29 protein-coding genes and 2 pseudogenes are annotated in these 41,696 nt (G+C 45.6%); 17 read left to right on the forward strand and 14 right to left on the reverse strand.

The features are described from left to right. Positions 1 to 216: IS3 family transposase (locus L1D55_RS20795; protein WP_152966870.1), on the forward strand; the 216-nt coding region annotated here is incomplete at its 5' end. Between the two features lie 79 nt (positions 217 to 295). On the opposite strand, the gene L1D55_RS20800 is transcribed toward L1D55_RS20795, so the two are convergent. Both L1D55_RS20800 and torT read right to left on the reverse strand, forming a co-directional pair. Then, positions 296 to 751, reverse strand: a complete 456-nt coding sequence (locus L1D55_RS20800) for a methylglyoxal synthase (protein WP_004740283.1) — start codon at positions 749 to 751, stop codon at positions 296 to 298. A 61-nt stretch (positions 752 to 812) separates the two neighbouring features. Then, the gene (torT, locus tag L1D55_RS20805; protein WP_239918684.1) at positions 813 to 1,841 is read right to left on the reverse strand and encodes a TMAO reductase system periplasmic protein TorT; all 1,029 of its coding nucleotides are present in this window, start codon (positions 1,839 to 1,841) and stop codon (positions 813 to 815) included. A 92-nt stretch (positions 1,842 to 1,933) separates the two neighbouring features. Here torT and torS point away from each other — a divergent pair, with 92 nt between their 5' ends. Next, positions 1,934 to 4,948, forward strand: coding sequence for a TMAO reductase system sensor histidine kinase/response regulator TorS (gene torS / locus L1D55_RS20810; RefSeq protein WP_239918685.1), 3,015 nt, complete (start codon positions 1,934 to 1,936; stop codon positions 4,946 to 4,948). A gap of 127 nt (positions 4,949 to 5,075) precedes the next feature. Here torS and L1D55_RS20815 read toward each other — a convergent pair whose 3' ends face one another. The 3 genes from L1D55_RS20815 to L1D55_RS20825 all read right to left on the reverse strand — a co-directional run bounded on the left by L1D55_RS20815 (position 5,076) and on the right by L1D55_RS20825 (position 10,531). Next, the gene (locus L1D55_RS20815; RefSeq protein ID WP_239918686.1) at positions 5,076 to 7,430 is read right to left on the reverse strand and encodes a fatty acid cis/trans isomerase; all 2,355 of its coding nucleotides are present in this window, start codon (positions 7,428 to 7,430) and stop codon (positions 5,076 to 5,078) included. 144 nt (positions 7,431 to 7,574) lie between these two features. Then, a complete protein-coding gene (locus tag L1D55_RS20820) occupies positions 7,575 to 9,239 on the reverse strand; it encodes a VRR-NUC domain-containing protein (RefSeq protein WP_239918687.1) in 1,665 nt (554 codons plus the stop codon). Positions 9,240 to 9,295: 56 nt separating this feature from the next. Further along, on the reverse strand, positions 9,296 to 10,531 hold the full coding sequence (locus L1D55_RS20825; protein ID WP_171369220.1) for an OFA family MFS transporter: 1,236 nt from the start codon (positions 10,529 to 10,531) through the stop codon (positions 9,296 to 9,298). A gap of 596 nt (positions 10,532 to 11,127) precedes the next feature. Here L1D55_RS20825 and L1D55_RS20830 point away from each other — a divergent pair. Continuing rightward, positions 11,128 to 11,508 (forward strand): NADH:ubiquinone oxidoreductase, encoded by a 381-nt coding sequence (locus L1D55_RS20830; RefSeq protein WP_105023277.1) that lies wholly within the window; start codon positions 11,128 to 11,130, stop codon positions 11,506 to 11,508. A 137-nt stretch (positions 11,509 to 11,645) separates the two neighbouring features. Here L1D55_RS20830 and L1D55_RS20835 read toward each other — a convergent pair whose 3' ends face one another. Then, positions 11,646 to 11,990 carry a YajD family HNH nuclease gene (locus tag L1D55_RS20835; protein WP_004740276.1) on the reverse strand — a complete coding sequence of 115 codons (345 nt, stop codon included), beginning with the start codon at positions 11,988 to 11,990 and terminating at the stop codon, positions 11,646 to 11,648. Positions 11,991 to 12,264: 274 nt separating this feature from the next. Between L1D55_RS20835 and yghU the strand changes: the two genes are divergently transcribed. The 10 genes from yghU (at position 12,265) to L1D55_RS20885 (ending at position 24,766) form a co-directional block, all read left to right on the forward strand. Next, positions 12,265 to 13,122 (forward strand): glutathione-dependent disulfide-bond oxidoreductase, encoded by an 858-nt coding sequence (gene yghU, locus L1D55_RS20840; protein WP_239918688.1) that lies wholly within the window; start codon positions 12,265 to 12,267, stop codon positions 13,120 to 13,122. Positions 13,123 to 13,322: 200 nt separating this feature from the next. Next, the gene (locus L1D55_RS20845) at positions 13,323 to 14,549 is read left to right on the forward strand and encodes an NAD(P)/FAD-dependent oxidoreductase (RefSeq protein ID WP_239918689.1); all 1,227 of its coding nucleotides are present in this window, start codon (positions 13,323 to 13,325) and stop codon (positions 14,547 to 14,549) included. 269 nt (positions 14,550 to 14,818) lie between these two features. Then, complete coding sequence (locus tag L1D55_RS20850; RefSeq protein WP_239918690.1) at positions 14,819 to 15,955, forward strand: hypothetical protein; 1,137 nt, start codon at positions 14,819 to 14,821, stop codon at positions 15,953 to 15,955. 16 nt (positions 15,956 to 15,971) lie between these two features. Continuing rightward, positions 15,972 to 16,877, forward strand: a complete 906-nt coding sequence (locus L1D55_RS20855) for a zinc ABC transporter substrate-binding protein (protein ID WP_239918701.1) — start codon at positions 15,972 to 15,974, stop codon at positions 16,875 to 16,877. Further along, on the forward strand, positions 16,877 to 17,683 hold the full coding sequence (locus L1D55_RS20860) for a metal ABC transporter permease (RefSeq protein WP_146490129.1): 807 nt from the start codon (positions 16,877 to 16,879) through the stop codon (positions 17,681 to 17,683). The genes L1D55_RS20855 and L1D55_RS20860 overlap by 1 nt, the downstream gene beginning before the upstream one ends. A 212-nt stretch (positions 17,684 to 17,895) precedes the next feature. Next, positions 17,896 to 18,219, forward strand: coding sequence for a DOPA 4,5-dioxygenase family protein (locus tag L1D55_RS20865; protein ID WP_052880068.1), 324 nt, complete (start codon positions 17,896 to 17,898; stop codon positions 18,217 to 18,219). 293 nt (positions 18,220 to 18,512) lie between these two features. Next, a complete protein-coding gene (locus L1D55_RS20870; protein ID WP_239918691.1) occupies positions 18,513 to 19,400 on the forward strand; it encodes an ABC transporter six-transmembrane domain-containing protein in 888 nt (295 codons plus the stop codon). Beyond that, complete coding sequence (locus tag L1D55_RS20875; protein WP_239918692.1) at positions 19,390 to 20,565, forward strand: efflux RND transporter periplasmic adaptor subunit; 1,176 nt, start codon at positions 19,390 to 19,392, stop codon at positions 20,563 to 20,565. The genes L1D55_RS20870 and L1D55_RS20875 overlap by 11 nt, the downstream gene beginning before the upstream one ends. Further along, positions 20,562 to 23,735 carry an efflux RND transporter permease subunit gene (locus tag L1D55_RS20880; protein WP_239918693.1) on the forward strand — a complete coding sequence of 1,058 codons (3,174 nt, stop codon included), beginning with the start codon at positions 20,562 to 20,564 and terminating at the stop codon, positions 23,733 to 23,735. The genes L1D55_RS20875 and L1D55_RS20880 overlap by 4 nt, the downstream gene beginning before the upstream one ends. Beyond that, the gene (locus L1D55_RS20885; RefSeq protein ID WP_239918694.1) at positions 23,732 to 24,766 is read left to right on the forward strand and encodes an AraC family transcriptional regulator; all 1,035 of its coding nucleotides are present in this window, start codon (positions 23,732 to 23,734) and stop codon (positions 24,764 to 24,766) included. Before L1D55_RS20880 ends, L1D55_RS20885 begins: the two co-directional genes overlap by 4 nt. A 77-nt stretch (positions 24,767 to 24,843) precedes the next feature. Here the strand turns inward: L1D55_RS20885 and fruA are convergent, their stop codons facing one another. From fruA to fruB, 3 genes are read right to left on the reverse strand one after another with little or no spacing between them, the layout of a single operon-like run. Continuing rightward, positions 24,844 to 26,589, reverse strand: a complete 1,746-nt coding sequence (gene fruA, locus L1D55_RS20890) for a PTS fructose transporter subunit IIBC (protein ID WP_239918695.1) — start codon at positions 26,587 to 26,589, stop codon at positions 24,844 to 24,846. A gap of 15 nt (positions 26,590 to 26,604) precedes the next feature. Next, positions 26,605 to 27,582, reverse strand: a complete 978-nt coding sequence (gene pfkB, locus L1D55_RS20895; protein ID WP_128163941.1) for a 1-phosphofructokinase — start codon at positions 27,580 to 27,582, stop codon at positions 26,605 to 26,607. A gap of 9 nt (positions 27,583 to 27,591) precedes the next feature. Then, entirely contained in the window at positions 27,592 to 28,725 is a 1,134-nt protein-coding gene (fruB, locus tag L1D55_RS20900) for a fused PTS fructose transporter subunit IIA/HPr protein (protein WP_171369212.1), read from the reverse strand. A gap of 374 nt (positions 28,726 to 29,099) precedes the next feature. On the opposite strand from fruB, the gene cra reads away from it, so the two are divergent. Further along, on the forward strand, positions 29,100 to 30,104 hold the full coding sequence (gene cra, locus L1D55_RS20905) for a catabolite repressor/activator (RefSeq protein WP_239918696.1): 1,005 nt from the start codon (positions 29,100 to 29,102) through the stop codon (positions 30,102 to 30,104). A gap of 57 nt (positions 30,105 to 30,161) precedes the next feature. On the opposite strand, the gene L1D55_RS20910 is transcribed toward cra, so the two are convergent. From L1D55_RS20910 to nirB, 4 genes are all read right to left on the reverse strand, one after another. Beyond that, on the reverse strand, positions 30,162 to 32,003 hold the full coding sequence (locus L1D55_RS20910) for a bifunctional protein-serine/threonine kinase/phosphatase (RefSeq protein ID WP_239918697.1): 1,842 nt from the start codon (positions 32,001 to 32,003) through the stop codon (positions 30,162 to 30,164). A 128-nt stretch (positions 32,004 to 32,131) separates the two neighbouring features. Continuing rightward, positions 32,132 to 33,601 (reverse strand): NarK family nitrate/nitrite MFS transporter, encoded by a 1,470-nt coding sequence (locus L1D55_RS20915; protein ID WP_128163951.1) that lies wholly within the window; start codon positions 33,599 to 33,601, stop codon positions 32,132 to 32,134. Positions 33,602 to 33,801: 200 nt separating this feature from the next. Further along, the gene (gene nirD / locus L1D55_RS20920; RefSeq protein ID WP_239918698.1) at positions 33,802 to 34,146 is read right to left on the reverse strand and encodes a nitrite reductase small subunit NirD; all 345 of its coding nucleotides are present in this window, start codon (positions 34,144 to 34,146) and stop codon (positions 33,802 to 33,804) included. A 127-nt stretch (positions 34,147 to 34,273) separates the two neighbouring features. Beyond that, positions 34,274 to 36,856 carry a nitrite reductase large subunit NirB gene (nirB, locus tag L1D55_RS20925; protein WP_239918699.1) on the reverse strand — a complete coding sequence of 861 codons (2,583 nt, stop codon included), beginning with the start codon at positions 36,854 to 36,856 and terminating at the stop codon, positions 34,274 to 34,276. Positions 36,857 to 37,362: 506 nt separating this feature from the next. Here nirB and L1D55_RS20930 point away from each other — a divergent pair. Then, positions 37,363 to 39,945: a nitrate reductase gene (locus L1D55_RS20930; protein WP_239918702.1), complete on the forward strand. Its 2,583-nt coding sequence runs from the start codon at positions 37,363 to 37,365 to the stop codon at positions 39,943 to 39,945. Between the two features lie 63 nt (positions 39,946 to 40,008). Here the strand turns inward: L1D55_RS20930 and L1D55_RS20935 are convergent, their stop codons facing one another. After that, positions 40,009 to 40,944, reverse strand: coding sequence for a LysR family transcriptional regulator (locus L1D55_RS20935; RefSeq protein ID WP_239918700.1), 936 nt, complete (start codon positions 40,942 to 40,944; stop codon positions 40,009 to 40,011). Positions 40,945 to 41,102: 158 nt separating this feature from the next. On the opposite strand from L1D55_RS20935, the pseudogene L1D55_RS27715 reads away from it, so the two are divergent. Beyond that, a pseudogene (locus L1D55_RS27715) lies at positions 41,103 to 41,246 on the forward strand (D-cysteine desulfhydrase); the annotation flags it as partial. Positions 41,247 to 41,309: 63 nt separating this feature from the next. Continuing rightward, positions 41,310 to 41,696, forward strand: a pseudogene (locus tag L1D55_RS20940) (transposase); the annotation flags it as partial.

Raw genomic sequence — 41,696 nt, forward strand, 5'->3', positions numbered from 1 at the left:
TCGAGAAAAGGTAACTGCTTGGATAATGCGGTTGCTGAAAACTTTTTTGCTTTACTCAAAACAGAGATGTATCACAACCAAAGCTTTGAAGATGCAGATGCTCTGATAGAGCAAATTAAAGAATACATCGAGTACTACAATACCAAACGTATAAAAGTGAAACTAAAAGGCCTGACTCCGATAGAATATCGAACTCAGGCCTTGAAAGCCGCTTAACAGAAATGTCCAACTTTACGGGGTCACATCAATGAGCAGGCTTTTTAGTCTGTGATGTATTCGTCTCTCTTAACGAGAATTAGGTACGCTCAGCTAGATACGCTTCGTAATCTGGAATCTCGATAATCACTTCTTCTTCTAGCATTGAAGAGTTGAAAAGGAAGTTCGCAGTCGCGCGGTTGGTTGCAACTGGAATGTTCCAAACACTCGCGATACGCAGTAGTGCTTTTACATCAGGGTCGTGCGGTACGGCATTAAGTGGATCCCAGAAGAAAATCAGCATATCGATTTTGCCTTCTGAAATCAGAGCGCCAAGTTGTTGGTCACCACCCATTGGGCCACTGATCATGCTCTTGATTGCTAAACCTGTCTCTTTGCTTAGCAGAGAACCCGTTGTACCAGTCGCATAAAGGAAGTGGCTTTGTAGCTTCTCTTTATTCTCTTTTACCCATCTTAGTAGCTCAGGTTTGAAGTGGTCATGAGCGACTAGAGCGATATGCTTATGCGTTGGCATAGTACGCGTTGTTTTTTGCATGAATTTTCCCTAAATTATCGTTCGTATTTTTATTGTTATGAGTGCTTAACTCAATATAACACTATGGATTCACACTGAATACCGGCCGAAACTCAGAAGGTGACAATGAATCGGCAATAATTTGATCTTTGAGTGTTGCAGGGGTAAGAGCTTCAATTTTTGGTGCGCTGTGCATCTCGTAAGGCTGCCCTCGCAAGTAACTCACCGCTTGTTTAACCGACAAGCGCCCCTGTTCCACCATCTTGTCTGTTGGTGCAAAAAGTACCTTTTTTCGCAGTAAGCCACGGTAAGTACCATGACTCAAATAGCTGGAAATCAGACCAATTTCATCGGTTTTACCCGCCGCTCTTAGCTCACTGATTGCAGCCTCTATAGCAACGGCACTACCAACGATGTATTGAACCTTTGCTTGTTCTATCACTTGTTGTACAAGGTTGCGTTGCAGCTCTTTGTCGTTGTCAGCCCAATAGCTCACATCGATTTTTATATCGCTATCTTTAATCGCGTCATAGAATCCTAATGCAACAGGTTTGGTGCCACCGCTTGCTTGAGGGCCAAGCAATAATGCAATAGGGGTTTCGCCAGAGCCAGTTGGATGAAGCTTCGCTAAATACTCACCTACTTGAAAGCCCATCTGATACCAATCAACACCAACTATACCTTTCAGTACTTTTTGCTGCTCTTTGCTTAACGTCAATTCATTCACTGTTGCAAACACAGGTGTCGAACCAACCCAGTCAGTAAGGTTATCGTGATAGGCGTCTGGTGATACAGTGCCTAAAATAATGGCATCGGCACCCCATTTAGTACACAGGACGAGTTGTGAGGCTTGTTTGCCGATGTTTGGATAGCCGCCAGCTTCTAGCACTCGTAGCTCAACCTGCAATTTTTCGGCTTCGGAAATCATGCCGTAATTCACAGATAACCAATAGGAATCCTTGAGGTGTGGGTAGATGGCGCAAATCTTCTCTTTTTGTGACGTCGCAGTCGCCGGTTTGATAGGGCTTAATGGCTCATCAGCACTAGCGGAAGAGGCGGCTAACGCAAGTAAAGATAAAAGAAGTTTTGACGCGAAGGATTTAGTGCGCATGAATTGCCGTTTTATTGGTTTTAGATAAGAAACACTGCAAAATATAGCGTATTCTGCAGGGGTAAAGAAGAACGTTTTAAGGTTTAGGTTTTATGTTGTTAGCTTCAGCAAGTATTGGACGCAAGCTGCTGGCCTCATTTTTAGTGATGGCGATGCTCGTTCTTTTGTCTGCATTGATCGGGGTATCTGGATTTAGCTTTGTTGCAAAAACAGAGAGAAACGTTGTTGATTCAGCGCTACCAGCGATGATTGAAGCTCGTCAGGTTTCTGAGTTGAGTAATCGCATTATTTCGTCTGTACAAACCCTCTCTAATGCGAGAAATGAAGCTGAGCGAAAAGAAGCAGGCACACTGTTGTTCGATCAACTAGAAGCCTTGTTACAACACATCAAAGATTTGGGTGTCGATAGCTTTGATTCAGAACTGCTGCATAAACTTGAAAATAACGTGCAGAGTGTAATCAATACGCTGGCGGAGCTGGGTGTTTCAGTAGAACGTAAACTCTGGCTAACCAAAGAGCTGTCATCTCGTGTTGAAGAGATGCGCCTATTGGCTGAAGAGCTAGAACAGCTGACTCGAACTCAAGTGCTGAATACCGCAACCATAGCCGTTGCCAACGTTACCCATATCTATGACCTGCTAGAGACCAAAGAAACCGATAAAGCCTATCAAGCCTTAGATGCGCTGGTGGAAGTCGACCTTGACCTCTCAGAGCGCCTGCACGAATTGCACTTGCTGGCGTTCAAAATGCTCAACCAAATTGAGGAAACTCAAACGGTAACCAATGTTGAGCGTATCCATCAAATCCAAACTGAGTTTGAATCTAATCTTAGAATCATGGTTCGTCGTGTTAAAGCGGTAGAAGATCCAACACGTTCAGAGCAGATGTCCCAGCTTCTGGAAGAGCTACAAAAACGCCAAGTGGTGTTTGATATCTCACTGGAACAGTATGAGAACACCAAAAAGTCTGAGCTGTTGATGCAGAATACCTTGAAGTTATTCTCACAGCTGAACACGACAGTAAACCAACTGATCGATGACTCCAACCTGAGTACGAAAAAAGCGGTAGATGAACTGACTTCTACGTTAAGCCTCGCGCAATGGTCGCTCTCTGTGATCTCTATTATTGGCTTGGTGATAGTGGCGTTTATTGTATGGCGCGTGGTGTATGTGTCGGTCGTAAAACGCCTTGCTGAATATTCGGCAGCCCTGATGTCGATTGCACAAGGACGCCTTAATATTGATATCTCAGTAAAAGGTAATGATGAGCTGGCGCACATGGGTGAAGCAATCATCACAGCAAGAAATACGGCGCAGGCGCTACAAGTAGTGGCTGTGGGTGAGGCTAAAGCGAAACGAGAGCTGGAAGAACATAAAGAGCACCTTGAAGAGCTGATCACTGAGCGAACCTACCAACTCCAAAAGACTAACGAGAAGTTGAATGTTGAGGTAACCAACCACGCGAAGGCGCGCAGTGCTGCTGAACAAGCGAGCCGCGCTAAATCAGCCTTCCTTGCGACCATGAGTCACGAAATCAGAACGCCGATGAATGGGGTATTGGGTACAGCCCGTTTGCTAAAAGATACCGGATTGAACCCTTTACAATCTGGCTATGCTGACATCATCAATCGCAGTGGTAAGAACTTATTAGCTATCCTCAACGATGTATTGGACTACTCTAAAATTGAAGCCGGACATCTTGAGATAAGGCTTGCGTCTTTCGACTTGCACCAAATGGTTCAAGACACCTATCAATTGATGGAAGGGCGCGCAGCCGAGAAGAAGCTTGGTTTTAGCTACCATATTGAAAGCGATGTACAACGTTACTGGCGCGGTGACGTCACTCGTATTAGCCAAATATTGAATAACCTGGTTGGTAACGCGATTAAGTTCACTGAAAAGGGCGATATCGACATCTTCATCAGCTTAGATCTCGAAGATGAAAACCGCGTGATGTTTGAAGTATCCGATACGGGTGTTGGGATACATGAAAGCGAACAAAAATGCTTGTTTGATGCGTTTAGCCAAACCAACAGTGGTCGAAACACAACGGGTGGCACTGGATTAGGTCTGGCGATCAGTAAGCGCATCATGTTGGCAATGGACGGTGATATTGGCGTCCATTCAGAAGAAGGGGAAGGCAGTCAGTTCTGGTTCTCCTTACCACTTCAAGCTGGCGAAAAAATCGAAACTAAAGCTGCAGTGGTTGAAACTTGCATTCGAGCTAAAGTGCTGTTGATTGAAGACAACCCAGTGAACTGCATCGTTGCTGAAGGCTTCTTAAACAACCTGGGGCATGAGGTCGTGATTGCCACAACCGGACAAGAAGCTCGTGAGATATACAGCGAACAGGTCTTCGATATTGCGCTAGTTGATATCAACCTTCCAGACTGTGATGGTGTTGACCTCATTCAGCAACTTAAAGATATTGAGGTTCAATCATCTGCTTTAGGCCTATTGCCAGAGAGCTCGGCACAGTATGCACCTCCTATGGTAGCGGTATCGGCTCATGTGTTTAATGAAGAAGTAGAAAGTTATTTGGCGAATGGGTTTGATGGCTTCTTACCAAAACCTCTTGAGAAAGAAGCGCTTGCAAGGCTGATAGTGACTCAGCTAGATGGCAAGACCTTGTTATTACCACAGCCCGATCCTAATGATTCAACCTGTAAGAGAAACGAGCACGGGTTTTGTGAAAAGCGTATTGAGAGCGACGTTATAGTCGAAAGCGAAATTGAACAGCCAGACCAAGAGGAAAGTCCTGTGACCATTTCTGATAGCAAACTGATAATTGATAACAAAGTAATCGAAGGCGACTTGTCTATTCTTGGTTTGGACAAAATGAAGCAGATTGTCGGGCTCTTTGAACAAAGCAGCCTTGAAACGTTAAAAGAAATGGCTGACGCCAATGATGCGGAGAACGCCCGTGAGGTGAAATCGCTCGCTCATAAGCTCAAAGGGTCAGCGGGCAGCTTAGGACTATTAGCCCTGTTTGATGTGTGTAAAAACATTGAGATTAGCAGTGAGCCATTAACGCAATACAGAGATAGCGCTGAAGAGTTAACGAGGTTAGTTAAAGATTCTCTAGCGGCGTTGCAACAACATGTCTGATATTGAATGTTCTCTGCCACATATTGAGCTTCTTAGGCTAAGCTGAGCTCTGTCTAACTGAGCATCCAGAAACAAAAAAATCCTCTGCTAAGACAGAGGATTTTTGTTTTTAAGGCGATGCTTCAGACTAACGGTTTTCGAAGCGGTTGTAGTCCAACAGGCCAAACTCAATTGGTTGGTCTTGTTGGTACCAACGATGCACTCGGTCACTGAATGGCCAGAAGTCACTAGAGCTGCGTCGGATGGCAAACTTATCGAGTAGCGCCACGTAATCTTCTTCAGTTTGTAAGTTTTGTAGAGACTTCACTAGAGTTGGAATTTCCTTCTCTGTCAGTGATAGGTAAGCGGCTGGATAGCTGCCTACAATGCCTCGGACGAGCGTTAAGTCGTCATTAGCGTAATCTCGGTTACCTTCTTCGTTAAACAGGCTGGAAATGTTGCTATGAGCGTTGTTGTGAATCATGGTGAACAGTTGTTCTTCACCGTTTTCTCCCTCAATCATGATCATCACGAGTTGAGGCACATGGCGTAGGCCTTCACCTTTCACCAAGCTCACCTGTTTAAGTAGCGCTTCATTTTTACGGCTAAAGCCTGTATCGACGATCTCATAACGGTCATTGAGTATCGGACTCAACTTATCTTTCAACTTATCGAGCAGCTCGCGTTTTGGATCGGCCGTTTTGTACACCACGCTAGTTGGTTGATCAAAAGGTGCGATATTACGTTGCAAGAAATCGCTCAACTGGACGCTTTGATTTTGGTACCAGCTTGAGTGCTCAAGGTGTCGTACATCTTTTGGTAACAGGGTTAAGAAGTTACTTTCACCTTCAAGACGTAAGAAGTCCATAAACATACGAGTGATAAGCTGGTGGCCAAAGTTTCCGTAAACATCGAAGCCAGCTACAAGTAGGTAATGAATTCTTTCTAAAAGTGCATAATCCAGAATCCACGCCGTTTTAGGTTGAGGACCCACTAAGCCTTGCACGACCGATGCGCTGTCAAAGTGACGGAAAACAGTAAGGGCAGCGTTCGGGTTAGTACCATTGCCATCCCAGATAACGTCTGTCGTTAAGTTCTCACCATTCTTAAACCACTTGTTAGCAAAGTCTGATTTACCTTCCAGGTAGCGTGCTTGCTGTTTTGAATATCTAACCCAGTTCGTTGCAGGAACCGTGTTACTTTCAAGTTCACTAGGAAGCTTAAGATTGTCACGTTGGCTTGCATAGAAGGCGTTGATCTCTGGAAGATCGGCCTTGTCTGGATCAATAAAGAATACCCAGAATCGGTCGTTAATCACGTTTAATGCCAACTGACCACGACACACAGGGCCTTTAATGTAAGCCATGATGGTGTTCTGAGCGTTGTCGAGCATAAACTTAAAGCGAGAGTTTACAGGCAAGGCTTCAAACGAGGTCATTGGGTTCGCGGCAACATCAATATCGTAACTTGGCAGCTTATCTACAGTGTAATCGGCATCAACGAACCAAGTGTTCCAGTTTTTCAGGCGTTCTTCATTGAGGGCGAAAGGCATGTGTGTCTTGTCGACAATTGTGCCTTGCTCAGGGATAAGACGGTAGTACACACGAGGGACTTTTGGATCATCATAAGGGCGACGAGTGGTGATACGCTTGACCGGTTCGCCAGGAGGTGTAGCAGAACGAACAATCGAGAAGAAGCGTGTCGGTTGACCTAATTCTGAAAAATAAACGTGTGATAAGAACAGGTGTTCGTAGATGTAACGTGCTGAAAGTTGGCTCTTTCTTGAACTCTTGTTAAGGAACTTTTCGTAAGTATTAACCAGCTCTTGCTCAGCTTCACTTAGCGGAATATGTTCGTTCATCAAAGCGCCATTTTCTAGCCAGCTCATCAGAGTTGCGTATTCTGTCTTGTCTAAGTTAGGCATACCATAAGGCATACCCCACGTAGGGTAATCTCTCTCATATTGAGCGTACTCTTCGATAGTCGGACACTGCTGGTCACGATCGATTGAAAAGTCAAAGCCTTCTAGCTGCGTTTGCTCCGGAAGTGGGTGGTTTTCTTTCTGTATCAACATACGAGAGACAAGCCCAGCATCTAAGTTGGCGGTCGAGTTCTGCATACGTTCATTGAGTACAGGATGGAAATCAGCGTCGCGCCACTCTTGTGTGGTTAACGCATCTTCAAATAAGCGAGTGGGAGCCGATGCCGTTAAACGCGTACCTTGATAAACGAGTGCTTTACTTGCACCTCGGTCGATACCTTCGACAGAAGACATTTTAAGTTGGCAAGGTGCATCGTAACAGGCGTGACAAACCACACATCGGTTATCAATGATCGGTTTAACTTCGTTGAGAAAGTGTTGCGATTGAGCTGAAAGGATAGGAGTTTGGCGATCACGAACTTGTTGTTCGCCAAACAGCTCATCGAAGTTTAGTCCCGCGTACACGGCACAACCTGAGAACACGCTGACAAGAGACAAAATGAAGAGTTTTTTCAAATTCATACGTACTTAGATATTTGGCATTTTTTCTAATTATATCGAAAATGATTGAAAATGCTCATGTTCTGACAATTTTGTAGACAAGATCTCTATAGGATTGAGTGATTCGCTAGGCTTGGCTGCGGGCATAGAGCTCAGTATTTAGGTCTACTGATTAACGTAACAAACAGAAAAGGGGACTGAGAGTCGCTCAAATTCCTTTATCCAACGCCATTGGTTATCTTGTAATTTGTCTCCAGGGCCTTTGACTTCTATCCAGTGAAATTGGCCATCTTTAAAAGCGATCAAGTCAGGCATTCCGGTTCTAAACAGTTTTAGGTCACTCAATATGACTTTGAAGAGATCGATCAGCAATGCTCGTGGTACTGAGTGAATGCTACGTTCGATGAGTGCTTTAGGGAAGTGATTCCAATGCACAAACGGATTAGCAATGCCAAGCTTTTTATCATAGACATCGAGCAAGTGATCAATGCCTTGATTCGAGATGGTTTGGATTACAGCATTGATTTGCAATTCACGTTTTTGTTGAAAGTCTGAGTGATAGAGATCCAATGGTCGATATTGGTAGCGGTTGATAAATGCACCCTCTACATCAGAGAAAATTACATCCCAAAACGTCAAGCCGAATAACCCACACAGAAAGCTGTTCTCTGAAAAATAGACTTCCCAACCTTGAGCTTCAAAATGTTGCTTAACGGCAAGCTCAACTCTGGTTTGGCTTAGGTCTAGTTCCAACCTAATTTGTTCGCAAATTGGCTTTGAAGCGCGTGGAACCTTTTGTCCCTGCTTGCGTAGCAACCTTTGCTCAAGCTTAACGGCGACTTCCAGTTCTGATACGTCAGATGGATTGGTTTGCATCTCCGTGACGGTGTCACTCATTAGGTTTAGCTCATCTTGCTTGTCGTAGATGCGAGCAAGCCGCTCTCTGCTCGGTGGAAGTGATGATTGCTTAAACCAATGGATGGCTTTTTCGTTCTGATTGAGCCTTTCGAGATCACGAGCAATGTCATTGATCAGGCGTGAGCGCTTTCTCGCGATGGTGCGATGTTCTGATTCGCACGGCAAGGATTGCAAAAGGTGCTCAAGAACGTCGCAGCCCTTACGGTCGCCTTCATAATATTGGCGTTGAACGTCGCGCATTGAGAGCAGTTGGTTGAGCTGCTCTCTGGAGTTGAAGAAGCGACGCTGCTTACTCAATGGGTAGTTTTCAAAGGTGTTGAGGCCAAGGTCGCTTAATACGAACTGACTGAGATCTTGGTATGTATTGGCGAAGAAGAGTAGCAGTAATACATCGATAACTTCAGCTTCATTAACATGGATACAGTCAAATGTTAACGCTTCATAATTATCAAAAGGTTGTTGAGTCAGCAGTCCTAATAGCACGTCTTTTTTAGCCGACTTACTGCTTTTGAGGGTAGGGAATACGTTGACTAGCTCAGGCTTGGTGAGCAAGTGTAAGCCCAACTCATGCTCTGTGATGACAAGGTTGTGCGAAGCTTTAGGATTACTCAGCGCAATAAAGCCTGATGTACTTAGCTCTTGCAGCGCATCGGAGAGATTGGGTATTTCAACGTAGTCGAGTTTATCACTGCGAAACCAGCACCCCTTACGAGACAGAAAACGAACCATTAAACACTGGCTAGGTGTAGAAAGGCGCTTGTAACTTTGTAGCCAACGAGTTTCATCGGCGCTCAGCAAGTCAGGGTAGTGCGTTTGAGCGTGTTCAATCAGTCGATTGAAGTTGTCGAGATAGTAAGTTGGGTGTAGTTGAGGAGTGGATTCTAATGTCACTTGATACGTCGCTTGATACAAAAAGAGCCTAACCCTAAGGTTAAGCTCTTTCTTTTCAAATTCAATCTTTTATCAGATTAAGCTTGAGATGCTTTTAGCTCAGCAACTTTTGCTTCAGACATTGGCTTAGTGATGATTGCTAGAACAATACATACTGCCATCATTGCTGCAGAGATAGTGTAAGCAAGACCGTAGCTGTCGCCGTTAGTCATCGAGTAACCAACAACCGCTGTACCGATTGCACCACCGATACCCCATGCCGTGTAAAGCACGCCGTAGTTAGTACCGTAGTTTTTAAGGCCGTAGAACTCAGCTGTAAGCGTTGGGAATACCGCTAGTAGAGTACCGTAACCAACCGCTGCAACCGCTGTACCGATGATTAGTGTGAACTCAGTGTTAAACGTAGCGAATAGAGCCATGTTTGCGCCTTGCAGGATGAATGCAAGTAGAAGAGTACGAACGCCACCGATCTTGTCAGCAAGCATACCAGCAGCAACACGACCGCCTGAGTTAAATACAGCAAGGATAGAAGCAAGGTAAACCGCGTTTGGTAGGTTTGCTTGAGCGCTTGCGATACTTGTTATGTTACCGATGATCATTAGACCAACAGAAGCTGCGAATGCGTACATGATCCATAGAGAGTAGAACTGAGGAGTCTTCAGCATTACTTTCCAAGATAGGTCTTCGCTCTTCTTAACAGCTTTTGGAGCTTGGCCAGCTTTTACTTTTGGTTCAGCTGGAGCGTAACCCGCTGGTGGGTTGTTGATTGTTGCTGCTAGAGGTACTGCGATTGCTAGTACACCAACACCAAGAATCTTAAAGCTTGTTTGGATGCCCATGCTCTCGATAAGAGCAGCAGTAACTGGAGCAAGGTAAATTGCCGCTAGACCGAAGCCTGCTGCGATAAGACCGTTAACCATACCTTTCTTAGAAGGGTGGAACCACTTCATTGCAGAAGGAGAAAGACATGCGTAACCGAAGCCGATACCCGCACCAGCCATAACACCGAATGTGATGTTTAGCATTAGTGGAGAAGTCGCAAAGCCTGATGCGATCATACCAAGGCCAGTAAGAGCTGTACCAAGAATTAGGATCTTACGTGGACCCATGCGGTCTTGTAGGATACCAGCAACAAGAAGACAGATAGAGAATGTGATTGTTGCAGTCGCGTATGGTGCTGATGCTTCAGCTGCAGACCAGCCTTCACCTTGTAGGGCTTTGTTAAATACACTCCAAGCATACAGGATGCCAAGACAAAGGTTGATACAGAAGCCTGCTAGCAGGATACGTGTAGCTTTATCAATCTTGCTCATTTTTATTCTCAGTTTTGTCTTTGGTCTAGTGAGAGCCACAGGACTAAAGACGGGTTATTGTGATTGTTTCTTCAAAATTAGTTTGCGTTTATCAACAGATAGCGCAAAAGAGCGCGGATTATAACCAATAAAAATGTGATTGGAATCTCTTTTTCCATTTTTATCAAAATTAAACTTGAGTTGTTAAAGAACTGTTTTTTATGCGTGTTGCAGTTGTTGTTAACACCTTTCTTTTTTGTACACTTTGCTGGTTTAGGCTCCAGTATTCATGCTTTTACCTAATCTCTTCCTGCTAGTGCCCCTACAAACCGTGCTGTCATCACATCATTGCAATTAATTTTAAATTATTTCTGTGGTTAATTTTGTGTAACAAAATAAATCAAATTGGACGTTAATCGCCACAACCCCAGAGGGGACTTAGTTTGTTGAATTTATGGGTGTTAATTAATTGTTAACGCGGCGCTTTGTGTTTCTTGTTGGTTACAATTTGTTCGTTTTTTGGGCTTGTTTTGTCCGTAAAAAGTGGGAAAATAGTCTGCAAACTGAGATTTCAAATTTGAAAGGATGCGTTTCTAGTCTACTAAGAGGCAAGTGTTATGAAACTATTTTTAATTCTACTGATGTCGATTACTGGTGGTGTAGCAGCCGCTGATCATATTCATTCTTTCTTATTCGGTTTCTACATTGCAGCACTTGCAGTGGGAAGTTGCTACTGGCTTGCATTCCGCAGCACACGTTTCCCTCAGTTAGCTCTAGTGCTTCTATTATGTGGCTTCTTTGCTAAAATCGCGGTAACAGTGGTAGGTGTGTCATGGGGTATCTCTAACGATATTATCCAGTCACCATTCATCTTCTCATTGTCTTACCTGTTCTTCTTAGTGGTTGTGTCTTACGTGTGGTTCTCTTACCGCGATAAGCTGACACTAAAGAAGCGTGAGAAACAGATTGAAGAGTCTCGCAAGCAAGCTGCAGCATAGTTAAAAACAGATTTTCAAAAGCCTTCTTCGGAAGGCTTTTTTGATCCTGCGAGATTTTATTTGGCCGCAGATAAAAGAAACCCCAGTATGGCGACATACTGGGGTTTCTTGTTATCGAGCCTGAAATGAAGAGCGTTTTACTTTTTCATCATCTTCGCTAGGTCAGCAAACGGGTTATGTGTTGCCGTTTGGTGGTCATCTAAACGTGCTGTGGCATCGACGCCGTAGCGCTCGTGGTCTGTGTATTTTGAATGTTCATGATCGTGACAGTAAAGGCACAATAGTTCCCAGTTACTGCCGTCTTCAGGGTTATTCGTGTGGTCATGGTCGACGTGGTGAACCGTTAGCTCTCTTAGGTTCGAGTAAACAAACTCACGTGCGCACTTACCACAAACCCAAGGGTAAAGTTTGAGTGCTTTCTCACGGTAACCTTGCTCTTGGCGAGCGTATGCCGCGCTTGAGCCATTGTAATCTGAAGACATTGCCAAATTCCTATTTGTTGTAATCAGTCGATATTATCACAGCTTTATTGAAGCTCTAGAGGTGTTGTCACTAAATGATACTTTGCTTTAACCAACATCAATTTTACGCTGGGCTGGTTTGCGAACGCTTAGACAAAGGGGGCTGTATGTTGGATATGTCTTTCTGGAATAAGGCATGCTTAACAGTTTGAAAAGAAAACGCATTGAGGGGTTTTAACCGAGTAAATGTGACCTAATATCTGTTGGTAAGACCCTATACTAATAAGGAAATATCATGTCAGAACAATACACACCACCTAAAGTGTGGGTTAACGATGCTGCCGGTGGTAACAAGTGGGCAAATATTAATAGCCCTGAATCTGGCGCTCGATTCGACAAAGATCTGGCTGTTGGTGAACATGCTTTGCAACTCTACTCTCTTGGCACACCTAATGGCCAAAAAGTGACGATCATGCTTGAAGAGCTACTAGCCGCGGGCGTGAAAGAAGCTGAATATGATGCGTACTTGATCAACATTGGAGAGTCGGATCAATTCTCTTCTGGTTTTGTTGGCGTAAACCCTAACTCGAAAATTCCTGCTTTGGTTGATAAATCTGGCAATGAAGACGTCAACGTTTTTGAATCGGCTTCCATCCTAGTTCATTTGGCTGAAAAGTTTGGTCACTTCTTACCGAAAGAGGGCGCTGCTCGCACTCAAACGTTTAACTGGCTATTCTGGGCACAAGGCTCAGCCCCATTCCTAGGTGGTGGCTTTGGCCACTTCTACGCTTACGCAGACGAAAAGCAAGAGTACCCAATTAACCGTTTCGCGATGGAAGCTAAGCGTCAACTAGACGTACTGGATAAGCAGCTAGCAAACAGTACCTTTGTCGTTGGAGAAGAGCTGACTATCGCTGATATGGCGATTTGGCCTTGGTATGGCAACCTAGTGCTCGGCAACCTTTATGACGCCGCTGAGTTCTTACAAGTGGAGTCTTACACCAATGTCGTTCGCTGGGCGAAGTTGCTAGAAGCGCGTGAAGGCTTCCAACGTGGTCGTATTATTAACCGCTCATGGGGCGAAGAGTGGGAGCAAGTACCAGAGCGACACTCGGCTGAAGACATTGATAACGTGCTGAAACTAAAGCCTTAGTTTTTATTTAAGGTAGATAAAAGCGCCACATATTCTTTTGGAATGTGGCGCTTTGTTGATCCTGTACCTAATCAATTTAAGTCTTATTATTACAAATTGGTAAAAGTGATTTTATTTAAATTGGGATTATCATTAATTATGTTATAAATATAATGCGTTCCATCAGAAAGGTTTGGCCTTTAGGCATGGTGGGTAAGCGAATGTTGAAACAGAAAGAAAAAATTGTTGTGGTTGGTGGAGGTGCTGCTGGCCTTGAATTGGTTACGCGTTTAGGTCGTGACAAACGTTATGACGTGACACTCGTTGAGCCGTCGTCACATCACTACTGGAAACCTCGCTTGCATGAAATTGCAGCAGGAACATTCGACGAAGAGCTCGACGCTGTTAGCTACTTCCAGCATGCATCTTGTAATGGCTACACTTACGTACAAGCTTCAATGAGTGGGTTAGAGCGTGCTAACAAAGTCATCCAGTTGAACCACTTTAGCGGTATGACTCAAGAGCTCGAATACGACTATCTCGTAATCGCTGTAGGTGCCATCAGCAATGACTTTAAAACAGAAGGCGTCAGTGAACACTGTTTATTCCTCGATTCAGCAGGGCAAGCACAGAAAGCTTGGCAGGAAATCAACCCTCTACTGAGATCAAGCAGTCAGCGTAAAATTTCAATTGTTGGCGCAGGTGCAACTGGTGTTGAGCTGGCGGCAGAGCTGGCAAAAGTAAGCGCTAAGCTACAGCGTTACCGTCAGGAAGGTAGCCTTGAAATCACCTTAATTGAAGCGGCAGAACGCGTGTTACCTGCTGGGCCAGAATGTATGTCGAAACGAGTTCATGAAGCTCTGGTAAAACAAGGCATTAACGTTAGAACTGGGACTCGAATTCAAAGAGCAGAAGAGGCGAAATTAGTCACTTCAGAAGAAGAGGTTATTTCAGCAGATCTGCAAGTATGGGCTGCTGGTATTAAATGTGCGGATTGGCTAAGTGAATTAGACGGTTTAGAAACGAATCGAATCAATCAATTAGTCGTTGAGCAGACACTAAGAACGACCAACGATAGCGATATTTTTGTGATTGGCGATAGTGCAGAGTGTCCGCAACCGGATGGTTCTTTTGTTCCACCAAGAGCTCAAGCTGCGAATCAAGCCGCAGGTCACTTGGCTCAGCAGTTCAAGCGTTTAGCGAAAGGCAAGGCATTACAACCATTTGTTTTCCACGATGGAGGCATGTTGGTAGCGGTTGGGCATGACTATGCAGTCGGTGCTCTCATGAATGACAAAGTGCTTTTGCGTGGCAGATTAGTGCGAAACCTTTACGACACAATTTTCCGTTTACATCAGCGAGTCTTGTTTAGTTGGGGTAGGGTGACAGCATTGGTTGTTCTGAAAAGGTTGAAATGCGCGTTGAATCCATACAGTAAAAAGATTTAGTCATCGCGTATTTGTTCTAGGAAGCAATACTCCTACTATTCACCCCTATAAAACGCCACGCTCAGAATTGAGTGTGGCGTTTTTTTAGAGGTCGCTCTAGTTGCTCAATCGTGGCGAGTTTACTTTTCTATAGAAATTGATTCTAAAGCACCCCCTAAAACAACAATTTAACTTCTCGTTAATGATCAAAATTTGTTTCTCAAGAATTAATTGTTATGTTATAACGTACCAGTTAAATTCTTGGTGAGTATTATAAAAGGAAAAATACAGTGAATAAAAAATTGGTTTCTCTAGCGATTGGTAGCATTCTTTCTGCCCCTGTTTTTGCTGATACGCTGTCAAACCCACAAATTGGCGTTGTTCTTGATGGTTATTATCAAGATGGTCAACGTAATAACTCGGAGCGTGACGAAGGCTTTGGTCTTGGCCATACAGAGTTGAACATGTCTGCGAATATTGATGACAAGTTCCATGGCTCTTTGACTACAGTTATTGAAACTCACGATGATGAGACTGAATTACTGCTCGAAGAAGCTTTCATTGAAACACTGACGATGCCTTACGGTTTAAGCATTCGAGGTGGTCGTTTCCTATCAGATTTTGGTTACCTGAATAACCAACATATGCATACTGATAGCTTTGTTGAGCGTCCTGCGGCTTACCGCACATTCTTAGGCTCTCATTATTACGATGATGGTGTTCGTGCGAACATCGTTCTTCCTACAGATCTGTATGTGAAGTTTGGTGTTGAAGCGCTAAGTGGTAGCAAGATGTCTTCTGTTGATGATGGCTCTGACGTTGGTGTTTACACTACAACTCTTAAGCTGGGTGACGACTTTTCAGAGTCATCAAGCTGGCAGTTTGGTCTGAGCTACTTACGAAATGAAAACGGTAAAGTTCGTGAGTTTGGAGACCATGATCACGGGCATGACCATGACCACGATCATAGCCACGGCGCAGCGGTAACGGGCTCAAACTTATACGGTGCTGATTTTGTATGGAAGTGGGCTCCAAACGGTAACTACAAATACCAAAACTTCACGCTTGCAGCTGAGTACATGCTGTTGGATGGCATCGTTGATGACAAATACAAAAATGATGCGGAATCACCAGATACGCTAGCAGGCTATTATGTATCGGGTGTTTACCGATTCAGCCCAAGCTGGTCTGCTGGCCTGCGCTATGGTGAAGCGGAAAGCTATGATGGACACGCACATGGTGACCACATGCACTTTACTGCAATGAACGACAAAGAAGCGGATGCAATGATCGCTTGGGACTCATCTCATTTTGGTATAGTTAGAGCGCAATACTCTCGTGTTGAAAACCAAAGTAAAGAGACAGATAACGTATTTACCCTTCAGTATGTGATGACCTTTGGGGCGCACGGTGCTCATGCATTCTAGGAAATCTCTACTTACAATGGCAGCAGGTGTTGCCATTGTATCCTCATCTATAATTGTATCTTCGCCTGCAATGGCGTTGAATATTTTCGTTTGTGAGCCTGAATGGCAAGCACTTGTTCACAGTCACGCTCCTGATGCCAACATCTACTCGGCGACTACGGCTAAACAAGACCCGCACTATGTACAAGCAAGACCGTCACTTATTGCCAAAATGCGTCAAGCAGATATGGCGATGTGTTCTGGCTCTGAATTAGAAGTAGGCTGGTTGCCAATGCTGCAAGTACGCAGTGGTAACCCTGCGGTTCAAGATAGCGCGCCAACCATGTTATACGCGAGCGATATGGTTGGTATGCTTGATACCCATGACCATGTCGATCGAAGCATGGGAGACATCCATGCTCATGGAAATCCACATGTTCAGTTTGCTGCTGAGTATATGATTCCTATCTCCAGAGAAGTCACCAAACGTTTACAACTGGTTGATCCTGACAATGCACATATCTACATGCGAAATGGCATGAAGTTTCGTGCCAACTGGCGTAATAAATTGGCAGAGTGGGAAACCAAAGCTGAGCCGTTACAAGGTAAAAAAGTAGTCGGTTATCATGCCACGTATCGTTACCTTTTTGACTGGCTAGACATGGCACAAATTGCCGACTTAGAGCCCAAGCCAGGTATTTCGCCGACAACAGCGCATTTGCAGACGTTGACGAAACTTGATCCTGCTTCATTTGATGTCATCGTATATTCATCACATCAAGATAAACGTCCTGCCAATTGGCTCAATCAACAAACCGGTAAACCTATGGTTCAGTTACCACTTTCAGTTTCAGAAGGACAGAGCTTAGACGAGATGTACGATCAAGTGATTGATGATCTGTTGGATACATTGGTCGATTTAGAAACACCTAAGAGCTCGTGATGTGGATGGAATATAGCTGGCTGGCACCTGCCGTATTGTGTGGATTAATTGCATTAGTCGGTAACATCGTGCTTGGAGAGCAAGTTCTTAAGCGCCAGATCATCTTTATTGATCTAGCTGTCGCGCAAGTGGCTGCCCTTGGTGCTGCTTTGAGTCAATATTGGTTGAGCCGATATGCACTGTTTAGCGGCTCTTGGTTTGCAGAGATGATTGGCCCGTGGGTCATGTCATTGTTGCTATGCGGATTAATTGCGTTAATGGAAAAGCGTTACAAACAACACTTAGAACCAATGATAGGAAGTTTGTTTGTGGTATCGGCTTCATTAGCGATATTACTGGTAAGCAAAGATCCTCATGGTGCCGATTTTATTCAAGGCATTCTCAACGGGCAGCTGTTGTGGTCTACCTGGGATGACGTTTGGCCATTGGCAATAATCACGGCCGCGATGTTGGTGTTAATTAGCGTAAAGCCTGAATTTATGCAGGGTAGTGGCTTTTATCTTATCTTTGCTATTTTGATGCCGATCACCGTAAAGCTGACTGGTATATATTTGGAGTTTGCGTTACTGGTGATTCCCGCGTTGTGTGCAGCTGCGTATAAAGGTGTTCAGTTCTTTATCGCGAGTATTGGGATTGGCACTGTCGGTATTTTATCGGGCTTAGCGGTGTCGGCTTATTATGACTTACCGAGTGGCGCCAGCATTGTCATTACGTTGTTTCTTGCAGGGGTAATATTTAATACGGTGTCATTATTTCTTCGATACCTGCGAATTAACCGAACTGAACATATATGTCGAACTGACTAGGCTACTCTTCTGATGACTGATGACTGATGACATTGAGCTTGATAGCTCAAGGTATATAGTTTGTAAGCATATCGAAGGTAGAGCGAAAGACCGTGGGCATGAAACCGTTCATTTCTATAGAACAGGTGGTACTGGCATATTATATTTAGATTTAGCTATTGGAGGCTATTTAGGTATAAAATCGCGTCATCATAATTCTAAAGGATGGTGCCATGTACCACGGTCATATCTATTTCCCTCTGCGATTTGCAGAGCAAGCAGAAACACTGCGTCAAAAGATTCTATCTGAGCGTAAAGATGTATTAGAGACTTTCCCATTAATACAGCGCTTGGTTGGCCCGCATAAGATGCCGATGTTTGAGATTCATTTTGCGAATAAAGAATCAGGCATTGTCGAATGGCTTGAGCAAGAGCGTGGTGATATGTCGGTGCTGATTCACCCAGTAACTGGTGGTGAAGAAACGCTGGATCATACAGTGCGTGCGATCTGGCTTGGCCGTGAGCTAGGTGTATTCGAAGAGACACTGAGTAGCTAATTTAATTCGCGCCCGACAGTTTTTAGCTAATCAACGTACTTAGTAAGTATCGCTGCTGTCGGGTGTAGCTCTCAGATTCTTCTCCAAATAAAATATCCTCCTTCAATTATAAATCTTTCCTGCTGATCCTCAATTATGCTCTGCGATTCCTCAGTTAGCTAATACATCAAACACTCGATTTACTGGAGCCATTTCCCTTTGGGTTGCGTGTTATTTCTAATACAGCAATTTGGGACACTTTTTTCTATGTCGGATTGGTAATACTGGCGCCATATTCATTTATGGGCTCAATAATGCTATTCAAATATCCCATCTCTCTGCTAACGATTATTCGGCTTAATCCATTAAAGGTCGCCACGACTTGGTTAATGGTATTGGCTGAAAACGTGATGCTTATTCTGTTGCCATTGTTTATTGGTTACGCCATCGACGGCGTGTTAAACCAAAGTTTCCAGCCTTTAGTGATGCTGGCTGTGATTCTCTTTGTACTGGTCATTCTCAGCGTTGTTCGTCGTTTCTACGATACCCGTGTTTATGGGGCGATTCGTGTAAAACTGGCGAATATCGTGGAGCGAAACCTGCGTGGCTTGTCTGTATCAACCAAAGATGCTCGTCTCACCATGTCGCGTGAGCTGGTTGATTTCTTAGAAGACGATTTACCCGCTTTGATGACGACAGTGGTGCAGCTTGTTGCGACTGTGGTGATTCTCTCCACATTCCATTTCTCATTGGCGCTTTGCATGTTGTTTGCTGGGCTGTCGATGCTTGCGATCTATGGTTTGTTCCACCGAACCTTCACGCGGCTTAATGGCCAATTTAACGATCAAGTCGAACAGCAGGTTCAACTGTTGAGCGGCATTCGCTTATCTGCGCTTCGTTGGCACTTTGAGCGACTTAAACAGTGTGAAATCAAACTCTCAGACACCGAGGCGATTGTCTACGGACTGCTCTTCACCGTTTTGTTTGGTGCCGTAGTCGGCAATTTTTGGATGGTGAGTCAGCTTATCGAGCCGACCGCAGGGCAAGTGTTCTCTATCGTTACTTATTCACTGGAGTTTGTTGAAACTGCAGTGATGCTGCCAATTACGCTTCAAACCCTTTCTCGTCTTACTGAAATCAGTCAGCGACTCAATCATACCTCTGTCCAACAGGCTACCAAGGAGATGCCTTATGAAGTTTAAAAAGCCACTTTCGGTATTAGTCGGTTGTGCGGCTATCTTTGTCGCCTTGGTTGTTGTCGATGAATTGGAACCCGAGGCAGCGGAACCTGTGAAGAAACAAGCAGTACTGGCACCGGTTTCTGTATTGGAGGTCACACCTTCGCAGCACGAATCGACGTTAACGGTACTAGGCTTAACCGCTGCTCGCTGGCCAATTCAACTTAAAGCGTCGAGTAGTGCGCAACTAAAATGGCTGAATGAAAACATCGAACCGGGACAATTAGTGACTAAGGGCGATGTGTTGGCGAGGCTAGACACCAGCGCCGTTGATGCGAACCTGACGCAAGCGTTGAGTGCGTTAAAGCAAGCGGAGCTGGAATTGAAACAGGCTAAGCATGAACAAACCGTCGCGCTCAAGATGCTCAACCCAAAAACAAGTTCGTCCTTTGCGCGCAGGGAACCCCAAGTGCTTGCTGCGAAAGCCAACCTGCAACAAGCACAACATGCTTATATCAGTGCGAAGAAGCTAGTGGAAGAGTCAGTGATCACGGCGCCTTTTGATGCGGTCGTCATGAAACGCCACATTAGCCCAAGAGAGTGGGTAGAGGCGGGGCAAGTGACCTTTGAGTTAGCCGCCAGTGATTCGATTGATATCGAGCTTCCAATATCTGAATTGCATTGGCAACAAGTACAAGCTGCCTTAGTTAAGCCGAGCATTCGTATCGTGAGTCGTTCTGGGAACCAATGGCCGGCGAAGGTGCGCTATGTGTCGCCAGAAGTCGATTCGGTGACTCGCCAAAGACAAGTAGTGCTGTCGGTTGAAAATCCTTACCACGATAAGCCTAGGCTTTTCCCTAATCAGCAGGTTCAAGCTGTGGTGAACCTAGGTCTACAAGATTATGTGGTAAGCATACCTCTGAGTGCGATGACCCGAGACGGGTATGTGTGGACATTGGACACAGAAGATCGCCTACGAAAAGAGTCGGTAACGCTTATTGGGCAAGGCAGTCAGGAGCTTGATATTCGCTTCAATGATCGAAGTGATAAGGCTCGTCGCGTGGTGCAGTATCCACTTTCTTCGATGTTAATCGGTAAACAAGTCGCGCCTAGATTCAATGAAATCCATTCTGGAACCATGCTCGCGGGAAAATCTGATGCCGAACAGATGAAGGAGTCAAATCAATGAGTTGGATGACAAAATGGTTCATTAACAATCCAGTCGCTGCCAATTTGTTGATGATGGCGATTGTTATCAGTGGCGTACTGGCGTTTGGTCAGTTACGTGTCGAGTCGTTTCCACAAATTGCACCCTCATCAATCAGTATTACCGTGGCTTATCCTGGCGGTACTGCACAACAGATTGATGAGAGCGTGACTCAACGAATCGAAGAGTCGATCAGCGGCATTGCGGGCATCAAACAGATCACCAGCCAATCGAGTGCTGGCGTGTCTAGAGTCGTGGTACGTAAAACCAGCAGTACAGATTTAGACAAGCTGTTGGATGACATTCGTAACCAAGTTAACGCCATCAATGGCTTTCCTGTGCAAGCAGAAAGACCGCAAGTGGTGCGCAATGAATTTACCAATTTAGCCGCGTTTGTGGTGGTATCAGGTCCAAGAACCGATGACGAATTACAACCTATTGCCAAGCAACTTGAGCAAGCGTTAAAGAAGAACCCTCAAATTTCGAAGGTATCAAACTGGGGAACTCGAACGCCTCAGTTGGTTATCGAGCCAGCTCCTGACCAACTCAAAGCATTAGGGCTGAGCTTGGAGGAGCTGGCAGGTTTAGTTGAGCAGCGTTCGCTTGAGTCTCGTAGCGGCGAGCTAATAAGTGACAAAGGCCGAATGGTGATTCGTGGTGACGGTTATGCCGATGATTTGCAGAAGCTCAATCAACTTGTCGTTATCTCTGGGAGTAACGGAAAAATACACTTGGGAGACATCGCCAAGCTAACCCGTGGCTACCAATACAGCGGCTCTATCGTGCGTAACAACGGCTCTAACGCCATCGCTTTACTAGTCAGTACTAGCCAAACCGATAATCTACTTAAAGTCAGTGAAGCGATCAGCGAAACATTGGATGCACAACGTGCGATTCTGCCGTCGGATATAGATCTGAATACCATGGCTGATATGGCGCCTTACATTGAAGAACAGCTGTTTCGTTTGAGTGAAAATGCCTGGCAAGGCTTGCTAATTGTACTGATTTTGCTTGGGATATTTCTTGAAATCAGGCTCGCGTTTTGGGTCGCGATGGGGATTCCGATTGCGCTTACAGGAACACTCGCCGCAATGCAGTGGTTTAATTACAGCATCAACGACATCACCTTGTTTGGTTTTATCTTGGTACTCGGCGTGTTGGTGGATGATGCCGTAGTTGTGGGTGAAGCGATACATGAAAAACGGACGGGGCACGGAAGTAGTTCTGGTCATTTAAATAGAAACGGCCCCTCTAATGTAAACGGAAAGACAGCCGCTTGGCAGGGCGTGCATTCCGTGTCAGTGGCAACCGTGTTTGGTGTGCTGACGACCATTGCTGCATTTTCTCCAATGCTATGGATTAACAATGAACTGGCTAAGGTGCTTGCTGGGTTTTCGGCCGTGGTGATCTTCGCTTTGATCTTCTCGCTCATCGAAAGCAAATTTATTCTACCGTCACACTTAGCTCAGCTCTCTGTGAAAAAACCATCTACAAGTATCTTCGCCAAGGTCCAGAATGCCGCTCAAGGTGGATTACAGTGGTTTAATCTCAACATCTATAAGCCGGTATTGGAGTTTGCACTTGGCTACAAAGTGGCGTCTTTGCTTGGGTTTGTGGCGGTCATCTCATTGGCTTATGGCATGTGGTCAAATGGGGCGATTCGAAGTGCGCTGTTCCCTGAAATTCCTGGGCGTTACATTACGGCTGTTATTGAGCTAGAAGATGGTGCGCCGTTACCACTGCAGCGCCAAGCTTTGCTGCAAGTAGAGCAAGCGATGACAGATGTTGAGAAAGGCTTAATGGACGATTACCCATTACAAGAAAAGCCCGTGGTGAACCTACTTGCGTGGTCGGATGGCTACGGCGAAATTGAAGTGACCGCTGAGCTTACCAATGAATCTTTAAGTTTGTTGCCAGGCAATTTATTGCTGAAGCGATGGCGAGAAAGCACTGGGCAAATTGAAGGGGCTTACTCGGCCAAATTCAGCGCAGCAGAAGAACCAGCTGGTGGCACATTCTTAACGATCTCTTCCAACGATCGTGAGTTGGCGTCTCGTTTCAGTGAACAGCTAGCAGATACTCTAGCGTCCTTAAAAGGCGTTTCAGATGTTTACGATGATGGTCAGGATGGTTTACCACAAGTTCGCTTAGTGCTGAATCAATACGGTCAGCAGCTTGGCTTAACTCAAGCCACGCTAGCTCAACTCGCAGGCGAAGCATTCGGCGAAAGGGAAGTTCATCGTCTTTTAGAAAACGGACAAGAGACCAAAGTATTGCTGCAATACCTAAGAGACGAGCGCAGAACCTTAGCTCAGCTACGGCAAGCCATTATCATGTTGCCGAACGGTGGTAGCGTGATGATGGGTGATATTGCTGAGTTCCGTCACGAGCAAGAACCGCAAGTGGTTTATCGTCGAGACCGAGAGCAAGTGATTAACCTCTATTGGAAGCAAAACCGGGACCTGCAATCACCAGAAAAAACACGTGAGCAACTTGAAGAGACGATTGAGTCTCTGCACCTACAATATCCAAGCGTCATCATCAAAGCGGGTGGGGAATTTGAAGAGATAGGGGAAGTGTCGGATGGTTTTAAATCGGCGATGATCCTGACGCTTCTGATGATCTATATCTTGTTGGCCGTACCTTTGAAATCCTACTGGCAGCCGATGATTATTATGGCTGTCATCCCGTTTGGTTTTGCAGGTGCGATTTTTGGTCACTACTTGATGGACTTGCCAATCAGCATTCTTTCGATGTTCGGCATGATGGCCATGACGGGGATCGTGATTAACGATTCGTTGGTGCTGATCACGCGTTTTAATGCTGAATATCGCCAAGGCGTACCACTACAGAAGGCGTTAGTTATTGCAGGCACCAGCCGTTTGAGAGCGATCTTCTTAACCACGATAACCACTGTGTGTGGCTTGTTACCGCTACTAAGCGAAACTGCTGAACAAGCACAATACTTAAAGCCTGCGGCGGTATCCTTGGTGTTTGGTGAGCTGTTCGCCACTGCAGTAACGTTGATTTTGATACCTGTGTTGCTTGGTTTGTTTTGCCGAAAAGCGCCTCAAGTTGAAGATCTAATTGAAAAAGAACCGGTCGAACAAGAACCACAGGTACAGACACAGCTCACTTTGGAGCGCTCATGATTGATTTTATAAAGGACAAAGACGATAGTGAAGCCAAGCGATCGAATTCAATCAAGTCGACAGAGACAAGAGCTTCTATGCCTGAGAACAAAGACCGTATGACGCAACAGAGCAAACCTGACTATCACTCAGTGCCTGGCTTTAAACTGGTGCCTGAGATTACGTTGGTTGAATCTTTACCAGAACACCTTCAAAAACGCTTTAGCCATGCGCTTAACTTAATGCATGAAGAGTGGGGTGAGCGTCGTACTTGGGAAGAGATAGCGACCGAGAGCGCAATTTCTCCATACCATTTTCATCGTCAATTTACTGAGCTGTTTAATGAAACTCCGGGGCAGTATTTGAGTCGCGTTCGATTACAAATTGCAGTGGGCTTACTGATCAATGATGAGCCGTGGAGCGTGATTGAAATAGCTCAGTATTGCGGCTTCTCATCGTCACAGTCGTTAGGTAAGGCGCTTAAGCGTGAGCTAGGGGTTACGGCAAAGCATATTCGAGAAATGGGCTACAACGCGACACCTAAAGAGACGGCTGATTTCATTCAGAGACTGGCGCATCCGGGTGTGCAGTCTTCAATGGAAAAAGAATTGGTTCAGTCGATGCCGACAGAATTGGTTTGGTATCCAGAACGCGGAATGCAGAAGCTCAAGCTAGACGATCCAGACTGGGACACCGCATTTGAGATGTACGGTCAGAAATCAACACAACTCATGGGCACAACACCAATTAAGCAGATGAGAAACAAGTGGGACGACATAGATGCTGAAATCGGTAACTGGCAAGTCGCCAAAGAGCGTTACGATATGATCATTCCAGAAGGTTACTACCTGTGTAGCGATGTTTATCTGGTTTCCGATGTCGCCTATAGCACGGCTTTAGAAGCGTTGTTTAATGCGGTTAAGCAACAAGGCTTACAGTTAGACGTGAATGGCTATTTGGTGGAGATGATTCGCCATATAGATGATGACGATGTAGAAGGAGTCACCTTCTCTTTTCAGTTGCCGGTTTTAACCACGCAAGACAGCGAATAATAAAAAGGCTCCTCAAATGAGGAGCCTTTGTTTACTAATAAGCAGCTTTATAGAAGGAGCTTAACAGAGTAGGGGGATTAAGCCTCTGCCGTTACTTTAGAGCCGCTCATCTTTTTAAGTGCTGCGTAACCAAAGCCTGTTACTGCTGTACCTGCTGCAATCGCTACTAGGTACATAAGAACTGGAGAGATAGCACCAGGAATCAGTAATACGAACAAGCCGCCGTGTGGAGCCATTAGCTGTGCGCCAAACATCATTGATAGAGCACCCGTTAGTGCACCACCTGCCATACATGCTGGGATAACACGCATTGGGTCTTTCGCTGCGAATGGAATCGCACCTTCAGAGATGAAACATAGGCCAAGAACGAATGATGCTTTACCCGCTTCACGCTCACCTGCTTCAAACTTGTCTTTCACTAGGAAAGTTGCAAGGCCCATACCTAGAGCTGGAACCATACCTGCTGCCATGATAGCTGCCATTGGAGCGTAAGTTTGCGAAGCCAGTAGACCAACACCGAATGTGTAAGCGGCTTTGTTTACCGGACCACCAAGGTCGAAACACATCATTGCGCCTAGAATCACACCCAGAAGAATCGCGTTAGACGTACCCATGTTATTTAGGAAGTCTGTCATTGCGCTCATTACGCCAGAAACAGGACCACCAACGATGTACACCATCACAAGGCCAGTGAACAAACTCGCGATAAACGGAATGATCAGGATTGGTTTAAGCGCTTCCATCGATTGTGGAAGTTGAACTTTGTCGGCAATAAACTTCGCAGAGTAACCCGCAATGAAACCAGCCGCGATACCACCTAGGAAGCCTGCACCTGTTGAGCTAGCCAGCATACCGCCGATTAGACCAGGAGCTAGACCCGGACGGTCAGCAATCGAGAATGCAATGAAACCAGCAAGAACAGGAATCATCAGTGCGAATGCAGAACCACCACCGATAGTCATCAGTGCAGCCGCTAATGTGCCTTCTTCTTTAAACGCCTCGATACCGAATACGAAAGAAAGAGCGATGATCAAACCACCCGCAACAACCACTGGAAGCATGTGAGATACACCTGTCATAAGGTGCTTGTACACGCCTTTCTTCTCATCAGCTGGTGCGGCTTGTGAAGAAGAAGCTGTGTGTTGGTATGGCTTAGCTTCAGCGAACGCTTTCTCAACTTCTTGTTGAGTCTTCTTAAGAGCTGGACCAGTTGTTGTTTTGTAGAGAGGCTTACCGTTGAAACGATCAAGTGGAACGTCGATGTCGGCTGCGATGATAACTAGGTCAGCGTCTGCGATTTCTTGATCTGTTAGTTGGTTCTTCGCACCTACAGAGCCGCGGGTTTCCACTTTGATTTGGTGACCTAGGCGTTTGCCTTCTGCTTCAAGCGCTTCTGCTGCCATGAAGGTATGTGCAACACCCGTTGGGCAAGCTGTAATCGCAACGATCTTTTTGCTGCCTGTAGCTGGTGAAGTACCAGTCACTTCAACAGTGCTTTCAACTTGAGATGCGTCTAATACCGTTGCTTCTGCTACCGCTTTCTCTAGAAATGCTTTTGCATCTGCAGTGCACTCAGAGATAGCTGCTTGGTAAACCTTTTTGCCTACGAAACGTGTTTTATCTACGTTTGTGTTAGCTGCAATAACCACAACGTCGCTGCTGTCGATAGCGTCTTGTGATACTGGAGATTCAGGTAGTACGCTTGATTGGCATTCAATAGCGGCGTTCCAGCCCAGTGCTTTTGTTGCTTGCTCTAACAAGCCTGCTGCGATGATGCTGTTTGCTACGCCACTTGGGCAAGCTGTGATAATGGTAATATTCATAATAAACCTTTTGTCCTATTTGCTTGTGTCTAACTGGTTAGTTGGAGCACCAAGCACCTGTAATTGGATATTTTGTAGTACTGAATCCAGCTCTTGTTGGCTGGTTACACCCACACCTACCTGCGAAACGGCTAGAGCAGATAGGGCGGTTGCGAATTTGATAAGTTCTGGTTTTGGCATTTGCTGCATGTGACCCCAACATAGACCAGCAACTAAGGTGTCGCCTGCGCCTACGGTGCTCACTACTTGCATACGCGGTGGTTGAGCATGTAACCATTCACCTTGGTTAAGCCACATCACGCCTTCAGCGCCTAGTGATACAACGATGTTGTCGATGCCTTTTTCGCTTAGGGCTTGGCCTGCATGTTGGCATTGGTCACGTGTTGTCAGTTCTGCATTGAATAGCTGAGATAGCTCTTCATCGTTTGGCTTAATCAACCAAGGCTGTGCATTGATACCGGCTTTAAGTGCATCACGGCTGCTGTCGAAAAGAACCTTTTTGCCTAGGTCACGTAAGCGTTGTACCCAAGAAGCGCAAAGCTCTGGTGATACGCCTTGTGGCAGGCTGCCTGCAATCACGAAATAATCGTGCGTTTCAGCCAGTTCTAGTAGGGTTTCTTCAAACGCTTTAATTGCATCAGCATTAACAGGAACACCAGGGAAGTTGATGTCGCTTACTTGGCCTGAGTTCTCTACCAGTTTCACGTTGATGCGAGTCGCGCCATCAACACGGATGAAGCGGTCAGTTGCGCCCATCTGTTCGAACAGTTGGCAGAAGGCTTCTTCGTTATTGCGACCAAGGAAACCTGTTACGGTCACTTTCGCGCCAAGCTCTGAAAGTACTTTCGCTACGTTTACGCCTTTGCCTGCTGCGTGCAGAGAACCTTGATTCACTAGGCTAACCGAGCCAACATTCAGTGCATCGATAGCACCTGTTAGGTCTAGTGCTGGGTTTAGCGTAACGGTAACGGCTTTGATTTGTTTATCAGACATATCGATTCCTTAACCTTCGCCAAGGCCTGAAGCGATAGCTTTACCGATCGATTCAAGTGCTTGTGCTGCATCATCACCTTCAGCAACAAACTGAAGCTGGTGGCCGTGTTTAACGCCAAGAGCGATGACTTTCATCAAGCTCTTCGCGTTCACTTCTTTTCCGTCGCCATCTAGGTTTGAAACGCGGATAGAAGATTCGAATTTCTTCGCTTCAGCAACCAACATTGCGCCCGGGCGAGCGTGTAGGCCGTGTGCGTTTTTAATTTTGAATACTGCGCAGTTGTCATCGCCTTCAGAAGCTGTAGAAACCGCTTCACCTTTAAGAAGGCCAATCACTTGTGCAACGTCAGCAGTTAACAGTTGTTGCTGTTTACCTTCGAAAACCATTTTGCTTAGGTTCGCTAGAATAGACTGGTGCGCGCTGTTACAAGCCGCGAATGCCACAAGAGCTTTCACTGGTGTGCCTTCGAATTCGCAATCGTTCGCTGTAGAAACGAAAGATACGCCAGTGCGAGTTACGCCTTTATCGCTCCCCAATAACCACAGGCCTTGGCCTAGGTGAGTTGGAGTTTTTGTTACTAGGTCAGCAACGAATGCGTTGTCTGTACAGCCAGTGTTCTTCAGTAGACCGCCCGCAACAGCAGACATTTGAACCATGTCGCTTGCTGGGAACAGTAGTTGAACTAAAGAAGCGTCTAGGTCAGCTTCTAACTGAACTTCGCCATTAAGTAGGGCGATGATTTCGTCTTCTGATTTCGCTTGTTTTAGTTTCTCTTCAACACCGTCCGCCGCTAGAACCTTTGTTAGCTGCTTAAGGATGCCTAAGTGCTCGTCAGATTTCGCTGCAATACCAATTGCTACGTAAACACGATTGCCGTCTGCCCAATCAATACCTTCAGGGAAGTGGTGTACTGCAACGCCTGTCTCTTTTACAAGGCCGCGAGTGTCTGTGGTGCCGTGAGGAATAGCGATGCCGTTACCAAGAAACGTAGAGTTCTGGTTTTCACGGTTCAGCATTCCTTCTACATAACCAGAGTCCACTAAGCCTTTCGCAGTTAGGTCGCCAGCAATGTTCTGGATAGCTTTGAATTTGTCATCGGCCGTTTGACCAAGAGTGATGTCAGATTTTGATAATTTAAGCATGGTGCCTCTTTAGCGTATCGCTTGAGAATTTGTGTATCGCTACGATTCAGTCTAGAGCAATATTTTCTCGTTGCTTGCTCTTTGTTTTATCTTGGCTGAATCGGTTCAGCATTCAGTGTAAAAAAATTCAGCAAAGCCAATTCTGTTAACCAAAATAGTTTTGCTGCGTGTCGTAATTTCAGTTTCATTCATAACGAGAAGCTGAATCACGACAAATGACGCTCAATCTATTCAAAAGGATGATTGAAGTCACTTTTCAGATTTTGCTGAATCCTTTCAGCTTTTATACTGAATCGATTCAGCATATAATTCAACTAATCCAAGGATCAGAAGATTGGTTATATGATCCTACGCACAAAATACAGGTCACCCATATGACACTAGATGAGATTGCCAAACTAGCCGGTGTGTCGAAAACCACGGCTAGCTATGTGATTAACGGCAAGGCGCAGAAATACAGAATCAGTGAAAAGACACAGCAGAAAGTAATGGCGGTGGTAGACGAGTATAACTACCGTCCAGACCATGCTGCTTCGTCGCTGCGTGCTGGTAATAGCCGTTCATTTGGTTTGATTATTCCTGACCTGGAAAACAGCAGTTATGCGCGTTTAGCAAAACTGATAGAGCAGAACTCACGTAAAGTGGGCTATCAAATCCTGATTGGTTGTTCTGATGATGACGCTGAAACCGAACGTAAAGTAGCGGAAGCGCTGGTAAGTCGTCGTATTGATGCCTTGCTGGTGGCGAGCTCTATGCCAGACGCTAACGAGTTTTACTTGAAGCTGCAAAACTCAGGTACGCCAGTTATCGCGATTGACCGTCCGTTAGACGATGAACATTTTGCCTGCGTGATCAGTGAAGACTTCGAAGCGGCGTTTGAACTGACGCATTCAATTCTCGATGACAACATTCACAGTGTTGGCTTAATCGGTGCACTGCCTGATCTGAACATTTCGCGCGAGCGTCACTTAGGCTTTGAAGCTGCGAATAAGGCTCACACACAGCAAACCGGGCTCGATGAAAATAAGCCAACGGTTGTCGGCTACGGTGAGCACTTTGATCGTGAATCCGGTCGAGAGGTGTTTGAAGAGTGGATTGCTAAAGGTACAGTCCCTGATGCGATTGTTACTATGTCTTATACTTTACTAGAAGGTGTGCTTGATGTGATGGTCGAAAAGCCAGAGCTGATCAATCAAGTGAAGTTGGCTACTTTTGGTGATAACCGATTATTGGATTTCTTACCCTTCAAGGTTCACTCACTTCCGCAGCAATTTGAGGTCATTGCAGACAGCGCGTTTGCATTGGCATTGAACGCTTCAGCAAAACGTTACCAGTCGGGCATTGAATTGGTGCCGAGAAGTTTAGTGAAACGTAGCTAATATAAAGATGATCTAATTTTAAGAATGCCTCAGCTCCAATTGGTTGTTGAGGCTTTTTTATTGAATCAGCAAACCAAACTCAATCAGCGCTACCAAGCCTAAAAGTAGGGCAAGTACCTTCCAAAACTGGATTGGATGACGGTCGAGCAGCGGTTGCTTGGTTTTACGTTTTACTAATTTTGAATTCGGTGTGTATAAATCCGAGATAAAATCGCCAAGCACACCGTATCGTTCGGTCGGGTGTTCAGCGCAGGCTTTGTTTAGTACCAGATCAAACCATGCAGGAATATCGGAGCGGTGTTGAGTTATCGGGCGGTATTGCCACTGGTGATGGCGCGATTGCATGAGTGAGCGTGGTGTCATTTCTGGATAAGGCAGTTGCCCTGTCAGCATTTCATAGCCGATAACACCAACAGAGAACAGATCCGAGCGTGTTGTCGCAATATTCTGTTTAATGCTCTCTGGTGCGATGTAGTTGACCGCTCCGAGCGGCACAGCATCCTTTTCAAAAGGCATTCCTTCTTCAATTCCGCGAATGAGTACTGCTCCTAAGTCGATAAGTTTGATATCACCGTTTGGCAGTAACATGATGTTTTCAGGTTTGAGGTCGCGGTGCACCATATCGGCACGTTGCAACACACGAATACCTTGTACGATCTTCTCAAGAATCGTGCGGACTTCAGGCAGATTCGGTTTGGGATTGTCGTACATCCATTGTCTCAACGTCACGCCTTCAACCATTTCACATACTTGGTAGAGAAACTGCGACTTCTCATCGGTCGGGTACACCTTCATGATGCGCTTGTTATTCAGTAGCATCCCAGCCCATTGTTCGTTATAGAAGGCTTTGAGCTCTGCGGGATCATCGCGATATTGTAGAGAAGGCACTTTAATGACGAACTCGGTTTGCGTCTGAGTTTGTATTACTCGATACACATGACTGCGCGTTCCAGAATAGAGCACTTCTAGGACCTGAAACTGGTCGATCATCTGTCCAAGTTTGAGCACGGGAGGGATAACGCGTGTCGCGAGCTTTTCGTGAAACTCAATTAGTGAAGGCTTAGGGTGTTGAGCCACTTCAAGCATTAAGCAACTCACATTGTCTTTGCTGTTTTTTGCCAATGCTTTATTACAAACAGTTTGTGTAGCGAGCTCAAAGTCGAGCTGATTCGAGGCCGCTTCCATTAGATCGGATTCATCAACAAATTCATGCACGCCATCGGTGGTAAGAATAAAGCGATCTTTCGCTTTGATGGGCACAGTTTGGTAATCGACGTTAAGTTGGTTGTCCATGCCTAAAGCACGAGTGAGGTAGTGGGTATTGACCAAATTTTTTCGGGTGTGATCTCGAGTTAACTGCTGAATTTCACCGTCACGAACTAAGTAGATGCGGCTGTCACCCACATGGAAAATATGCGCTGTGTTTGATTTGAGAATCACTGCGCTAAAGGTCGACACCATATTGTTGTGCGTGAGTTGTTTTTCGTCAGCAAGACCGGAATAAGAGGCATTGAACAGCCAAGAATTGAGTGAAGTCAGAACCTTTTGGGCAGAGCGTTGAATACTCCAGCTTTCAGGAGTGGCGTAATAGTCGGTAATGAACTGCATTACGCTGGTATGGCTGGCTTTTTGCGCTTGTACGCTGCAACTTACTCCGTCCGCAATACAGGCCACACTTCCTTTGAACTCATGTTCCGCTCTGGTCTGAGGGTGTTTAACGATAATCGCATCTTGATTCTCGTTTCTTATCCCTTGGTGTGAGTAGCCGCCGAAATTGAGCTTTAACTGATTGCTAGCCCCTGCGTGAATACTCTGAACCTTGGTTTGTGGTCCCTTTGGTATCACAGCCTGGCTCCGTTCTAGCGTGGCGTCTTGAGTTTGACTGAATGAAAGCGTCATAACGTCCTTGCTCCTATGGTGCTCATTGTTACTTGAAGAAAGAACAAAAGCTCTCAGTAAAAAAGAGAGCCTTTGAACGAAGTAACCAAGTGTCGCAGCCCGGTTACTTCTCCCGATTCAATGAGTGATTAGCTCGATACGTTAATCAAGGTTACGCTCCCGTCGTCGTTCACTTCAGCGATCTGACCATTGGGCTCTTCCATGAACATCAGAGTCACGAAGCCAAGAACTGCCGTTGCAGCAATCACAAGGAAGAAGGTCTGGTAGCTAACAAACGAAAGCACGGTTAGGTAAACTACCGCACCCACGTTTCCGTAAGCACCAGTCATACCTGCAATCTGGCCTGTCATACGGCGTTTGATAAGAGGTACTGTTGCAAATACTGCACCTTCACCTGCTTGTACGAAGAACGAACATGCCATTGCAGCAACAACCGCTAGCCATACTGGCCATGTGCTCTCTACTTGACCCATAGCGAAGTAACCTACAGCCAAACCTGCCGTTAGGATAAGTAGGGTTGGTTTACGACCAAACTTGTCTGAAATCCAACCGCCACCTGGGCGAGACATCAAGTTCATGAAGGCATAAGCCGAAGCCACCATACCAGCCAGAACAGGCGTTAGTTCGAAGGTTTCAGAGAAGAACAGTGGCAGCATAGAAACCACTGCTAGCTCTGAGCCGAATGTCGCAAAGTACAGAACATTTAGTACCGCAACTTGCTTGAACTTGTATTGGTGAATCTCTGGTACTTCTTCTTTAAATACGTTCTTATTCACTTTCCAAACTTGAGTTACTTCATACACATACAGTGCAGCAAGTACCGCATACACACCGTACACCGCTGCGTCTGAAAGCATACCGATACCTGATGGAGACAGTTTCCAAGCCAGAAGAGCTAGTGCCGCATACATAGGGATCTTCATGAAGAGTAGAAAGAAAAAGTCACCCTTAGACGTCACTTCCATTGCTGTTACTTGAGCTGGCTTGAAGTAGGTAGAACCTTTTGGTGTGTCGGATACGTTTTTGTAGAACACAACAGAGAACAATAAACTCATTACACCCGTGATACCGACAGCGTAACGCCAGCCATCTTCGCCACCAAATACTAATGCGAGGGTAGGAAGAGTGAACGCTGCCGCAGCTGAACCAAAGTTACCCCAACCGCCGTAAATACCTTCTGCTGTACCCAGCTCGTTATGTGGGAACCATTCAGATACCAAGCGGATACCAACCACGAAGCCAGCACCGATAAAGCCTAATAGGAAACGGGCAATGGCGGCTTGAATGAAAGAGTCAGCCAGTGCGAACATGAAACACGGGATCGAACAGATCGCGAGTAACGAAGAGTATACGAGTCTTGGGCCGTAGCGGTCGGTAAGCATACCAATCGCGACACGCGCTGGAATGGTTAAAGCTACGTTTAGGATTAGAAGGGTTTTGATCTCTTCAGTGGTTAGCCCTAGGCTGGTTTTTACCATCTGCAGTAGTGGTGCGAAGTTAAACCAAACCACAAAGGTGATGAAAAAGGCGATCCAGCTGAGGTGTAAGACCTTCATCTTGCCGGTAAATGAAAACAGCGAAAATTTTGAGTTATCCATGTATTAAATCCTTTAAATATGGAATCTAGAGTTATCTAGCCGTCCACATGCCAACTCCATAGCTTGCCTAGACTGTTAATTATAGGCGGCTAAGGCATGTTAATGGGTGAATTTGAAAGTACAACCTTTTAGGTAATTAACTTTTGGTTAGTTGATAGCTTTTGGTTAGTCGAAAGCTTTTCGTTAGTTAAAGCTAGGAGCTAACTCGCTAAGGCTTCTGGTTCCAGAACTTGAATCTGATTGCCTTGCCTGCGTACTTCAAAACGGGTTAGGGCATGTTCAGGTTCTTCTAAACAGGCACCTGTCTCTAGGTGGTAATGCTGCTTGTAGAGTGGAGAGGCCACATAAGGTTCTCCACTTAACGAGCCGATAATGCCGCGTGACATAACGTTGGCTTTGCCTACTGGGTCGAAATTCGAAAGGCCGTAAAGCTTGTCACTGCGTTTGCAGTAAAAGATAGCGACTTGATGATCAGCCACCTTGGCACACACACCCGCATTGGGTGACAGTTCCTCTTGAGAACAAACAGTGGTCCAGTTTTCCATGACAGTCTCCTTGGTAATTTATAGAGTCTTTGATTTTGTTCCATTTCCTAAAAAAGAAGGTCGTAAAGAAAGAAGGTCGCTAGCAGTGAATTGCCGAGAACGAAGGATCTGCTAACGACCAAACCGGTTACGAGACTTCCGTAATTTCAATTTGTTGACTGCTGCTTAATGCCTGATTACGCTCTGCTTCTTGGTCTGTGTTGACTGAAGGCTTCGGGAAGCGCTGTTCACGTTCTTTGATAAATGACAGGCTAGAGTCCATCTCATCGCTATTGATGTAGTGCTGGAAGCGCTTCATCTTGACTGGGTTTTCGATGGTGGTTTTCCATTCACACTGGTAGTTTTCGATGTTGAGCGCGATGTCGGCTTCAAGTTCTGCCGCCACGTTGAGCTTGTCTTCAATCACCACCTCTTTGAGGTAATCCAAGCCACCTTCTAAGTTCTCCATCCAAACAGAAGTACGTTGTAGGCGGTCTGCCGTACGTGTGTAGAACATCAACACGCGGTCGATGTATTGAACAAGAGTTTTCTCATCTAGGTCAGTTGCGAATAGGTCTGCGTGACGTGGGCGCATGCCGCCATTACCACAGACGTACAGGTTCCAACCTTTATCTGTCGCAATAACACCAATGTCTTTTGATTGCGCTTCGGCACATTCACGAGTACAGCCAGATACCGCGAATTTGATCTTGTGTGGTGAGCGTAGGCCCTTGTAGCGGTTCTCTAGTTTAATCGCGAGGCCAACACTGTCGTTGACGCCGTAGCGACACCAAGTGCTACCCACACAGGACTTCACGGTACGAACCGATTTACCGTAGGCGTGGCCAGTTTCAAAGCCTGCATCAATCAGCTTTTTCCAGATGGCTGGCAGTTCATTAAGTTGTGCACCAAATAGGTCGACACGTTGTCCACCGGTGATCTTGGTGTAAAGGTCGTATTCTTTTGCCACTTCACCCAGCACGATCAGTTTGTCTGGTGTGATTTCACCGCCGGCAATACGTGGAACCACAGAGTAGGTGCCGTCTTTTTGCATGTTGCCAAGGTAGATATCGTTGGTGTCTTGCAGTTCGATGTGCTCATCTTTAAGGATGTAGTCGTTCCAGTAAGAGGCGAGAATCGAACCCACCGCCGGCTTACACACGGTACAGCCTAAGCCTTGACCATGAGACTCAAGCAGCTCATCAAAGGATTTGATTTTATTAACGCGAATAATGTCTGTTAGTTCTTGGCGAGAGTATGCAAAGTGTTCACAGATGTCGTTAGAGACCTCAACCCCCAGGTTGCTCAATTCGCTATCTAATACTTGTTTAGCAAGGGCAGAACAGCCACCACAACCGGTTGATGCGTTGGTCGATTCTTTGAGCGCTGCCATTGTGGTGCAGCCTGCAGAAACGGCTTCTTTGATGTCGCCTTTGGTGACGTCAAAGCATGAACAAATTACAGCGCTGTCTGGAAGCGCTTCAACACCCATAGCGCTGCCAGAATCGTCAGCAAGGTTTGGTAGAATCAATACCGATGGGTTCTCTGGCAAGGGCATATCGTTTTGCTTGATTTGCAGCAGCGAACCGTAGGCTTCAGCGTCACCGACTAACACGGCACCGACGATCTTCTTGCCATCAGCAGAAACAATTAAGCGCTTATAAACTTGTTCAATTTCATCGTTGTAGGTGTAAGACTGCGCGCCTTCGGTTTTACCATGCACTTCACCAATACTTGCTACATCGACGCCTAGCAACTTAAGCTTGGTGCTCATATCGGCACCCGTAAAACTGCTCTTATCTTCGCCACTGGAAAGAATATGGCTTGCTGCGACTTTCGCCATTGAGTAACCCGGAGCCACTAGACCAAAGATTTTGTTGTCCCACAGCGCACATTCACCAATCGCGTAAACATCATCGATGTTGGTTTGACAGTAATCATCAATCACGATACCGCCACGTTCGCCAATCGCGATGTCAGAACTACGAGCCAATGCGTCTTGAGGGCGAATACCGGCAGAGAACACGATCATATCGGTTTCAAGGTGAGTGCCATCGGCAAAGTTCATGCGGTAGCGAGCACTTTCACCCTCTACAATCTCAGAGGTCGCTTTCTCGGTGTGAACTTGTACGCCTAGGTCTTCAATTTGGCGTCTAAGCAGGGCGCCGCCGCCGTCATCGAGTTGAACTGCCATTAAGCGAGGCGCAAATTCTACAACATGTGTTTCTAAGCCAAGGTTTTTAACGGCGTTTGCGGCTTCTAAGCCTAGTAGGCCACCACCGATAACCACGCCAGATTGACTCTGCTTGCTTGATAGTTCAATGGCATCAAGGTCTTCGATAGTGCGGTAGACGTGACAGTGTTCTTGGTCGTTACCTGGGATTGGTGGAACGAATGGGAATGAGCCTGTTGCGAGAATCAGTTTGTCGTAGCTTTCACGATGACCATTGTCAGTCACGACCGCCTTGTTTTCGGTATCTAGCTCAGTGACTTTGGCATTGATTAGGTATTTAACGCCATTTTCTTGGTAGTAAGCTTCACTCGTCAAAGACAAGTCGTCGGCTGATTTACCGTTAAAGTAGGCCGTGAGCTGAACACGGTCATAAGCAAGTCGTGATTCTTCACTAAAAGTGATGACTTCATATTGGTCTGAGTCAGCTTGAATAATGTTGTCGATAAATTTGTGGCCAACCATGCCATTACCAACGACGACAATCTTTTGTTTGCTCATAGTAAATTCCTTTTTTGCTGGCTTCCTAGCGTTTCTAAAACTGCCCACTCTCTGGTGGATAATGTGCTGTTCTTCCAATGAACTTAAAAACTGTAAATTTTGGGTTGTTGGTATTTATGGGAGCAAGTAGGGTGCCAGATAAAAAAGGCGATCAATAAAAATAATTAAATCCAATAAAATCAATTAATTGAATAAACTAAAAATTGGTCAATTACCCCTAAAGTGGTGGTCGGACAAAGCGGGATATTTATGAAAATGAGCCTTTGTGGTGCAAAATTGATCAATATGGTGCAAATATCTCAATATTTATTTGATCAGACTGAGATAACCTTATTTCTTCTAATTGAATTGTATTTAAGTTTCTGTATTTTAATGGAAATTTTAATGTGCGTTATTGGGGTGAATAGTGGTGCGTAAATTGCTTTATTAAAAAAGAGAAATTTTCATCGCGAAGAGTGGGGAATAAAAGGCGCTCTGTTAGAACGGTGGAAACAATAAAAAGAACATTGCACGAGGGAAGAGTGATGAGTTCAAACAAGGATTGGATCAAATCAACGTGTGCTTACTGTGGCGTAGGTTGTGGCATTGAAGTAAGGCCAACTGCTTCGGGGAAATTAGAAGTGCGTGGCGACAAAGACCACCCATCGAATTATGGCAAGTTGTGTACAAAGGGCGCGGCACTGGGAGACACAGTAACGCCGATCGGTCGTTTAACTCAGCCGATGCAAAGAGTCGCAAGCGGACAACAACTTCTACCTTGGAGTAGCGCATCTCAGCTGGTGGCTGATAAGTTCAAACAAGCGATAGAAGAGCATGGCCCGGACTCTGTCGCCTTTTATGTGTCAGGGCAACTACTGACTGAAGATTACTATGTGGCTAACAAGCTGATGAAGGGCTTTATCGGTAGTGCCAATATAGACAGTAACTCTCGCCTTTGTATGGCATCTAGTGTGGTTGGGCATAAACGCGCGTTCGGTACTGATACCGTTCCGGTTTGTTATGAAGATCTAGAGCAAGCCGAAGTGGTCGTAATCACTGGCTCAAACCTCGCTTGGTGTCACCCGGTTCTTTTCCAGCGCCTACGAGCAGCCAAGCAAGCTAACCCAGGCATGAAAGTGGTCGTCATTGACCCGCGCTACACCGACACCTGTGAGATTGCCGATATGCACTTGGCATTGGAATCCGGCTCTGATGTCGCACTATTCAATGGCTTGTTAGCTTACCTAGATGATAACGACAAGCTTGACTCTGATTACATTGAACATCACACCCAAGGGTTTACGGAAGCGATTCGAACCGCTACAGATTACCGCTATACCGAATCAGGTTGGGGTAAAAAAAGCGTTCCTGAACTGACAGGGCTTAGCGAGCAACAACTCGAACAGTTCTATCATTTGTTCGCATCTAACGAGAAAGTGCTCACCATTTACTCCCAAGGCGTAAACCAATCCACACAAGGGTGCGATAAGGTAAACGCCATTATCAACAGCCATTTAGCGACTGGCAAAATCGGTAAACCGGGCATGGGACCATTCTCTGTCACAGGCCAACCAAACGCGATGGGTGGGCGTGAAGTGGGTGGTTTAGCCAACACCCTAGCAGCGCACTTTGAATTTGGTGATCCACAATCACATCAAACCGTGAGCGAATTTTGGCAGACGGATAACCTAGCAACCTATGCGGGTTTAAAAGCCATCGACCTATTTGATGCTATGAACGATGGCAAGATAAAAGCCGTGTGGATCATGGCAACCAACCCAGTCGTGAGTTTGCCAGATAGCGAAAAAATCAAAACCGCATTAGAGAAGTGCCCGTTTGTGGTGGTGTCGGACTGCATTGCCGATACGGAAACCACACGCTTGGCCGATGTGGTGCTGCCCGCGCAAGGGTGGAGTGAAAAGTCGGGCACCGTAACCAACTCTGAGCGTCGAATCTCACGCCAACGCCGCGTATTACCAAGCCCTGGAGAAGCCAAGCCAGATTGGTGGATTTTAAAAGAAGTCGCACAAAAAATGGGATTCAAAGACCAGTTTGATTACCGCCACGAAGGTCAGATATTCAAAGAGTATTGCGAGATGACAGCGCTCGGTAATGAAACAGGCAAAGCGCGTGACCTGTGCTTAATTGGATTAACAAAACTAGACGAAAAAGGCTATGGCGAGCTGACTCCGCAGCAATGGCCAGTAATGGAATATCAACCAGAGATCATCGAGCAGCGCATGTTCACCGATGGCGAGTTCTTTACTGAGTCGGGCAAAGCGCAGTTTATCGCGGTCGAACATGACATGCCGATAGCCGATACCAGTGTCGAATTCCCACTCATCATGAACACAGGCCGAATCCGAGACCAATGGCATACCATGAGCCGTACTGGCTTGGCGGCTGGCTTAGGCGAACACACACCAGAGCCTTTTGTTGCCATGCACCCAGATACAGTTGCAGAGCTTGGGTTAGATGAATTTGGGTTAGATGCCTTCAACCACGCCACTATTAATCCTGTAGTTAAAGTGCGTAGCGCACAAGGTGAATGCCAAGCCCGCTTAGTCGTAACCAAAGAGATGCGCCGTGAACAAGTATTCATGCCTATTCACTGGAATGCGCCAACCGCCAAAGACAGTAAGCCGTGTGACCTGATCTTGCCTCATACCGATGCAGCTTCAGGCCAACCTGAATTTAAACATACACCTGTTGTGGTAGAGCCGTGTGGTTATCGCAGTGAAGCCGCCTTGGTCAGTGACAAGGTAATGGATTGTAGCGGGTTTGATTACTGGGTTCGCCAAAGAGTGGAGGGCGGTTTTCTGTATCGTATTTCATCATCAAAGAACCCAATGGAGTTAGTGATTCAGCTGGCTAACACACTCGATGCCTTACCAGAGTCAAACGCTGATGCCATCAAATCACTCCATTACCACGGCAACAAACCGTTCAAGAACTACGGCTCAGCTAAGCTGGATCAATTTGGTGTAAAGCAAGCCTTCGTCGTGAACAGTAAGCTCGACCATGAAAGTATCGATTGGCTGGTGGAGTGCCTAACCCGAGAAGCCGATGAAGAGTTTGAAGCCGAGTTTTTGAGTACATTGGCGCGTTAAGCGAGCTCGATAGAAGATAAGCCACTTTGGTGGCTTATCTAATGGTATGGGGAATACAAAGAACTAACAGCAAGCTTCTGACGCTGTTTTGGTCTCACCATTGGTGGTCTTGAAATGTTGCCACAGCTTGCTCATTCCCGGTGTCATCTCCTCTGTCGAGAAGCGGTAGAGCTTTATTTCTGCTGTTATTGGAGAGATTGTTTCTGAAAACCTCATCAATAAACCTTGATCGAGTTCTTCTTGGACAAATCCTTCAGGCAACCAAGCTACACCGTGGCCAGATAACACCATTGATTTAAGGGAGTGTGTAACAGCATTCTCGTATACGACATCAAAGGTACATAGGCTTTGAGCTATCGAGCCGTGTTTTTCTAATACTTGTGCAAAGAAGGTATTTGATGGGTAACTAAGAAGAGGGACGCGAGAGCTTTTGCAATCTCTGAACAGAGCAGAGCAGCCATCACCTTGGGTGGCAACAACAGGTATGAGGCACTCATGCCCGATTGTCACTGACTCGACTTCAGGGTTGGGTACGTAAAGTCGACTCCCTTTAAAAGATAGACCAATTAGGAAGTCAGAACGGTTGTCTATAAATGCTTGTACCGAGTCATGTAAGTTGTTTGGGCTGACATAAACCAAGGTCGTTTTAAACGCATCGGTATATTCATTGATCATCTTATTGACGACATATTCGGACAAAGAGTGCTGAGTATGAAATGTGACTTTTGTTTCATTATTGTTAACTTCTCTCATGGTTTCTAGCCGAGCGAAGTCGATCTGTTGTTTGAGGTCATTTGCGTGTTTGAGAAACCGAAAGCCCGCTTTAGTGAATGTCGCAGGGTAAGTATTTCTATTGACAAGGTCAGTTCCTATCCATTCCTCTAATAGCTTGATTCTTCTTCCAAAAGCTGGCTGAGTGATGTTTCTTGCTTTGGCTGCTTTTGCAAAACTACCGTATTGAGAAAGGTATAGAAAGTCTTCGATCCATTTCAAATCCATGTAACTGATCCTTGTCCAAAATTTTAAATATCAACAATTGTGTTAAACAAAAGTTAACATCCCTGTTAGCAAAAAGCATTATCTTTCGAGCGATATCACAGGCTACTGTAATTGTGTGTTTAACAAATCGTTAACTAAACAATGTCAGGAGAATTGAAATGCATTTAGCGCGCTATCCTCGTTTGAACTTTGCTCACTTAAATACACCATTAGAATTGATGGAAAACCTGAGCAAGGAACTCGATGGACCAAATATTTGGATCAAGAGAGATGACTGTACTGGCCTTGCAGGAGGCGGAAACATGATCCGCCCCAGCAGTTTTGGACACTGAGTTAAGTGAGTACAATCACTAACGAGGTGAACAATGACAACTAAGAAAACTAGAATTAAACATTCCCCTGAATTTAAAGCAGAAGCCCTGAAGTTAGCAGATAAAGTGGGAGTAGCTGCGACAGCAAGACAGCTTTCTTTACATGAATCTCAAATCTACGGGTGGCGAAAGAACTCGAAGAAAGACACCAGTACTAGTCAACGAGAGCAAGAACTAGCCGCAGAGGTTGCCAAGCTCAAAAGGCAGTTGGCTGATCAAGCAGAAGAGCTAGAAATTGTAAAAAAGGCCGCTACCTACTTCGCGAAAAATCTAAAGTAAATTTCTATGAATTTATGCTCGAACACCTGCTGAGCTTCAGTATTGTGCGTATGGCTAAGGTGTTCGGGGTATCCCGAAGTGGGTTTTATTACTGGGTTAAAC

Source organism: Vibrio sp. Isolate22, from assembly GCF_022398115.1.
GTDB lineage: Bacteria > Pseudomonadota > Gammaproteobacteria > Enterobacterales > Vibrionaceae > Vibrio.

Bases quoted from the DNA above. Each gene is read 5' to 3' on its own strand.
- fruA (WP_239918695.1), bottom strand. From the start codon at position 26,589: ATGAATATTACCATTATCACAGCTTGCCCAAGTGGCGTAGCAAACAGC.
- nirD (WP_239918698.1), bottom strand. From the start codon at position 34,146: ATGGAAAACTGGACCACTGTTTGTTCTCAAGAGGAACTGTCACCCAAT.
- cra (WP_239918696.1), top strand. From the start codon at position 29,100: ATGACACTAGATGAGATTGCCAAACTAGCCGGTGTGTCGAAAACCACG.
- L1D55_RS20825 (WP_171369220.1), bottom strand. From the start codon at position 10,531: ATGAGCAAGATTGATAAAGCTACACGTATCCTGCTAGCAGGCTTCTGT.
- fruB (WP_171369212.1), bottom strand. From the start codon at position 28,725: ATGCTTAAATTATCAAAATCTGACATCACTCTTGGTCAAACGGCCGAT.
- L1D55_RS20845 (WP_239918689.1), top strand. From the start codon at position 13,323: ATGTTGAAACAGAAAGAAAAAATTGTTGTGGTTGGTGGAGGTGCTGCT.
- L1D55_RS20855 (WP_239918701.1), top strand. From the start codon at position 15,972: ATGGCAGCAGGTGTTGCCATTGTATCCTCATCTATAATTGTATCTTCG.
- L1D55_RS20800 (WP_004740283.1), bottom strand. From the start codon at position 751: ATGCAAAAAACAACGCGTACTATGCCAACGCATAAGCATATCGCTCTA.
- nirB (WP_239918699.1), bottom strand. From the start codon at position 36,856: ATGAGCAAACAAAAGATTGTCGTCGTTGGTAATGGCATGGTTGGCCAC.
- L1D55_RS20915 (WP_128163951.1), bottom strand. From the start codon at position 33,601: ATGGATAACTCAAAATTTTCGCTGTTTTCATTTACCGGCAAGATGAAG.
- yghU (WP_239918688.1), top strand. From the start codon at position 12,265: ATGTCAGAACAATACACACCACCTAAAGTGTGGGTTAACGATGCTGCC.
- pfkB (WP_128163941.1), bottom strand. From the start codon at position 27,582: ATGTCTGATAAACAAATCAAAGCCGTTACCGTTACGCTAAACCCAGCA.
- torS (WP_239918685.1), top strand. From the start codon at position 1,934: ATGTTGTTAGCTTCAGCAAGTATTGGACGCAAGCTGCTGGCCTCATTT.
- L1D55_RS20885 (WP_239918694.1), top strand. From the start codon at position 23,732: ATGATTGATTTTATAAAGGACAAAGACGATAGTGAAGCCAAGCGATCG.
- torT (WP_239918684.1), bottom strand. From the start codon at position 1,841: ATGCGCACTAAATCCTTCGCGTCAAAACTTCTTTTATCTTTACTTGCG.
- L1D55_RS20865 (WP_052880068.1), top strand. From the start codon at position 17,896: ATGTACCACGGTCATATCTATTTCCCTCTGCGATTTGCAGAGCAAGCA.
- L1D55_RS20830 (WP_105023277.1), top strand. From the start codon at position 11,128: ATGAAACTATTTTTAATTCTACTGATGTCGATTACTGGTGGTGTAGCA.
- L1D55_RS20880 (WP_239918693.1), top strand. From the start codon at position 20,562: ATGAGTTGGATGACAAAATGGTTCATTAACAATCCAGTCGCTGCCAAT.
- L1D55_RS20860 (WP_146490129.1), top strand. From the start codon at position 16,877: ATGTGGATGGAATATAGCTGGCTGGCACCTGCCGTATTGTGTGGATTA.
- L1D55_RS20870 (WP_239918691.1), top strand. From the start codon at position 18,513: ATGCTATTCAAATATCCCATCTCTCTGCTAACGATTATTCGGCTTAAT.
- L1D55_RS20935 (WP_239918700.1), bottom strand. From the start codon at position 40,944: ATGGATTTGAAATGGATCGAAGACTTTCTATACCTTTCTCAATACGGT.
- L1D55_RS20875 (WP_239918692.1), top strand. From the start codon at position 19,390: ATGAAGTTTAAAAAGCCACTTTCGGTATTAGTCGGTTGTGCGGCTATC.
- L1D55_RS20910 (WP_239918697.1), bottom strand. From the start codon at position 32,003: ATGACGCTTTCATTCAGTCAAACTCAAGACGCCACGCTAGAACGGAGC.
- L1D55_RS20835 (WP_004740276.1), bottom strand. From the start codon at position 11,990: ATGTCTTCAGATTACAATGGCTCAAGCGCGGCATACGCTCGCCAAGAG.
- L1D55_RS20815 (WP_239918686.1), bottom strand. From the start codon at position 7,430: ATGAATTTGAAAAAACTCTTCATTTTGTCTCTTGTCAGCGTGTTCTCA.